Origin of the sequence: Gloeotrichia echinulata CP02 (assembly GCA_038087035.1) — a bacterium.
Lineage (GTDB): Bacteria > Cyanobacteriota > Cyanobacteriia > Cyanobacteriales > Nostocaceae > Gloeotrichia > Gloeotrichia echinulata.
This window is the reverse complement of sequence record CP051187.1, coordinates 173,015-230,685: the sequence shown is the minus strand read 5'-3', so window position 1 is coordinate 230,685 and position 57,671 is coordinate 173,015. Positions and strand designations below refer to the sequence as shown.

Sequence of the window (57,671 nt, the reverse complement as noted above, 5' to 3'; positions counted from 1 at the left end):
GGATATAAAATTGAAAACCATATACTTAATAAAGTAATAATGCCTGTTAAATATAAAATATACTTTCTTGTTTGAGATGTTTGCACTCCAAACAAAGAAAATATAAATGGACTAAAAGGAAAAATATACCGGAAGGTTAAAATTGAATTTAGAATTACTATTAATATAGAGCATACTGTGAAGAAAAATATTACTGATTCGTAGCTAGAAAAATTTCTTTTTGTTAATTTATCTCCAAATAAAAAAACAAGCACTAAAGATAGATTAAACGGAAATAACAATAAGGCAATAATTGTATATCCAATATCAAGTAAAGGTAGTGGTGATTCCAAAATTCTCAATGGTCTTATAATTGGCGCAAATAAAATTATTGCTGATTTTGCAAGAAATGCTGGATATTGTAGGATTACATCCCGACTATAACTATTAAGTTGTAAAGCAATATCATAAATTCTAGAGGTTGAAAATGATATAACGTCATCATCCTGTAAGCCTGAAATTACTGAATTACCAAACGGGGTTGAATTAAATAAAAAAAATGATCCTAGAAATAATAATAGTAGAATTCTAGGCTTATTGATTTTTTTTTGTATTAATTTATATATAACAAGGCTTAGATATAAAGGAAAAGAAACTACTGGACGAATAAATAGAGGTATTAATCCTATAATAACCAAAACTATAGTTCTAATTTGCCCATTTAGTACAAAGAAAAATTTCCAAAAAATTAGACACACGAAAATAAGTATAGTTTCCTTGTTAGGTCCAACTGCACCAATTAATAAGTATGGGTTTCCTACTATAGCTAGTCTTGCATAATTAACTGCTTTAGGTGATATGTATTGAAATACACTTCGGCATAGATTCAACGATATAAATAATAAGGAGGCATTGAAAATAAAAAAACTTTGAGAACTTAAACTATATAAAAATTGATTAAGTATATTATATGTTTGAGCTAAAAAATCTTCACTATCTTTATTTGTTAAAATTCTCAGTTCATAAGTATAACTATCAGGAATATAAAAATTTGATATTTCAAGAACACTATTTTTCGCTAAAGATTGAGTAATTAATGTCAAGATGAGAAGAATTAATAAAAGTACATACCAGATAATGTCTTCTCTGTTGATAGCATTAATTTTAGCCTTTAGTGGGACATTGTTTGATAATTTCACCGTAAAATAATCTCCATATAATATTAATCAGTCTAATTTAATTTTTAATTACCACAAATTGTATATTGTTTTTCCTGGATTTTTTATCATTTTAATAAAATTAGCTTTTGTTAGCTTTTGCTATTGACGAAATTTAGTTTTTTTAAACTCAAATAGACCACAGCCATAGATCATCTGGTTTAGATCTGTGATCAGGTTAGAACTGTAGTCCATATCATGACCAATTAATAGAGGCGATACCCGTGAATCTATATATTTGAGTGTATTTGATACTAAATGAATTGGATAAGGACAGTCTGTCCAATTTTTGAAAAAGCAATGAAAAAACGGATGCCAGACATCTTGATATGCATCACAGGAAACAATTAAAATTGGTATAGTCACTTGATGACCCCTCACCAAATTTCTGAAATTTCATAATTAAGAAGATGAATTACGACTTACAATTGATTTGCAAAAAAATATTGATTATGGCATACGAAACACAACTCCTGTAAGAAATAAAAAAGCGATAACACCCGTCCAGCTTCACAAAGATTAAAATGTAAAGTTTTGTCGCAAAACCAAACTCTTCCGCTATAAAGTTTTCGATATGGCTATAAAGTTAGTTGTTGTAAATATCTCTAATGTTTCGTGATATTTCTTAATAGGATAGAGTCCATTTCTCAACAAGAGAAATATATGGTAATGAAGGCTCAAAAAATCGAAGAAATCTCGAAAATATGTCCGTGAATCTATATTACAGCCACCAAACTCGAATTGAATCCAATCTATTGCACCTGAAGACAGCATCTGTGTTGCTCCTTTTAAGACATTTAATTCATGCCCCTCAACATCTAACTTAAGATAGTCAATATGCTCAATACCGTTTTTGGCACAGAAGTCATCTAGAGCTTTGAGTCTGATTGTCTCTGTTAGCCTCATTCCCGATCCACCAAAATGTTGACGGTCATATAGTGAAGCACAACCTGATAATTCCTCTTCTGCATATAGAGTAACTTCCTCATCAGAATCTCCCAATCCGAAGTTGTGCAATTGAATGTTTGAGTATCCATCTAGATTTTTTTCCAAAGTATTGAATGTGATTCGTGATGGTTCAAAACAATGCATTCTAACTTGTTTGCCAAGAATTTGATATGCAGCACAGGCAAATTGACCTTGATTACTACCAACATCAAATATTACAGGAATCTTATTTGCACCTATAGTTTTTGCAAATTTACTCAATACATATTTTTCTCCGCTATCTTCAACCCCCCCACCTAAACCGATGTTCATACCCCAAACAGAAAGTCTATATAAACATTTAAATAGGGGGTGAAATTGAGTGGTTGCTAAAATAGCAAATAAATAACGCCTGATCAAATTCTTCATAGTAATACTCCATTTAAAATACACAATGTCTACTATCCACAGAAAACTGGTAATCCGAACTTACTCGCATATTTTTTTAACTACCTGCATAAATAATTTTTTCATTTGTCGCCAATACCAAATAGTGTAAAAGTTTGTTAGCTTTTGCTATTGACGAAATTTAGTTTTTTTTAAACTCAAATAGACCACAGCCGTAAATCATATCTGGAACTTTCTCTGTATCATAATTTTCGTAAAAATTATCTCCATCATCAATGTAAGAAAATGAAATTAAGTCATAATTTTCCTTGGTCAGTGAAAGGATAGTTTCAACTGAAAATACACGATGTCCATTAAATTCAACTCTCTCAAAACCAATGGGAACTGATAGTAATAACTTTCCACCTGGTTTTAACAACTTTGTTAAAGAATGTAAACCTTTAATATGACCTTCTGAATCAATTGGATCTCCATATCGTCCCAGTCCAAAATGTTCTAATGCATGTAGACAAGAAAGAGAATCACAGATGTTGGCTGGTACGCTTTCTGATTGCATCAAATCAGCTTGACGAAAGGTCATACCAGAAACATTTGAAGCCATAGGTCTAACATCAAGGATTTCAATATCACGAAAAGTTAGTACATGGGCAACAAAACCATCAATTCTTGAGCCAACATCTATGTGATGTTCGGGATTATTCTGATAAACTTTGCGTGCAGCCCATAAATCTTGATGAAAATAATGTTTAGTGATATGACCTGCCCCTTCATATCTGTCTATCATACATGGAAACGGATTTCCGATACGAAGACTTTGATCGGACTTTTGACTTTCTAAATAAAATTTTATGAATTGATAAACATAAATAGGGATACCTCTCAGAAATGAAATTGTATTGAGAGGATTGAATCCTAATTCAGAAATAACATGATAGACAGTCTTAAGGGTATAACGCATTCCAAATATTATTGATGATTGGGTCATAATTTTATCCATTTTTTTGTTTATTTTTACAATGAATACTAATACAATTATTTTGATTTTATTGGCGGGTTGCTAAAAACCAATTTTATTTAGCATTACCCTAAAATTTTGTTTATAAATACTTAAAAACCAGCCAATTAGAATTATCATTTGGATTGTAGAAATAATGACTATAAATTCAATTTGAGAAATTAATAAGCCAATTAATATACACATTGTAAACCAAATTAATGGAAATATTAAAGATTTTAGCCATAACCATTTAGGTAACTTTAACAGATCAAGACCTGAAAAAATCATTAGCCAAGTTACAAGAAAACCAATATTACCTGTAATGGCACCCAACAATCCAAATTTGCTTGCCCCAATGGCAATTAATATCAATGAAAAACACCCACTCATCAACTGAATGCTCATCACCAACTTGGCAGCAACACTGATAAGGATAAAGAATCCTACAGTATTCAGTGAAAAAAGTCCATAAATGACTGTTGCCACTCTAAAACCAACTATACTGTTGTCAGTAGCTGCATCTGCAAACATTAGATGCATAACTAATGGTGCAAACATAAACAGCCAAGCAGCAGAACCTAAGGCAAAAAGTCCATTCACTTCAAAAGCCTGTTTTACCTTTTTTGCTAACTCTGGATTACTGATATTATGCTTTGCTGAATGATTGCTAAGAACTGGAACAAGGGGCTGAACAGGCAATGCTGAGAATGAGTTAATTGCTGCTGTTGCATCAGTAATTCCAGCGTATACTCCGAGGGTTTCAGAACCTAGCAAATAACCAACAATCAGGCGATCACCTCTACTGAACAAAGCAGTCCCTAAAGATATCAACCATATTATTAGGCTATAGTTTGCAATTGCTAGCCCCTTTTCGGTTTTCCAAATGAGTCGTAGGCGTACACCCTGAACAAGCGATCGCACTACCCAAATATGACTTAACAATGTTACTACACTTGTTAAAGCTTGCCACTGCATGAGTGCGACCGTCCGACCACCAAACCAAGCTACCCCAAACAGTCCCAAACTCAGCAAAACCCATTGCATCGTATTCAAAATATTCAGCAAGCTATAACGCTGATAAGCTTGCTCCACACCGATTAAAACCTGTTGCAATAATTTTGCCCAGACTACCAAGCCACCAAGTTGTAAAGCTTGTATGGCTGCTAACTGTTGTGTTTTTCCTAGTTTAGGGAACAAATCAACAATACCCTCAGCACCAAACCAAAGAGCGATCGCTCCGAGGGTAGCTAGTATCAGCATAGCCCCAAAGGTTACAGTTAAAGTCTGCGATAATCCATCAACATCCTCCTTTCCTAAGTCCTGAGAGACAAACACGGTAGTTGCTGTAGCAAGACCAGCCTCAGCTAAAGCAACAATTAAGATTACGGTAGAAGCCAGTGTCCACAACCCGTATTCTTCAACGCCAATCAGGCGAATCAGTAAGGGAATTGTGAGTAAAGCTAATCCAATTCGGATAATTCCACCAGCAGCATTGTAGAATCCATTCTTTAAAAAACTGTTTTTCAATTTAGTAATTTAGTGTTGCTAAACAATAAATTTATTGAGAATAAGTTATTTCCTGGATGAACTATCTCACATTTTAGTTGCAACTATGTGATAACCAACCGTGAAGTGTTTCTTTTCGTCCAATCTATCTAAAATATGACAGATAACAGGCATAATAAGCACTAACCATAAAGATAGGAGCAACCATCACGAAATCCGAATTTTAGACATTGGCACATCCACCTTCCCATTCTTCTCATTCCCCCTCGCCCCGTAATAACCCTTAGAATAATAACCACCATAACTACTACCAGAAGTCACACCATTCACCACCATACCCAACACCCGCTGACCGGCTTGCTCCAACAACGACTTCGCCGCATTAACCGACGCAATATTAGCCACCCCAGGACGCACAACCAACAATAGACCATCCACCAACTTACCGAACATGAGTGCATCAGCAACCGCCGTCAAAGGTGGAGCATCAATAATCACAAAGTCATATTCCTTACTAGCCTCTCGAATCACCTCCGCCATCCGTTGAGAATCTAACAGTGCTGCTGGATTCGGTGGAATTGTCCCTGATGTTACCAAATCCAGAGTCATCAAAGCTTCTTTCGTAGTAGTTTGTAACTCAGCTTGACTCACTAAAATATTACTCAGCCCCACAAGGTTAGACTGTTCCCAAATTTTATGCTGACGGGGACGCCGCATATCTCCATCCAGCAATAGGACTCGTCGTCCGATTTGGGCTACCGCTACTGCTAAGTTAGCAGCGACAAAGGATTTACCTTCACCGGGAATAGAACTACTGATGACAATTACTCTCAGCGCTTTGTCAGAAATCGAGAACCCTAGATTCGCCTGGAGCATTTCAAAGGCTGCGGACTGAGACGAATAAGGATTGTTCAGTACAGGTAATTCTACTAGTGCATCACCATCAGCACCCTTAACTTTTTCAGTCAAGGGAATCGTACCCAGCAAGGGATAGCCCAATAGCCGTTTGACTTCCTCAATTGTCTTGAGGGAATTATCCAACGCTTCCAAGATCAGCGCCGTTCCCGCACCCAGCAAGATTCCTAAAAATCCACCTAGGGCTAAATTCAGGGGAATCACCGGAGAAACCGGCTTTTCTGGAACTAAACCTTCAGATATTACCCGCGCATTACCGACATTTTGGTTTTCTACCACCTCAACTTCTTGCAATTGCTTGAGCAGTTGTTCATAGGTAATTCGCGCCACTTGTAATTGACGCTGTAGCTGTAGCTGCTGTTGTTCCAGTCGCGGTAAGCTCTCCAAACGTGTTTTGTTGATGATAAAAGCTTTCCGTAATTCCGCTACTTGGTTTGCTAACGCCAAACGTTCTACTTCGGCTTTGACGAGATTTTCACTTAAAGCCTGCTTGAGCGCCCCGATTTGCAAATTCTGTTCTGGTTGAGACTCAGAATTGCCGATGGTTTGGGCTACTCGCCCTTCTAGTTGAGTTTTCAGTGCTGCCTCTTTCAGTACCAGATTCACAATTGCCGGATTATCGTCAGTATACCGCGTCCGCGCCACCGCTAACTCATCTTGTACTTTTTGATATTCTGTCAGTACCTGCTGGACTCCAGGCGATTGACTTAAGGTGCTGAGTTCCACAGCTTGTTGCGTATTCAATTTGATTTCATTTTGCAGAGCCACTGAGCGAGTATTAGCCGCAGCTAATTCTGCTTGGGCGTTGGTAATCGCCTCGACTAGATCTTTCAACCCTTCGACGCCAACTTTTGCTTCTACCTCCAGGGCTATCACCCGATTTTTTTCCTTAAATCGCCGCACAGCCATTTCGGCTTGCGTCACTCTTTTCTCGACTTCAGGTATCTGCTTACTCAAGAATTCCCGCGCCGCTCTAGCCTCGGAACGGTTGGTAAGAACGTTACTATCTAGGTAATATTTCATCACCGTATTTACCACAGCCGCTGCTTCTTCCTGATCAGTACTGCGGTAAGAAAGCTGCATCACATCCGTCCCACGGATAGTTTTCAGCTTCAATATTTTGAGAAAGCCTTCCATCGTCAGGGTTTTCCCCTTTTTATCCTTCAGGTTCAGGCTAGTAATAGTTTTATTGATAATCGGGTAGGAACGGATAACCTCAGCTTCCGTATCTACTGGGTTACTGAGGTTAGTCAGACCGCCTAACTCTCCCACCTTTGCCGTGAGACTTGTCAGTGATGATACCCCACTTTGTTTGTTAAACAACAGCTTACCGTCTGATTCGTAAACTGGTTTTTGTGAGAATGTGACCAAAGCTGTGACTCCAAACACAGAACTAATCACAACTGATGTCACCAGCCAACGCCTTTTCAATATTAGCCAGTATTGTTGGAAATTCAGGGAGGAGTCTTGGGCTTCTGGTTTAGTAGACATAGGGAATCTAATAACAATTATGTGACATACTCCTACACGATACAAGCATACAGTGTAGGCTTCTCAACCAATCCAGCTATTGCTGAGGACGCCTTGAGATTTGTTTTAAGTCCACGGAATGCCCAGCCGCCGACTATACGATTTCTTGCACTGTGTAATGGAGTCGCTTACCAATAATCGCAATGCTACTGGACATAGGCTGATCAGACACGAATAAGGGTGAAGCAAACCATAAATATGATATCAAACAATACAGAAATTGGTGAAAACTAGCCCAGCCATCTCCCTCAACGAGTGACAGTCGTTATTGGTCGGTAAGTGAGGAGAGGAATCAGAATTTTCTTCATATTTCAAACATCAAACCAGATTCCTATAGTTTTGTAAATTCCTGCCGACTTACTTAGAGTATGTTTGAAAAGTTCTCGGCGAATAGAATTCGCTACTACACTAGTACTGTGTCAAGATAAAAATGATGGACTGTAGTGCGGGCATCTTGCCCGCGTGAGCGAGACGCTCACACTACCAAAAATCCCTCAAAACAAAATTGACAGACTACTAGCATTGTCCGCCTGTGCGAACGTAGAGAAGGGTTTTCAACCCATGTCGCTGGGTTTTGTCTGTGTAGCCGCGATTTCTAATCGCCAGGGCACATCAAAACAGACTTTTCAAACAACCTCTTAAATCTATTAAATATCTTGTTTGATCAGTTGCACCACCCAATCTTTTATTTTGTCTTTTTTTGTATATACCCTCCGTCAGATTGTCTATTAGAATCACATAATACAAGACTTAGGTAACAGTCAGCCTCACTCCCAAAGATTAAAAAATTTGGTCTTAGTTTCATCCACCCACAATTACCACCAACAAATTATTAAATCACCGGTCTAGAGGCAGATGATGATTTTGATAGGTTGTATTTTTTGACGCCCGTAACTATTTCTAAATCAACATCTAATGTCATCTAATTGGAAAAAGCAAGTATTCTAAACTACTTTAAAAAAAAAATACTTTAACAATTGGTAGTTTGAGTTTTTTGTTGTCTAGATGACTAGTAATTAGTATATACTTAGATTAATCTTTAAGCACCAGCAGTAGGTGGAAACAAACATAACCATGTATTACCTCGGAATAATACCTCAAACTGTAACTATCTGTAAAGAAAATACATTTGACTAGTAGTCTGTCAATTTTGTTTTGAGGGATTTTTGGTAGTGTGAGCGTCTCGCTCACGCGGGCAAGATGCCCGCACTACAGTCCATCATTTTTATCTTGACAGAGCGTCTCGCTCACGCGGGCAAGATGCCCGCACTACAGTCCATCATTTTTATCTTGACAGAGTAATAGTTGGGAGTATTGATTTTCAATGACTTGTATTATAGAACACTTATGTACCATATACCATTATCGAGTTACAGGGAAGGTATTCAGTTAGTAAAAATACCACGTTTTCTACCCGTCTTGCTTTTAATAGGAGATGTTTTTGGCTTAGTTTCCTGTTTGGGAGCAGCCTTTTGGTGGCGTCTCGGTCAACCACTTGAGGGCTTCGATGGAGTTGTGTGCGGATTTATACTCCTGGTTCTGTCAGGGCTTTATCTAGCAGATACTTACCATCCAGACAAGCAAATTGCTGGTTTGCGTGCGCCGGCACGGATCTTGATTAGCAGTTTAATAGTTGGTGGCATCACTTCCTCCCTAATTTACCTATCGGGAACCTGGGGACAACACCCCCTACTGGGCCGGGGTATATTGCTAATCAGCCTGGGAATATTTACAATCTGGGCAGTGATATTAAGGTTATGGGCAGTTGAGTGGATGCGATCGCACGCTCAACAAAGTCGTTGGCTGATGCTGGGTGCTAACGAGTGTGCCATGAAATTTGCCCAAATGTTCTTGGTACGGAACCCCTTGGGACGATTGGTGGTCTTGAAGGAAGCTGGTGAAAATATCACGGAATTGACTCAAACAGAATCCCATCTCAGCTGTGGAGGATACGTGAGCGACTTACCTACTTTGATTCAGCAGTCCTGGTCAGGTGTAGTAGTAGCAACCCCTGATTTCTCTGATGCACAAGTGCAGAATTTGATGCAGCTGCGACTCCAAGGCATCCCAGTTTACAGACTACCCGATATTTGCGAAACTTTATGGTATAAACTGCCTTCATCCTTACTTGAGGATAAATGGTTGGCTTTTAGCGATGGCTTTAACTTAGTTTCTGATGGTATTAGTCTCAAACTGAAGCGGTTTTTAGACCTGATGTTGACGGGGCTGTTATTTGTAGTTTTGTTTCCACTGATGCTATTGGTGGCAGCACTAATTAAATTAGATAGTCCAGGGCCAATTTTCTATAGTCAAGTACGCACAGGACTATACAGTAAGCCATTTCGGGTTTATAAATTCCGCTCCATGTATCAAGACGCTGAAAAGCGGGGCGCACAATGGGCTAGTCAACGTGATCCCCGCATTACCAGAGTCGGATACTGGCTACGACTCCTGCGAATTGATGAACTACCACAGATTTGGAATGTGTTGCGCGGGGAAATGAGCTTGATCGGTCCACGTCCAGAGCGCCCGGAGTTTGATATTCAACTCAAAGAGGCGATTCCATACTACGAACTGCGTTATTTAGTTAAGCCAGGAATTACTGGTTGGGCACAGGTTTTATATCCCTACGGTGCTTCGGTTGAAGATGCTTACGAAAAGCTATCTTATGACCTCTACTACATCAAAAATTATTCCTTCTGGTTAGACATTGCGATCGCCTTTAAAACTGTCAGAGTTGTTTTGTTGGGTAAAGGTCGATGAATCAAAAAGTTTTGGTGACTGGGGGTGCTGGCTATATTGGTTCCCACGTCGTCCGCCAACTCGGCGAAGCCGGTTATGATGTCGTCATATATGACAACTGCTCTACCGGTGTACCCCAAGCCGTACTGTCTGGTGAGCTAATTATCGGCGATCTAGCAGATATAGACCGTCTTTACCAAGTCTTTGCCAAGCATCAATTTAGTGCAGTTCTGCACTTTGCTGCCAGTTTAATTGTACCAGAATCCGTTGCCAATCCCCTCGATTATTACGCCAACAACACCCGCAATACTCTGAATTTGCTCCGGTGCTGTAGTGTAATGGGTGTTAAGCAATTCATTTTTTCTAGTACAGCCGCAGTTTACGGACAACCTCAAGAAAATCCCGTCACCGAGTCTACTCCCACCCTACCGATTAACCCCTACGGGCGCTCCAAACTCATGAGCGAATGGCTCATTCAAGACTATGGGTTAGCCTCTCGCCTACGGTACATAATTCTACGCTACTTCAACGTCGGGGGAGCCGACCCTAGTGGACGACTAGGACAGAATTCTCGCAATGCAACTCACTTGATTGCAGCCGCTTGTAATACTGCACTCCACCGTCAACCAGAATTGCACATTTTTGGCACTGATTTTCCCACACCTGATGGTACGGGAATTCGCGACTATATCCATGTTGAAGACTTAGCAGCAGCCCATGTCGATGCTTTAAGCTACCTAGAACAGGGCGGTAACAGCCAAATTCTCAACTGTGGTTATGGCCAAGGATATAGTGTAAGGCAAGTTGTCGAACGTGTCAAGGCTCTTTCTGGCGTAGATTTCCCCGTGATAGCAGCCAGTCGTCGCCCTGGAGACCCAGCTTGTGTTACAGCTTGTGCGGATAAAATCCAGCAAGTATTGGGTTGGCAGCCTAAGTATAACAACTTGGATGCCATTATATACACCACCCTAGCTTGGGAAATTGCGCGAGACAATTTGAGGTCAATCGGAGTGATTGAGAAACTTCTATCTATCAATAACAATAAGGAAAAATTAGTCAGATCTCAAATGATGGAAATGGCTCTCAGACTAGCTCAGTCTTAAATATTAAGGAGTCATGAGTAAGGAGTAAGGAGTAATGAGTAAGGAGTAAGGAGTAAGGAGTAAGGAGTAAGGAGTAATGAGTAATGAGTAATGAGTAATGAGTAATGAGTAATGAGTAATGAGTAAGGAGTAAGGAGTAATGAGTAATGAGTAATGAGTAATGAGTAATGAGTAAGGAGTAAGGAGTAATGAGTAAGGAGTAAGGAGTAAGGAGTAAGGAGTAAGGAGTAATGAGTGGATTATTTTTTATTTTTCTTTCAACTTGTTGATTGAAGTTGTTAATATCTTAATAATTCTTTCATTACTTATTACTCATTACTTATTACTCATTATAGCGTTTCTCGCCCTAGTAAGGTACACCCGTAGGGGCACGGCATTGCCGTGCCCTTACACCGCGTGATACAATTTTGTACCTCACTTAACTACTCCCTTCCCGGTCTAAGATTACCTATAATTTTCCTTCTTCTCTGCGTTCGCGTAGCGTGTCGAAGACAGACGCTGCGCGAATGCGCCTTTGCGCCTTTGCGTGAGCTAAAAATTATTTCGGTAATCTTCCAGCGGGAAGGGAGTAAGAATCGCTATACTTATTACTTATTACTCATTACTTATTACTCATTACTCCTTACTCACTTGAGGATTAAACGTAATTCTAGTTAGCTGCTTCATTTGCCGATATTAGATAAATTATGCCAGATATTACGGTAAAAACAACAGATATCCAAAAGGCAATTAAGGACGGAATTTGCCAGACTGCTGATAAAGGTGCAATTAGCAGAGATATTGCCACTATTTGACTGACGGTTTTCAGTTTACCCCAAATATTTGCCCCTGTAATCGTCGTTTGATTCACCCGCCAACCAGCGATCGCCAATTCCCGCGCTAAAATAATAAACACTCCCCAAGCTGGTATCTGTCTCAACTCAATTAAGACCAATAAAGGCGCCAAGACCAGCAATTTATCTACCAAAGGGTCGAGAAATTTGCCCAAATCGCTAATTTGGTCGAGTTTTCGCGCTAAATAGCCATCTAACCAATCAGTTAAAGCCGCAACGAGAAAAATTGCCAAACATATCCACCTCCCTTGCGGTGTGGGGTTGTATAACCCGTAAAGCAGAAATGGGATTCCCAAAAGACGGGAGAAAGTAATCCAATTAGGCAGAGTCATGCTGAAAAATTCATAATTTAATTTATAACTTATAATTTACAATTCCAAATAAGCCAAACGTTATTTGTTCAGTCTGGGGAGTTGAAAATGCTCTGAGGTAAACTATGACCCAAGCCCAAATACAAGCACAAGCACAAACCGAAACAAAATTATATACCTTTGATGAATTTATTGAATGGTATCCAGAAAACTCACAATTGCGTTATGAATTGCATGATGGAATAATTATTGAGATGCCTAAGCCTAGGGGTAAGCATTCAAATTTAACGGGTTCTCTCAGTGGCAGATTGCTGACAACGATTGATAAAATTGGTAAAATAGACATTTGGACAATACCCAGAGAATCGATTGTCAAACCTTACCGCGACAAGTCTGGGTACGAACCGGACATCATTGTTCTAAATCAAGAAACTATTGGCACCGAGACACGCTGGGAACATGAGTCAGTTATTCAAAACGCCACTTCGGTCAAATTGATCGTAGAAGTTGTTAGTACCAATTGGCAAGACGACTACTACGACAAACGTCGTGATTATGTTGGGCGAAGCCCTTCCCGAAGGGTAGCTATGGGCATTCCCGAATACTGGATTGTAGATTATGCAGCTTTGGGAGCGCGTGAATTTATTGGCTATCCCAAACAACCAACTATCTTTGTATACGAACTAATTGACGCAGAATACGTAAAAACCACCTTTAGAGAAAATGATGTAATTGTCTCCCCTAGTTTCCCACAATTTAATCTTACCGCACAACAGATTTTTAATTTCGCTGGATAAAGTTTTTGACACTTGGGCGGTCGCAGTTGCACCTCACTACACCTCACAAGATTGTTCTGTTTGTGGGACGCGAGTTAAAAAATCATACGGTTCCAGAAACACCCGTTGAGTTAATTCGGAACAAAAATAATCTTACAGTACCAGGGTGCTGTTGACGCGCAACTGTCATCGCAGCTTCTTCGTCATGTTCGATAAAATAATCACCACTCTTAGGCTCGACAACCATATACCAGTTGTAATGGGTTTTGATGTACTCTGGCTTTACGCGTTCAAAAATCGCTTGGCAACGTTGATGAAATTCCTTGCGTTCGGCTCGACGTTGGGCTAGTTCTGCTTCAGTCCATTGAATTTGGGGAAAAATTCTGCCTCGATGGGTGGTGCGAATCGGCTGAGTTTCTGTCATTCTGATTTTCATTTTAGCGTGCAGCAATTCGGATAATTGCCAAAATTCTCGTCTGTCGGTATGGCATGATCTGTTTCTTGAGATTCTTTAAATGATTCTATGACTCAACCAACAGATTTCCAATTCCGTACTGAACGCGATTCGATGGGCGATCGCCAAATCTCCAGTAGCGCTTATTACGGTATTCAAACCCTACGCGCTATCGAAAATTTCCCTATAAGTGGAATTAAGCCACTAGCTACTTACGTAGATGCTTGTTTATTAATTAAAAAAGCGACAGCAATTGTCAACGGGGAATTAGGTTGCATACCCCAAGATATCAGTCAGGCGATTGTGCAAGCATCTGAAGAAATACTTACAGGACAGTTGCGGGATCAATTTGTCGTCGATGTCTACCAAGCTGGTGCTGGAACCTCTCACCACATGAATGTCAACGAAGTTCTCGCCAATCGCGCCTTAGAAATTCTTGGCGATGTCAAAGGCAATTACCAGCGTGTGAGTCCTAATGACCACGTTAACTATGGGCAGTCTACCAATGATGTGATTCCCACGGCAATACGCATTGGTGGATTATTGGCACTATCAAAGACATTACAGCCAGCGTTAGATCAGGCGATCGCCGTTTTATCCCACAAAGCCATAGAATTCCAAGATATCGTTAAATCTGGCAGAACTCACCTACAAGATGCTGTCCCTGTGCGTTTGGGTGATAATTTCGGCGCCTGGGCACAAATCTTATCAGATCACCAAAACCGCATTTACACCGCCTCTGGGGATTTGATGGTGTTAGGTTTGGGTGGGAGTGCAGCGGGAACAGGATTAAATACTCATAGACAATATCGCGTCCGTGTGGTAGAAGTTCTATCAGAGTTGCTGAACTCTCCCCTGGAACCCGCACCCCACCTCATGGCAGCAATGCAGAGTATGGCACCATTTGTCAATGTTTCTGGTGCTTTACGCAATTTAGCACAGGATTTAGTCAAAATATCCCATGATTTGCGGCTGCTGGATTCGGGTCCGAAAACTGGTTTTAAAGAAATTCAATTACCCCCAGTACAACCAGGCTCCTCAATTATGCCAGGAAAGTATAATCCAGTCATGGCAGAGATGACATCAATGGTGTGCTTTCAAGTCATGGGTTATGACAGTGCGATCGCTCTAGCCGCCCAAGCCGGACAATTGGAACTAAATGTGATGATGCCACTAATTGCTTATAATTTGATTCACAGCATGGAAATTTTGGGTAATACCATCGCCGCCCTGACTCAAAGCTGCATCAAAGGCATTACAGCTAACAAGGAACGTTGTTTGGCTTACGCTGAAGGCAGTTTAGCATTAGTAACCGCACTCAATCCCCACATCGGTTATCTCAATGCTGCGGCTGTAGCTAAGGAATCCTTAGAAACAGGCAAATCTTTGCGTCAAATTGTCCTAGAACGAGGATTAATGACACAAACCCAATTAGCCACAGTGTTAAATCTCGAACAGATGTGTGGTATCTCACCCCTCAGATCAGAATAGGGCAACATGGATTAAAAAGATAGTAGGAAGATAAAAGAAATTATTTTTCTTCTATCTTTACCCAGTCTGGGCATAGACTGTTGGGTTAGGTAATGTAAGACAGGTTATGCCTGCAATTGCTGTTTGACCCCAAAATCCCACGCATAATATAAGTGGGAGTATGTCAATATTGGTCATTTATTTCCATGCAGACTCAAACACCATCTGTCAGTTTAATCCGGGCTACTTCTTACGAGCGCGAGGCTTTACGGGAATCTTTAGTCACCTTGCTAGAACCTTTTGGCGGGATAGCAGCTTTTGTCAAGAAAGGCGATAGGGTTTTGCTCAAACCGAATCTGCTCACAGGGTCTCGTCCTGGTAAAGAGTGTACCACCCGCCCCGAACTAGTTTACGAAGTAGCCCAGATGGTTCTTGAAGTTGGCGGTCAGCCATTTTTGGGCGATAGTCCAGCTTTTGGTAGTGCTAAGGGAGTCGCGATCGCCAGTGGCTATCAACCTGTTTTAGAAGCACTCAATCTACCAATTATCGATTTTCATGGGAAGCGTTACGAAACTATCAGCGAAAATTTTAACCACCTGCGTCTGTCGAAAGAAGCGATGGAAGCCGATGTGGTAATTAATTTACCTAAAGTAAAATCCCATATGCAGCTGACATTAACCCTGGGAGTAAAAAACCTTTTTGGTTGCGTCCCCGGTAAAATGAAAGCTTGGTGGCACCTAGAAGCGGGGAAAGATGCGAACCGTTTTGGTGAAATGTTGGTAGAAACAGCTAGGGCAATTAACCCCAACTTAACGATTTTAGATGGGATCATTGGTCATGAAGGGAATGGCCCTAGTGGTGGAGAACCTCGTAAATTAGGAATTTTAGCAGCAGCATCCGATGTATTTGCCTTAGATCGGGCAATGGTGGAAATCCTCAATGTCTCACCCGATCAAGTACCCACACTTGCAGCTTCTCAAAGATTAGGAGTTTGTCCTGAATTATCTGCCATCCAATTTCCTATTTTAGCACCTGATTTACTCAAAATAGAAGATTGGCGACTACCAGATAAATTAATCCCCATCGATTTTGCTATGCCCCGTGTGATTAAATCGACATTTAGACATCTTTACATTCGGTTTATCAAAGAACCAATGACGGCTTATGGTAAACGTTAATAAATCAGTGAACGGTTTACCGTTGACAGTTAACTGTTAACAGATACCCATTGCGATAGATCACCAGGTTGAAAATTAAACCATAAAAACTGATCAGGGAAGTCGAAAATATCAAAACAATCATTTGAGGTAGTTAACAGTCAACCCTCAACTGCCAAATTGGCTACAACAATTAAAAAATTAGCCAAGTAAGCTGAAACTACCCTCCGATTGCTTAACTAAACCGCCCTAGTGGCGGTTTTTTTAATTAGTTAAGTTGTTATAAGATTTCGTAGATAGCAGTTTCCAGTTCTGTTAAACGCTGTTTCACCCCTATACAGATTTTGAATGGGATATGGGTAAACCATTAACAATAGCCTATGGATCAGGCATTTTTACTCTACCTATATATAGATTGACAAAATAGAAGTCCTATTAATCAGCCCGCATAATCTCAATTTAGCCAGATTTTTTTTAGTGCTATCACTGAATAAATAGTTCTAATTTAAGTTATGCTTCTGTATTTGTTCGGTGTAGATAGCTTGTAAAAAAAATCAATCTTCCCCATTGTTGTCAAGTATCAAACAGCTTTGGTGTAACTACGGCTAAATAAATAACAACCGTAGCTGTATTTAAGTGTAATCTCGGTTTTTTTCCTGTATAAATAACTATTAAATATCATAAAATGACCTTACCAAAAGCCTTGTCGGATGTTATGATTAGAAAAAATATCCCAAAAAAATTTCAAACTAATGCAGGCAGTTGATAAAAAATGTAACTTATAATGCTGGCATGTCCAATCATGCTTAACGGTAAAATTACACCGTACAATAAGAAATCAGACCATATTGATCACATAGCAAGGCATGAAATATTTTTGTGTTACTTTGTATCAATATCCTTGAGTATAAAAAGGCTGTTATGACACTTGAAAAACTGGATGAGATCCTGAAGTGCTACACAGTTTACACTCAAAAAATAGCTAGAATATAAACAATACTCTCGTCAAGAGAGTAGACCCACAAGTGACGTGACGAACTGCAATTTTTGTATGAATTCAAATAGCCAGTCTGCCAACTCTGCCGATACATATTCCCATCGTTTGGCAGACATCGTGGGAACTGCGATCGCTCTGTTAACTCTGACTTTACCCGTGTTTGTCATTGCCAACTATTCTTCAAGTAATGTAACGAATAACCAACAACCCCTGACCTATAAACTACCAAGAAGTGAAAATTAGTCAAAACCCGCCAGTAATATAACGCTAGCAGCAGATGCCAAAATAAGGGGTGAAAGATGGCTGACAACATCTGCACAAGAAACATCCCCCAAGGTGATGACTGTAACCACAAAATATGCTGTGGTAAATGGAAATTAACGGTTGACAAATAAGCTTAAAGCACAAAATGCCCATCTGTGTGGGCGTTAAATACCTCGACATACCTATTTTCTTGAGGATTTCCAGATTTAAATGTGACGTTCGCTCTTAGCGTTCCCGCAGGGTAGGTAGCAATCGCAAACCTATAGCAATCCGTGTAGGATTTAGAAGCTATTTAGGAACGTTGGAACTTTGTTTGTAGTTGCGCTTTAGCGCTCTTAATTGTCTCGGCGCTAAACCCGCATTTCTCACAAGTCCCACGCTTGCACTCATCATAATCCTTGCCCAGGAAATGTTTCAGGCATTTTTGACAGATGATGTTTTGATTTGTGTGAAAAACCGCAATCTAGATTTTATCAGGCTTTGAGAATTGTGGTGAGAAATCAGGGTAAAGCGCAACTACGAACAATCCATCAAAACTTATTACGTAACTTGGGCTATATCTGACAAAACCCCTATGTAGTAGGCATTACCCAGCCTACAGATACTTATATTTTTTCAAAAATCAAATATGATTCCTATATATTTAACAGCGGTGAAATGAATAGCTTGGGAAGAAGTGCATCTTGGCCCTAAAATTCTACACGGGGAGCCAAATTGACAGCGCCCATCATTCACCATTAACCGAGGAATTGTTTGTGAACTTATCGCTTATACCACCCCAACCTAAACCCGGTCTCATCAGCGTTCTGATTGAAATTCCGGGTGGAAGTAAAAACAAATATGAATATGACAAGGAATTGGAAGCCTTTGCCCTAGACCGAGTACTTTATTCTTCGGTACAATATCCATACGATTACGGCTTTGTACCCAATACCCTAGCTGATGATGGCGATCCCCTAGATGGTATGGTGCTAATAGACGAGCCGACCTTTCCTGGTTGTGTTATCGCCGCCAGACCAATTGGCTTTTTAGAGATGATTGACGGTGGCGATCGCGACGAAAAAATTCTGGCTGTCCCTGACAAAGATCCACGCTACGCCCAAGTAAAATCCCTCAAAGATATACCAGCACACCGCTTGGATGAAATTGCCGAATTTTTCCGTAGTTATAAAAATTTGGAAAAAAAGGTAACTGAAATACTCGGTTGGCAAGATGCTGATAAAGTAAAAGCCCTAGTAGAAAAGTCCATCCTCGCCTACGGTAAAGGTTAATCGGGAGAGTTGTCAGGAGTCAGGAGTGAGGAGTTATGAGTTATAAGTGAGGAGTTATTTTTAACTCCCAAATCCTAACTCTCGACTCCTAACTCCCAACTCCTAACTCTCGACTTCTAACTGCTAACTCCTAACTTCCCCCAACGAAATGCAGCGTACTCTCCTTTTAGCAAAAATTCACAACTGTACCCTCACGGGAGCAAATATCAACTACGTGGGAAGTATTAGCATCGATCAAATCTTATTGGAAGCATCTGGTATCTTACCGTATGAACAGGTGCAAGTAGTGAATAATGCCAATGGACAACGCTTCATTACTTATGCAATCCCCGCCACAGCCAACTCAGGAGTAATTGAGCTAAATGGAGCCGCAGCACGTCTAGGCATTATTGGCGATCGCTTGATTATAATGACTTACGGGCAGTTCACATCGGAAGAGTTAAAAAATTACTCGCCTACGGTCGTGATTGTAGACGAAAAAAACCGACTATTGGAAGTGCGGCACTACGATGACCTGCTCGGTAAGGTCTAATTTCAAGAAAAATGTCAAATTTTGCGCTGTCGGATTCCGAGATTTACTTACGTGAAAAGCAAACTACTCAGCCGAGTAATCCAGCCCAGGAGTTTCTCGTGAAATTCTGGGGTGTTAGGGGTTTGATTCCCACCCCAGGCTGCAATACCAACCGCTATGGTGGTAACACTGGTTGTGTAGAGATGTCTGTAGCGGGTAAACACTTGATTTTTGATGGCGGGACTGGCTTACGTGTCTTGGGGAAAAATTGGCAACAACGGCAAAAACCTATAGAAGCCCATTTATTTTTTACCAATTCCCAATCAAATCGTATCCAAGGGTTTCCTTTTTTTGCGCCTGCATTTATTGCCCAAAATAGTTTTCATATTTACGGTACAGCTGCGTCGAATAGCGCGTCTATTAAACAATGTCTCTGTGACCAAATGCTGCAGCCGCACTTTCCTTATCCTTTACAGGTGATGCAGTCTTATTTGCAATTCTACAATCTGAGTCCCGATAGCGAGGTAAAGTTAGGTGATGTGACGGTGACAACGGCATTAATTGATCAAAATCAGCGGTCTGTTGGTTATCGAGTCACCTGGCAGGGATATAATGTTGCCTATGTGACGGATTTGCACAAGAATAGTGAACAATTAGACCGAGAGAGGATTTTACAAATTATTCAAGGGGTGGATTTGCTGATTGCCAATGCTACCTACAATCCCCCAACGGCTTATAACCATGAATTTACAGATTTACACTGGCAAACTGCTGTAGACTTGGCTAATAATGCTGGTGTGCAACGGTTGGTCATTTCTCATCACCACCCCGATGACAACGATGATTTTCTCGACCAAGTGCAAGTCGCAGTTAAATCTGTCTTTCCTCAAGCATTACTCGCTCATGAAGGTTTAATTATCACTTTGTCACTCCAATAACAAGCTACAGAAACTCAGCAATTCTATTCACAGCGGTTTCTAACACCGAAGGTTCATGGACTAAAGCAAAGCGAACGTAACCTTCGCCAGATTTGCCAAAGCCAGCACCACCAGAAGCAGCCACTCCGGTTTTTTCGACTAGCTGGGTACAAAATTCGATAGAATTATGACTCCAAGGTGAGGGCAATTTTGCCCAGATGTACATTGTCGCTTTGGGAGTGGGAACGTACCAGCCAATGCGGTGTAAAGCGGTGATGAAGGCGTCGCGACGTTGGCGGAAGGTAGTAACAGCAGCTTGTACGCCGGACTCAGGACCAGTTAAAGCGGCGATCGCCCCATTCAAAATTCCCCGATACTGATTAAAATCAACGGCGGTTTTTACCTGACGTAGGGCTTTAATTAACTGGGCATTGCCAATAGCATAGCCAATGCGGAAGCCGCCCATATTATAGGATTTGGAAAGGGTAAAAAATTCAATCGAGACGCTTTTATCTGGGTCAGCTTGCAGAATCGAGGGGACTAGGGATGGGGATGGGGGAATGGGGGAAAAATCTCCCCTTAGACAGTCCCCAGCCTCGGGAAATACCAAATCTACATAGGGGAAATCGTGAACTAGGACGATATTGTGTTGCTGACAAAAAGCCACAGCTTCTTTGAAGAAAGATAAAGGAGCGATCGCAGCGGTGGGATTGTGCGGATAGCTTAAAACCATCATCCGCGATTGTGCCAAAATAGGGGCAGGAATATCAGCCAATACAGGCAAAAAATCATTTTCTGGACGTAATGGCATCGGATAAATTTGACCACTAGCTAAGTAGACTCCCCCAGAATGGGAGGGGTAGCCCGGATCGAGTAACAGGGCAAAATCCCCTGGATTGAGTAATGCTAGGGGCAAATGGGCTGTACCTTCCTGGGAACCAATCAGGGGTAAAACCTCAGTTTCCGGATCGACCTTGATCCCAAATTTTTGTTCGTACCAATTGGCTGCGGCTTGACGAAACCCAAGAGTTGCGTGAAACAGCAAGTAACCGTGGGTACTGCGATCTTGGAGAGACTGTGCGATCGCCTCAATCACATGTACCTCGGTTGGTAAATCAGAAGACCCCAAAGACAGATCAATTATCTGTCTACCAGCAGCCAAAGCAGTGGCTTTGGCATTATCCATTACAGCAAATACATTCGATTGCAGGGGTTCTAAACGTTTTGCAAATTGCATATTGTCGATACTCCCCACGGCTATAAGCCGGGGGATTCTTGAAGAGTCCACAAACGAACTTTTAATGGTGCTATCAAAGACACCCTAGACGCTCATAACAACCACCACGGAAGTGCTGCAATTGCGCTTACTTTTCTTTTTTCGTTTTCTGAGTCCATCACAACGCCAGTTAGGTACGCTCAACATCCTGCCATTATTTGCCCTTTAACTATTCCAAATCAAGTTGGATATGTCCGTTGCCGGGATTGCTCCGTACTAGGATGAATCAACGCGCAGATGGTTGTTCTTACTCACAAGCTCTTCAATTATACCACTGTGGACCAAGCCACACAATCGTTTCACGGAACTTAAAAGTTCCTACCGACTTATCCCCATGTCTAAAGCCAGGGGCTTGCGTCTCGCTTTTTGGTCAAAAGTCAAGAGTCAGGAGTCAGGAGTCAAGAGTCAGTTTTTATCGACTATAGACTATTGACTAATTACTATTTAAGTGCATATCTAGAATGCTGACTAATTTCTCTTTATTGATCACTCCCTCAATTGATAGTAAAAGTTTCTCGCCTTGAATTAGTCTGAACGCGGGGACACCTTCCACCTGGTACTGCTTAACAGTCACTGGGTTAGGGTCAATTTCGATTTTAACGACTTTGAGGCGATCTCTGTATGTGGTGGCAGCTAAGTTAATTACTGGCGACATCAATTGACAAGGCCCACACCAGGAAGCCCAAAAGTAAAGCAATACTGGCAGATCGGCGTTTAAAACTTCGGTTTCAAACTCCGCATCAGTTATGGTGATTACACCCTTACTCATTGCAGTCTCCATCCGTTGGCATCGATCAAAGTTGGCACACAGAATACTCTATCCCAAACTGAGTGTCACTGGGGATTGGGAATTGGGGATTGTACTTCTGGTGCAGACGCTACGCGTAGCTTGCTTCCACGTAGTGGTACGGCTCCGCTCTGTTACCAGGGATTGGGGATTGGGAATTGGGGATTGGCGATTGGGGATTGGGGATTGCACTTCTGGTGCAGACGCTACGCGTAGCTTGCTTCCACGTAGTGGTACGGCTCCGCTCTGTTACCAGGGATTGGGGATTGGGAATTGGGGATTGGCGATTGGGGGAGCAATGACCAATGACAAATGACCAATGACAAATGACCAATGACAAATGACAAATGACAAATGACCAATGACAATAAATAATACAAAATCCCACAACCAAAAGGCGTGGGACTAGCTGAAATAATTTGTAGGCAAATTTTATAATTGATCCAATTGCTTACGCAGAGCTTCCAATTCTGAATCAACTGGTTCAGTAGGTTTGGGAGGTGCGGTTGATTGTTGGGGTGGTAGTTGGAGTTGATTGGGTGGAGTAGCGGGTGCTAGTGAGGCTTTCAAAGCTGCCAATTCATCATCAACATCGCTACTACCTTCCAACTGTGCAAATTGACTTTCTAAATCAGCACTTGCCAACTCTCCTGCTGACTGGGCGCGGGCTTCTTGCATGAGGACTTTTTCTTCCATCCGCTCAAAAGCCGCCATTGCACTACTGGTATTCATCCCACTGACCATGCTTTGGAGTTGCTCTTGAGCTTTGGCGGTAGTAATCCGCGCTTTGAGCATTTCTTTTTTGGTCTTCGCCTCAGAAATCTTGCTTTCAAGCTGGATTAAGTTGCGCTTGAGGGTTTCTACCTGAACGTTTTGTTGATCCAGGCTAGCTTTTAGAGCATTGCCTGTTTCAGTATAAGTCTTTTTCCGCTCTAAAGCTTGTCTGGCTAAGTTTTCATCGCCTTTTTGCAGTGCTAACTGGGCATTGCGTTGCCACTTATTGATTTCATTTTGGGCATCGTTATACTGTTTTTCCGTGCGTTTTTGGGCAGCGATCGCTTGAGCAACGCCCTGACGCAGCTGTACCAAGTCTTCCTGCATTTCCAGGATAGCTTGCTCTAGCATCTTTTCAGGGTCTTCCGCTTTATTTACTAGATCGTTGAGGTTAGCACTGACTACTCGCTTAATGCGATCGAATAATCCCATAACTTTGTTTTTCCTTTTGTAGTTTATGCGCTGTGTTGGACAGTTTGCTTTTTTACCGAAAGTTTGCGTCTAGAGCCGCCGTTCTTCTAGGACGGCTTTTTGGTAAAATAGTGGCAACAGGGAGGGCATTGTCTGTCGTTGCTCAGTGATGTAAGACGGGCTATGCCTGCTATTGCTGTTTGAATCCAGAATCCCTGAACTTTCAGATCAGGGAGTATGTCAATATTTTATAGCTACCTATTTCAATGTAATCTTTCCGGTTGGAACAGTACCTCGCAAGACCCCTTAATTGTTAAGATATAGTTCCAAATCACATAGTCAAACATAGTCAGACTTATGCAATTTAGCTTTAAGCAACTCTACTTTCAGCATGGACACGCTTAAATAGTGGAGTTATCCGCCTTGGATGTACTACCAGACACCCCCTATCCCTTAGAATAGACTGGAGACAGTCAAATCCTTCAGGATTACTTTTTCTGCCGATGTTGTACCCTGCGTTCACGTCAGCATGAATCTTCAAACCATTTTTACTGATATACCACGCACGTTTGACACGTTTTCCTGAGAATACATGCTTGATCTTGTTGTTAGGTTGATAAGTTGGGATGATGTCCCAATCAATCGCTGAAGCCTTACTTGTGTAAGATTCTTCTGCTACCTTAACGGTAATACCGACTCTAACTAATTTGTAAGTCAGTATCTCGATAAATTTAGCATGTGGTATTTGAATAAAGCTTTGGTTTGTACGTTTACCTAAATTAAGACGTGTTTTCCATTGTTCGTTTTTCCCGATTGAGACGTGAGTTACACCAAGAGATAGAAGTTGATCCACAATCATTTTTGTGGATTGATGCAAATATGAATCTATAAATTGATTACGGTTGCGGACGATATTTGCGATTCGCCTTGATTTAGCTTTACCATGAGGCAGAAAACCTCGAAACTTGGCAACCTGCTTGTTATAAAACTGGTTGGCTGATTTCAATGGTTTACCATTTACAATAATTGGTTGTATTGCTAGATCATTGAAAACAATCGTCGCTAGATTATCTAAACCAATATCTATCGCCGCATTCAGTTCAGGATTCAAACTACAAAAAAACTCTGACAACTCGGTAATTTCATAGACTATTTCGATAACGAAGCATCCAGTTTTTGGGATAATTCGTACCTCACACAAGTCCTCAAACTTTAGTCCAGGCTTTACTGGAATCCTGATTGGCGACATTGATGGGATAATGAAACCTTTATTAAATTCTCTTTTACCAATTGCTTGATTATTGAATTTCACTAAGTTTTTATCATCAACATAATTAGGTGGTTTTGGTCTACCAGTGAACTTAGTTGGTTCAACTTTGTAAGCCACTAATGCTTTGTAGTAAGCAATCCACGCATCTGCATTCTGCTTCAAAACGAGTTGCGCTACTTTTGCGCTTATTGCTTTGTAGTTCTCATTTTGTTTGAATAAACTATCTAAGCTAGCTTGTGATTGAGTTCCCCATCCGTAGAAAAAACCTTGACGCTGAGTGAATTGAGCAGTGTTGTAAAGCTGCCGAGAAATAGTGGTAATGTCACTACAATAATCAAACCAGTCATGTCCTTCTTTGATTATGTGCTTTTCTACTTGACGCATATTTATACTGAGCGTAGTCAAAGTATTGATCAACTTTGGCAATGAAATTAGTATATCATTCAAGATACAGTAAGATATGCTTGACTAGAAAACTTAATCAATCTGTTGGAGAATTTAAGGCTTCTACAATTTTTTCGGTTTTGCGCTTTGCCCTGATATCTTTTTCGGGTCGTCATCAACAATTACCGTACCCGTGGGAAGTTGCTCTGTTGGATATGGTATTTTACCTGCTTTGTCATGTCGCCAAGCGGTAAGGTACGAAATCCCCAAGGTTTTAGCATAATCAGATAATTTCATTAGGACTGTCTTTTAGACTATATCTGACTATGCTAGACTATATTTTGTTTAAAGTTTTATCATACTTCAACCTCCGTAATTGACCAATCTTCAATCATCTTAACTTTTGGGTAACTGCTGTTGGCTATGGGTATTTTTCATTGCTGCTAGTTCGGCATCAATATCATGAGTAGATTCTAGGGAAGTAATGCGTTGTTGCAAGTTGTCGCCACTAAGTTGAGCCATAGCTTCTGATTTAGCTTCGATTTGCAAGACTTTTGCTTCCATGCGCTCAAAGGCATTTAAGCTGCTGGTGGGAGAAACTTCACTCAGCAGTTCCTGGAGTCTAAAAGACGCCTCGGCTGAACGCGCACGGGCTATATACATATCCTTTTTGGTTTTCGCCTCGGCTATTTTTAACTCTAGGGTTCGCATATCCTTTTTTAGTTTAGTCACCAATTCCTGTTGCTCGTCGATCTGGTGAAAGAGGGCGGTGGCAGTTTCTTGGTAAACTCGGCGTTTAGTCAGAGCTTCCCGTGCTAGAGTTTCATTCCCTTGTTGCAATGCCAGTTGGGCGCGACGATACCATTCTTCTGCGGTAGACTGTCCAAGGGTCGCCTGCCGTTGGGTGCGTTTTTGGATAGCGATCGCTTGTGCTACTCCTCGCCGCAATTGCAACAGATTTTCTTGCATTTCCAAGACGGTCTTTTCCAGAATCTTTTCTGGATCTTCCGTACTGGCGATTAAACTATTGACATTAGCGCGAATCACCCGCACAATACGCTTCATAACTTCCATGTCGGCTCTGCTACTCCATTCACCGGTAACTAGGCAGGGTTTGTTATATATCTTTCCCCATTATCGCCTAGATTTTTGAGTACTGCTGATTTACAGGCAATGGGGCATGGGGCATGGGCAATAGTAGTTCAAACTGACAACTGACAACTTACTGCTGCTGAATTCGTGCTTTAATTCCCTTTGCCTGTAACTGTTGTATCTGCTGCAATGCTTCCTGTTTAGTTTTAAAAGCACCAAGATAAATCAATTTGTTATCTAGTGATAAATAAGCATCGGGAATGATTTGGCGTGCCGAGGAGAAAGCGCGATCGCCTTGATTATCCACCACTATATGATACAACCCATCGCCCGCTGGTTTAATTTGTGCATTTGGCTGGGATTGGGCTGGCTCTGGCGCTTTTTGAGCATCACTTGTCGTTGGTGTTGCGGGCACATTTAGCGAAGCGACCGGTGGTATCTGCGGAGCGACCGGTGGTATCTTTGGTACTGGTTTGAGAGTATTTAGATTTAGCGGTGGTTCGATAGCAGCTGGGTTGGGTAATGCAGTGGGGGATGGTTGAACTTTCGGTTTTAAGCCCACCACATCATTTGGATTTCTGACCTCTGGAAACTCTTTGGCGGCTAGGTTGGGATATTTGGGTATTGGTGTGAGTTCTTGCTGTGGTTGAGGTGATAAATTATTCTGAGGCTTGTCAGTATTATTGGCAGGTGTAGACGAGTTACTGTTGAACAATTTGGCGATATTCAACTGTGACAAAATTTTGGGATTGAACATAAAGTAACCCAAGCTGAGACTCGCCACTAATAGCAGCAACATCGAACCCACACCCAAGGGTGATAGCAGGCTGTCATGAGAATTGCTTGGCTGACTCGTTGACGGTGGTTCGTCTGTCAAACTTCGCAGCAGTGCTTCACTAGATTCCAAATAGTCCTCTGGTTGTTTCGGGCTGTCATCTGACGGCGAGGAATTGTCAGTTTTGGTAACTTTAATCTCCGCAGGCACTATGCTGCTGGTAGGGTCGGGCGAAGATGCTGGAGTTTCTGTGTTGGTTGACGGGGAAGATAATTCGAGATTATCCCATGCTTCAGCCTTTACCGTCGCTGGCGCTGGTTCCCCTTGAGGAGTATGGGGTGGAGATACAGGCGGTGCATTGGTTGTGATTTCTGGTGCTAATGGCTGAGTTTTCTCCGATGTAGTAGTGATAGCAGTTAAAGGCGGCGATGGACTGCTGATCTGATTCCCCAGGCGGGATTGGTTCAGTGTTCTGGCACTATTACGTGTGCGTCGGTATCGGGCTAACTCTTGATCTAGCTGTACTTCTAAACTCGCCAGTGCAGCGGCTAGTGGTGGCTTCAATCCAGATGTTTTAGACGATTGAGCGCCGGATTCTATCAGGGGGTTTTGACTCATTGCCTCTGGGCCTCAAACCTAGGTTGCTGGATTAACTTGGGATATATTTGTGCCAATATTAGCGAAAATTATCTAAAGCAACACCAAAAAATCAAAACAACCACTTCAAGTGGATCATAGTTGAGGGTTGACGGTTGACCCTTGACATTTGACCCTAAAAGATCAATCCCGGAACTTAGCTCAATTTTGACATTTGTTTGGCAAGATGTCTTTGAAATCTGTTAATGATATTTTAATTATTCTGGAACAGCAGGCTAAATGGCAGGAGCAACCCTTTCAACGCTTACTCCTGTGTTGGCAAGAGGTTGTTGGCCCAGTGGTGGCTACTCATGCTCGACCATTATCGATTCAGCGTGATGTTTTGCGGGTAGCAACTTCTAGTGCTGCTTGGGCACAAAATTTGACTTTTGGACGCCAGAGCCTGCTGGTAAAGTTGAATGCCAAGCTACCTACGCCTTTGGTGGATATTCGCTTTTCTGGTGCCGGTTGGCAAACTCCACTAGAGAAGGAACAGCAGGAACTCCCGCTTTTGCCGAGTCACCATCCTAGTTATCTGGGTGATGTGAGTAATTCCCCACCTGAAAATTCACCGAATACTGAGAACGCCAACGCTGCTTTTGAGAATTGGGCTAAAGCAATACAAGTGCGATCGCATGGTTTACCCCTTTGTCCCCAGTGTCAATGTCCCACACCACCAGGGGAACTCCAGCGGTGGCGTGTTTGTTCTCCCTGTGCCGCCAAGCAGTTGCGTTGACGGTTGACCCAGGGCAAATTATTCCTGTGTTCTCATAGACAAAATAGCGAAATCAACCTATAAAGGTATATCTTAAGGGACAAATTAAAAATACCGCCAAATCTAAAGCTTGAGATTTAATCTTGATCCCTAATGCTTTTTATCGCAAAGCGATATGTATCCACTCTAGTCAACGTTTAAAAATATAACAACAATATAAAAACATCATAAAGTTTATTTATGCCTGGGGATCGCTACAAGCCATATAAAATAATGGGTTTCTGGCTGTAATCAGTATTTGTATCTAGATGCAAAATATAAATACATAAATTCGCCCTCAATACAAATCAAAGATGAACCCAGATGAAACCCATTAAATTTTTGACATCAGCCTGTCGCTATTGTCGTCATTACCAGCCAGAGGGTCGCCGTGGTGGAATGTGCCAGCAGTTGGGAGCGCCAGTTCAAGCTAGTTGGAAGGCTTGCTCTTTGGCACTACCACCTTTTGCACCTTCTTGGGAAAATTGGCAAGAAGCTTGGAATTTACTGGATACAAGACCAGTTATAGTTTCTTCTGTGTCCCTAGTTTCTGATTTAGACAATACTGCTTTTGTTCCTGTGGAAGAAACAGTTACCCAGACTTCCGAGCAGACACAACCAGAGACAGTGTGTATTTAGAAAACTTTAAACAAAATATATTCACATATAGCTGTTTTTTGGCTATAATCCCTACTGAGAGCAGTAAAAAGCCACCATCAACTGATTAAGAAGACTTTAAAATTTTCGATGCTGTAAAGTTTTGTATCTTGAAAAATCGCGCCTGTTCACAAGGTGCGATTTTTGCAATTTTAAGGTAGCCAAGGGAAATCGCGAAAATTTGGTGGACGCTTTTCGAGAAAGGCTTGTTTACCCTCCGCTCCCTCTTCTGTCATGTAATAAAGTAAAGTAGCGTTGCCGGCAAGTTCTTGTAAACCAGCTTGTCCGTCACAATCGGCGTTGAATGCTGCTTTGAGACAGCGAATCGCGATCGGACTTTTTTCTAAAATTTCCTGTGCCCATTGAATACCTTCGGCTTCCAGTTTTTCTACTGGCACAACACAATTAACTAAGCCCATTTCTTGTGCTTGTTGGGCATCATATTGACGACAAAGAAACCAAATTTCTCGCGCTTTTTTTTGTCCGACGATGCGGGCGAGATAACTGGCGCCAAAACCACCGTCAAAACTGCCAACTTTCGGACCTGTTTGTCCAAAAATGGCATTATCGGCGGCGATGGTGAGGTCACAAATTAAATGTAAAACATGACCACCACCAATGGCATACCCAGCTACCAAAGCAATTACCACCTTTGGCATGGAGCGAATCAGGCGTTGCAAGTCTAGCACGTTTAAGCGGGGGGTACCGTCGTCATCAACATAACCCGCGTGTCCCCGCACGCTTTGATCCCCACCAGAACAAAAGGCATATTTTCCATCAGTATGTGGTCCTGCTCCCGTAAACAGTACGACGCCTATAGTCGTATCTTCACGGACATCACAAAAAGCATTGTAAAGTTCAAATACAGTTTTGGGGCGGAAAGCATTACGTTTGTGGGGGCGATTGATGGTAATTTTAGCGATTCCATCAGTTTTTTGATACAGAATATCTTCGTAAGTTTTGACAGTTTGCCAGTCGATTTGCATGGGAATGAAATACGCTGTTATGCTTGAGAATTTTATCGCGGACTTAGGGACAAAGGATTGTTAAGATTGGTGTCGTGAAATATTACAATCACTTAACAGTTGATTTTGTGTGGAGCAATAACAATGCGGCGCATTGACGACGGCACAATTCAAGCCAGTTTTCAAAAGTGGCTATTTGTTGATTGGTTGGTCGTAGACGGTACTGGTAGACTAGGCGCATTTTTATCTAATCTTTTTCTGGTTCAAATAAATCAGCCAAATTTTCAACCGTGGATCTTGTGATTTTGCAAAGTTTGATGGTTTGCCTTAAGGTCAGTCGCGGAGCATGAACTCCGCGCTCCCAGTTGGAAACAGTTTGATCAGTAACGCCTACTGCCTCTGCTATTTGTCTTTGAGTGAGTCCTAGTGACTCTCTTAAGGCAGTCCACGGATGTAATCCTTTCTTATGGATTCGATTAGGTACGCCTCGTAATTGATTTAGCGGTGGGTCAAAATATTCAATTAATGCTCTTTCGACTTGCAGCAGCAAACTAGTGTCAACCGATAAATAAGCAATCTTTACATCCTCCATACCCAACAAAAGTGAGTAGCGATGATGGTTAATCCATCGCAAAGCCGGATTACTTGACTGCCCAATGTATTGAATTATCCCTTTTGAATCGATAGCAAAGTAAATACAGGGTGTTGTGGGTAAATGCGATCGCTCTTTTAGTGAAACTGAAGGCAGGGCAAAGGGATTAACGCTAGAGGGATTAATCGTCGTTTCCATCTTTCTCAACCCATTCAATAATTTCATTTACAGAGACTTTGTAGGTAGAGATGATGCGGTCAAATACTTCTCCTGACGGGAACTGAGAAGGATTGTTTTTAAGTGAGTAAACGGTATTTTTGGTGATACCTGTGTCTTCAGCGAAACGATAAGCACTAACACCTAATCGTTTTATAAGAGAATCAATTTTATTTTTCATAGGCATAACCAGAATGGTACACTACAGTATATAACAAATTGATTTGTAATAGCAATATTGACTTGTTACAAACTAACTTGTTATATTACTGTATAGAGAAAGCGGTCACGCATGGAAAACGAACCGCTTCTCTATCCAAAAAATTGGTAATAGCATTATGTCGAAAATTAAGTTCAAAACGCAAGCGAGTATTGCTCTTGCAATATCAATCACGTTTTCAAGTTCAAATTTTTCACGCCCAGTCCATGCAAATCCTGCAATACTTGCACCTGCTGCATTTTGTGCTGGTACAGCAGGTATTGGTTGCATACTGGTTGGAGTTGCTGTTGTGGGTGGTGTTACTTACTATGTTTGGCGTGCTAGCAACGGCAGACATTATGCGTCTGATGCATCTGGTAATGTCAACAATTCTGAAAGATTAGTTGGAACCAAGAAACCGTCACCACTACAAAGTCGAGCCATTTCTGGAATCGAAGCAGCAAAAAGAGGGAATGCACATTGGGTTGCAAGTGATAATCCACAACTTTGTTACAAGATGGCAAAAAAATATGGATGGAGGGTCAAAGAACATCCTCCAGCAGAAGGTGGAGGTAGGTGGTGCATATTTAATGGAGAGCAAACAAGCTTTGGCGGAGGAGATGATTAATGCAATTGAGCGAATTTAAAGAATGCATGGAAAATGGCTCTTTGATAATCTTTATGTCGCTAGATGGAATAATTGTTTCCTCTGACGATCCTTTAATTGGACAAGAAAATTGTTCTATTGTCCTAAAAAGTGAAACAGATTTTCAAACATCTAGAAAGTACCCAAAACCTGGGGATAGGTTAGACAATTATCATGTCAACAGAGAAACGGGTGCTTGGTACACAACACCTTCCCACTGGGTTGTTTGGCGAGTCGAAGTTTTTAATTCTGCTGATGAAAACCAAGTAATGCGCGAAGTAGTAATTGCTTGGTGTAAGAAAGAAACTGTCACACAAAGCTAGACTTTTTCAGTAATTAATTTGCCTGCGAAACGCAGGCTTTTTTATGACTTATGTTACTGCTCAAACCGAAGTAGTCGAAGCTGGGCGATTCTTGCTGGAAAAAGCAATAATATCCGCTGCAAATTCCCCTAAATTATCCTTTCGCCATTTCGCATCGACTTTCCTATTTGTCCTTACCTCTAAAACCCGAATTCCCTGATTTGGCAGCGGGTTTAATCTTTGCTGTAACTGCTCCCAAGATATAATTAATTCATGCTCTACACCATAGGTAGCGCATAATTGAGCAAAATCAATATCTTGAGGTGTACCAAAAAATTCTTCAAATGGCGGGTCAAATTTGGCAATGGGTAACATTTCAAAAATCCCGCCGCCGTTGTTATTAATTAACAAAATTGTTAGGTGTCCAACAAACTTATTTCTGATTAAAAATCCATTGGTATCATGCAACAGGGCTAAATCTCCTGTCAACATTACACTACTTTGATGACGGTGGGCAATTCCTAAAGCTGTGGATAATGTACCATCAATCCCATTTGCACCACGGTTAAAATGCGATCGCACACCTAAATTATTCGGTTTCCAGAAAAATTCTACATCCCGCACGGGCATACTGTTGGAGATAAATAACGGCGTTCCCGGTGGTAGTGTCACAGAAAGCAACCAAGCAGCTTTACTTTCAAATAACTCTTCCATTGTCCCCATTTTTTGGTCAATAGCAGCCCTAACTTGAGCTTCAGCGCTACACCACATTTGCAAATATTCACAAGTTGAGGAAGAAAATTCTCTACTTGCGCCCCATCCCCCCATTTTTTCTACCGCAATTCGTAGATGAATTGTCCTCCCATGTAAAGGGTCGAGATTTTGGTAACTAGGGTCAATTATCCAGCGTTGCGGTTGGGTGGTATCTATCCAGGTACGCAGTTCTTTACTTGTAGGCAGATCACCTACTTGAATTACCATTTTAGCTGCTAGCTGTTTTGCTAGCTGGGGATTTCGCAAAATTAGGTCATAGGTGGAAATTATATAGGGGTTGAGGTGGGCATAATTTCTTACGGGGGAAAGTCCCTCTGCGAGTACGGGCCATTTGAGGGTTTGGGAAAGTTGGGCGATCGCTCTACAATATTCCTGTGGTTGTTGCGGTTGGGCTACACCGGCGATGATGATTCCTTGGTCAGATTGTAACCATTCTTGGGGATTGGGGATTGGGGAAGGTGGGGACTCCTCTGGGGATAAGGGGTAATGGGGATTGGGGAATGAGGTTGTGTTTCCGATTCCAGCAAAGAATTCTTCTGGGTCAAATTGGGACTGCAATATTTGTAAAGATGTTTGATCAAATGTCTCTGGGTGGGGAATGGGGGCGAGGGGGTCACGAAAGGGTATATTCAGATGTACTGGCCCTTGGATGGGATTTAAGCAACGCTCCCAGCTATGAATTACTGTTTGCCGCAAATAAGCTAGCATTCCCATGTTTGGGGAGGGTAAGGCTATTTCTGTTTGCCAGTTTGGGTAACTACTATACAATTTCAACTGATCTATTGTTTGTCCAGAGTGACAATCTCGCAGTTCTGGTGGTCTATCGGCGGTTAATACTAATAGGGGTACGCGACTTTCTTTGGCTTCAATGACTGCTGGGTAAAAATTCGCTCCTGCTGTCCCAGAGGTGCAAAGGAGTACGACTGGGCGTCCTGTGGCTTTAGCTTGTCCCAAGGCGAAAAAGGCGGCGGAGCGTTCATCTAGAATGGAAATGGCTTCAATATCGGGTTTTTGCTGGGAAAACGCGACTGCTAGGGGTGTGGAACGTGAACCTGGACAAATTACAGCACAGGTCAATCCTAGGCGCTTGAGTGTTTCGGTGAAGATATCAGCCCAAAGTTGATTAATATTTGTAAAGGCGATCGGCATCAAAGCAAACTACATTACTAGACAATTTTAAATTTTAGATTTTGTATATGGCAATTCACTTTAATATCTGAAATGCAAAATTCGTGCTGATAGGTTTATGGACTCGATTAATTTAACGGGAATTCGCTGCTATGGCTATGTTGGGTATCTGCCAGAGGAACAAGTGCTAGGACAATGGTTTGAGGTGGATGTGAAGTTATGGCTGGATATCTCTATGGCGGCTTACACTGACGCCATTGAAGACACTATAGATTACCGCCACATTATTAGCCTAGTGCAACACCTAGTCAAGACATCCAAGTTTGCTTTGGTGGAACGGTTAGCCGGGGCGATCGCTGAATCTATTCTACAACAGAGCGATCGCGTCACACAAGTTCAAGTCACAGTCAGCAAACCCGCTGCACCCATTCCTGATTTTGACGGCAAAATTAGCATTGAATTGACTAGAACTAAGTAGGGGCGCAAGGCCTTGCGCCCCTACTACAAGGCCTTGCGCCCCTACTCTAAAATACTTTATACAAGTAATAATATTTTGAATTAACTATTATACACAAGCGATTCATCGCTTTTGAACTCAAAAACCATTTGATAGCAAGTTTATCTTTATACTAAATTTCTGTAAGTTTATCAGTTTTAAAATTAATAAAATACATTCACATTTTTGAACTAATGCAACAAAAACTGTATCAAAGATACAAAGAGATTAACAATTAAATTCCCTGGATGATTGCCACAGGGTAGATTGATGGTATCGCTGTTCTACGGTATGAGTTAATTGGTAATTTTATTAACATAAATAATCGCCGAGAATTTTAAGTGAATTCCGCAGTCACTTGTGCTTTTTATGAATATCAAATTAGTAAAATCTGGAAAATAAATTTTTCATCTCAGGGATTTGTATGGCAATTTACATTTTTTATTTGAAAATTGTCTTTTTAACCGGATTGTAACTGGATCAGTAGATAAAATATATGATAATTAATAACTAATCACGTTTTTAGTCAGGTAGCTACACCGATATTTTAGAGATTGATTATCATAAGATTATTGATTTTCAGATTGAGTTGAGACTGGAAATAACATTGGAACGTTAGTAGACAGGTCATTCTAACATGTTCGCCCACAAAATCATGGTTATTGAGGATGAAAAACTCCTAGCCTTAGACATAAGAAAAAGTTTACAAAAGTTAGGCTGTTCTGTTACAGAAATTACTGATTTTGGTGAAGATACTATAAAAAAAGTAGCAGAAATCCACCCAGATTTAGTATTAATTGATATCTGCGTAACTGGAGAAATTAATGGTATGCACTTGGTAGACATTATCCAGAAAGATTTCCACGTACCCGTTTTATATTTAACGGAGTATTCAGAATATTTAAATTTAGATAAAAAGCAACTCAGTGAGCCGTTTAGTTACATCCTCAAGCCATGTGCGGAAAAAGACTTGCGTGTTGCTATTGAGATGGCACTTTACAAGCACCAAATCGCCCAGACATATCAAGCAGAAAAACAGAGACTGACAACTATTCTTAATAGTATGGGCTGTGGAGTGGTAGTCACATCTACCAATGGCCATATCCAAATGATGAATCCCATCGCCGAAGCGCTGACCGGTTGGCAACAACATGAAGCATTGGGTAAAGACTTAGCAGAAGTTGTCAGGCTGATTGACAAAGATATGGATGAAGAAGTTAAAAATTTAACCACAAGGGCAATGGAAACGGGTAAAGTTTTGAATCTACCGCAAAACTGTACACTGATTGCCAAAGATGGTAACAAAATACCAATTGGGGATAGTGTTGCACCTATCCGCGATAATCATGGTAATATGACTGGAGCGGTATTAGTTTTTCAAGACATTACTCAGCGCAAGGAGATAGAAGCCAAATTGCTGCGTAATGCATGTTATGATGGACTGACTAAATTACCCAATCGAGTTTTATTTCTAGATCGGCTCAGACAAGCAATTGAACGTAGCAAACGACGCATCGATTATCGTTTTGCCGTTTTGTTTTTGGATTTAGATGGCTTTAAGGGAATTAATGATCGCTTTGGTCATGGAGTTGGCGATGATTTTTTAGTAGAAATTGCCCAACGCTTAGAGTCTAGCTTACGCAGTGGCGATACTGTCGCCCGATTTGGCGGTGACGAATTTGCAGTCCTTTTAGAGGATATCAAAGACGTTACAGATGCTACCAATGTTGCCAAACGCATTCAAGAAAATCTCGGGTTACCACTTATCCTCAATGAACATCAAATATTTCCCACAGCTAGCATTGGTATTGCTTTGAGTGGCCGTGATTCTGAGGAACCACAAAATCTGCTGCGCGATGCTGATATCGCCATGTACCGTGCGAAACGTCAAGGAAAGGCTCGTTATGGTATATTTTATTAAGCTAGATAGCTCAAAGTAATTACCAGTAACTTTTTTATAATTCCAAATCTCAAATCTCAAATCCCAAATGCTATTAGTTCCCTCTTGTCTGTTAAAGATACTTTTAAAACAACCTACCAAGCGTATGAGGCTATGAATAGTCTGAGAAGTTGAACAACCCTACCTTGCCTTCTCTACGAGACGCTGCGCGAACGGCTGAAGGTGGGGATTCTGTGTTTATGAGCTTGTTCAATTAGCTGCTGTACTTTTAGTTGTAAATCATGGTAAGGGCACAGCATTGCTGTTACCCTACCCATAGTCAAAATTGCTGTAAGTTAAAACTTGTAACCCCTAGAGAGCCAATATTGCCAGTCTGCGAGTGCTTCTTTGGTATCCTCATCGGCATCAATTTGTTCTATTTCCGATAGTTTGGCAGTAAATATATCTTCATCTTTACCACCTGGATAACCCACTTCTACAAACATATCTTTTAAGCACTCATCATCTGGAGCCATTCCCAGAACTTCAACTTCTTTCTCTTCGACGGTCGATGATTTGCGTGACTTCTTTTTCCACTTAGCCAGAAAGGGAAAGTTCAGAGAATCGTCGAGGTAGTAGTACCAACCCATCGCCCGTTCCTCTTTGTCCTCGGCATCAACAAGGATCTCTGTTTTAATGCGATGCTCTCTGATGTCGTCAGCTTCAACACTAGGCATAAGATAAAAGCTTGATTAAGATGCATTTTGAAATATGGTATAATTCTAAATCACTCCCGTCAAGTATAGTCAGACATTTGCAATTTAGGTTTAAGCTACCTAATTTTGCAACTTTATACCATAAATAGGTGAATTTTTGTCACAGTTCTAGTTTTCACTCTGGTTCATCATCTTCGAGTAATATGGTGTTGAGGAGATTTAACTCACTAGATGCCATAAAATAGCGATAGCTAAACACGGTTTCTAATTGATTACAATCAATATCTTGTTCTTGTTTTGGGGTGACAAAGACGGTACTACAATCAGGATGATTGAGGTTTTCAATTCCATCAATCACCACAGCACTATCAATAGGGCGAGGTTTCCAGCATTTTTGTTTGACTTGTTCTTCATACCAATTGGATGCTGAATTAATTAAATCAGCATTGGTGGTCATGGTCAAAATACCACTGGGTTTTCCGTTGTTTCTGGCAAGTTTTTTGGTGACATCTCGATTAATTACTACTCGCGGACTGACATACAAAAACATGAAACCTTGGGATTGTTGCTGGAGAAATTTTATTACAGCGGTGGTTTTACCAATTCCCGGATTTCCTTCTAGGGCAATAACATTAATTTTACCAACTTGGGCTGAATTTAGTCCAGCTATAACTGCGGTTGTGTGGATTGTTCGCAGGGGAATTTTTGGTTGATCTGGAATTTGTTGATTGAGAGTTTCTGTAAACTGAGATTGAGGATTACCACCAAAAAATTCCCTGAGTGCGTCTGTTTCTTCAATAGCCGCAATTGCTTCATCCCGTGAAATTTCTTGCATGGAGTTGTAGAATCCCTCTACTTCCTCTTGAAACTGGAAGTGCAATTGTTAACCTAATTCTGGTTGTTGGGCTATTAATTTGGCTTGCTGCTTAAAATCATGAGGTAGCGATCGCACTAATTTATTAAATACTAAACGAATTTCTTGCTCTAGTTCGTCGGGTATATCATCACTGAGTTTACGCGCATGGCGATAGGCTTCACCCAAGGATTTCATAAATTTTGTTCTAGGTTCTGGTTCTGGTTGTTCTCCACAAAAAGGGGCGGAAATACTTTCAAAGCCATTAGATGTGATGGCGATAGCTCTAGCGTTGCAAGCTCCTTCTAATCTGCCACATGAGCGTAACAAATGAATCAGTCTTTCGGTATATGATGAAGCCTGACAGAGTTTGAATAATGGTTTATCTATACCACTAAATGCTAAGAGATGATTTTTGATATTTGATGATAGTAAAAATTCCTCACCTTCAACTTTAGCGCAAACTCTAGAAAATACCCCACGGGCATCAATATATCTAGCATAACGGTTAATTTCTTCACGGTGCGGTGTTTCGGTTCTAAAATCTGCCAATTTCCTTGGTGCATTATAAGAGAACTCTAAACATAGCAAAGAAGGCTGAATTTTTTTACGTTTATTTTCCTTTACTTGCAACCATAAAAGAAAATCGGCTCTAGCTGGTTGTCCTCTATTGACTAATGCTAAATCTAGGTTTCCTGGAAGGTTAAACGCCTGTTTAAATTCCCGCGCCGTTGTTTCTGTTTCTTCGTCACGTTGTATATACTGTCCAGGAAGCACCAACGGACACCAAATCGCTTCCAACTCTAGTTGATTGCTGGGACTTTGTTTGAGGTATTCCCGTATTGCTGTCCAACCTAAACCATAGCCGAGTACGAACACATGACGCACCATTGTTCCTACCCATTCTTTAGCGTTTGAATCTGTCAAATTGAAGGTTTTCACCAGTTGGTTGTAAATATCTCCATTCCTAACAGTTTGCCAAGGTTTGAGAACGGGATGTTGACTACTCAACAATTCTTGATGAATTAGCTTTTGCAGTACACCGGTTCTTGCGTACTTAACGTGCTAAATTTTTAATTACAGTCGATAACTTTGTTTTAAAATCAAGGCTTACAGGCGCTTATAGCCAAAATTTTAATCATCAGACCTAAAAGGCAGTAAATAATGGCTGTCATCTTATCCCAGCAAGGATTTCAAGCTTATTTTTCAACATATTTAGCACGCTAAGTACGCAAGAACCATGATCATCCCCAATCCCCAATCCCCAATCATGTCCATTATAGTCTTCGGCAGCATTAATATAGACTTAGTAGCCACCGCACCCCGCCTACCACTCCCAGGAGAAACCTTGTTAGGAGAAGACTTTATTAAAGTACCAGGAGGCAAAGGTGCAAATCAAGCCGTAGCATTAACCCGCTTGGGAATTCCTACCCAGATGGTGGGACGTGTAGGCGCAAATGGTTTCGCTACAGAACTGATTGAAAATTTGCAAAATTCTGCTGTACAAACCAATAATATTTTTGTGGATGAAACGGTTAGTTCTGGCGTCGCCATGATCACTGTAAATCATGCAGGTGAAAATCAAATTGTGGTAATTCCCGGTGCAAATGGGCGAGTCAATCAGGAAGATGTACAAAGATTATCTCATTTATTACCAGGAAGTTCAGCGCTGCTTTTACAATTAGAAATTCCCATCTCTACTGTAGTTTCTGCTGCTAAAGTTGCAGCATTAGCAGGAGTAAAAGTAATTCTCGACCCCGCACCAGCACAATCTGATTTACCAGATGAACTTTACCCGTTAGTGGATATTATGACACCAAATGAAATTGAAGCCGGACAGTTGGTGGGTTTTCCTGTAAATGACCCACAGTCAGCAGCAAAAGCAGCTGCAGTGTTATTGCAACGGGGTGTGAAATGTGCGATTATCAAACTCGGTGCTAAAGGTGTTTTCTGTGCAAATGCTGAAGCAAGTTTTTTTGTCCCTGCATTCGTAGTAAATACAGTTGATACAGTCGCCGCTGGCGATGCTTTTAATGGTGGTTTAACAGCCGCACTTTACGAAGGACTTTCTTTACATCAGGCGGTGATTTGGGGTGCATCTGCGGGTGCTTTAGCTACTACAAAACTCGGCGCACAAACTTCTTTACCTGATAGGTTGACTTTTGATGCGTTTCTCAAGGAGAGGGGAGTTTAATTTACCACAGAGGCGCAGAGAACGCAGAGACAGGAGATAGGAATTAACAAAAAAAATGACAACTAACTATTTCCCAATATCCTCATTCCACAGTTCAGAATTAGTTTCAATAAATTCACTCATCATCTGTTCGCATTCATCAAGATTGAGATCAATTACTTCCACACCATGAGATACCATAAATTCTTTGGCACCAGGAAAAGTTCTCGATTCTCCGGCGATGACTTTTTTAATGCCAAATTGTACCACGGCGCCAGCGCACAAATAGCACGGCATTAAGGTTGAATATAATGTTGTACCTTTGTAATTGCCTACTCTACCTGCATTGCGGAGACAATCGATTTCGGCGTGGGTGACAGGATCACCGTCTTGTACGCGCTTGTTGTGTCCTCTGCCGACGATTTTACCATCCTTGACGAGAACGGAACCGATGGGAATTCCGCCTTCTTGTCTACCTTGCTTTGCTTCTTGAATTGCAGCCTGTATAAATTCATCCATTACTGAATTCTCCTTCTATGTCAAAACAATTGGTATTAATGGACCACGATGGTGGTGTAGATGATTATCTGGCAACAATGCTGTTGTTGACGATGGATCATATTGAACTTCTTGGTGTCGTCGTCACTCCAGCTGATTGTTATGTGCAACCCGCTGTCAGTGCGACACGTAAAATTCTAGATTTGATGGAATTTTCTCATATTCCGGTTGCAGAAAGTACAGTGCGGGGTATAAATCCTTTTCCTACTCTCTATCGTCGCGATTCGTTTATTGTTGACCATCTTCCCATTCTCAATCAACGTGAAATCATTAACACACCCCTGGTTGCTGAAACAGGTCAAGATTTTATGATCAGAGTATTGCGTGAAGCATCTCAACCAGTTACGCTGATGGTTACTGGACCATTGACGACAGTAGCAGTAGCACTAGAAACAGCACCAGATATTGAAGCGAAAATTCAAAAAATTGTCTGGATGGGTGGTGCGTTGAATGTCTCTGGGAATGTGGAAAAAAGTTTAGAAGCAGGACAAGATGGTTCTGCTGAATGGAATGTGTATTGGGACCCAATTTCAGCCGCACGAGTTTGGGAAACCCAAATTGAAATTATTATGTGTCCTTTGGATTTAACTAACAATGTGCCCGTGACATCAGAATTAGTGCAAAAAATGGGGCGACAACGCCACTATCCTTTATCTGATTTTGCCGGACAATGTTATGCATTGGTTATTCCTCAAGATTATTATTTTTGGGATGTACTCGCAACGGCTTATCTGGGACAACCGGAATTTTATAAATTGCGCGAATGGGAAACAGAAATTATCACGGCTGGTGTCAGTCAAGGGCGGACTAAAGTAGTCTCTGGTGGTCGTCAGATCTATGCTATGGATCAGGTAGATAAAGAGGCTTTTTACGCTTACATCTTGCAGCAATTAGCAAGGTAAATTTGAGAATTTAGGGACTCACAAATTAAACAATATCCCATTTTTAGGGTGCGTCAGTAGCGAGAATCCCTGGAAATACCCATAAATTATTGGTACTGATGCACCCTACTAAGTAAGTCGGCGCGAAAAAACAAAACTATACGTAAATATCCCTGAAATGCTTCCCAATGACAAATGAAAAATGACCAATGACAAAGAGTAATGAGTAATGAGTAATGAGTAATGAGTAATGAGTAATGAGTAATGAGTAATGAGTAATGAGTAATGAGTAATGAGTAATGAGTAATGAGTAATGAGTAATGAGTAATGAGTAATGAGTAATGAGTAATGAGTAATGAGTAATGAGTAATGAGTAATGAGTAATGAGTAATGAGTAATGAGTAATGAGTAATGAGTAATGAGTAATGAGTAATGAGTAATGAGTAATGAGTAATAGACATCTCCGAAAAATGCTAATACCCTTCTATGACTGGCTTTTAACAGGCGATGCCTGCGGCGGGCGTAGCCATCGCCAATGGTAAATATCAGCAACTCTCAACGCCAAAATAAGGGTTTGAGACAGTTTGTGTTGATAATCAGGTATAACTGAGTATTTATAAACGCCTATTTTCATGAAAGAAAAATCGTCCCATTTTATATTTATAAAACCAAGGCTCCTATTCGCAATCTTACAAGCCCACATATTGTCATAATTATTTGTTCGTATTTACTTGTATTTAATCTGAATCTTTCAGATGCCACTCTAAATATCTTAATTACACGAATCAAATGTTCAACAAATATTCGTTCAGATGCAATTACTTTATTTTTCTCTTTTTCTGACCGAGTTAATTCTCCTTTTTTTGGCTTTTTTGTCGGAGTTTTAATCGATGCTTCTCCTTCATAACCTTTATCTCCTTTAAACTTTTGATGAGGATTAAATGCATTCTGCCCTGAGCGAAACAAATTTATATCACTTTTTGGTCCTGGTTCTCCCGCGATTACATCAACAATATCTTTGCCATCTGGTAAAACAGTAATTTGGTTTTTAAAGGTATGGTGCTTTTTCTTGCCTGAGTAATACTTGGACTGCTCTTTATAGTCGCCTGGTCGCTCTCTAGCCTGTTCCGAAGTATCTACTATTAGTTCATAGTCGGTTAGGATTTCTTGCACTACCTCGTAATCACTGATGTTTTTTTTTACCTGTTGAAGTAAACTTGATGGCAGGATTTGTTGTAGGATTGGGAACCAGTAGTTAAATGTATCGTTTGCGGTTGATTCACTCACTCCAAACTGGATACCTAACAATTGAAATGTTGTTAAATGTCGTAAATATATCAAAGTTAAAAGAATTTGCTCTTCTGTTGATAGCTTTACCTTACGACCGCCCCCTTTATTTATGATTCTAACTTTCTTCGCTTCGATGTCCTGTTGCTTTTGGGTATGTAAGGCTATCGCCTGGTTTATTAGTTGTTCTAGTTGCTCATACTTTAGACCAACTAATCGCTGGGTTTCCTGGGAGTTATTTTTAATGTAACCTAATACGTCACTCATGTTCTTGTGGTAAAAAACTTAATTGTATACCCTTCTACCACAGAATGTTTCTATTTTGGAGATATCTAATGAGTAATGAGTAATGAGTAATGAGTAATGAGTAATGAGTAATGAGTAATGAGTAATGACAAATGACAAATGACAAATGACAAATGACAAATGACAAATGACAAATGACAAATGACAAATGACAAATGACAAATGACAAATGACAAATGACAAATGACAAATGACGAAGAAAGCAAGTATCGTTCAATAGCAGCCCTACTTATGCAAGAGTGTCAATATTACCAGCCTTGAGAAAATTTAAACCTAAAAAAATAGCTGCAATGCTACCAGCAACAGAAATTTCACCTTGAGAAATTTTATCTACAACTGATTCTACAGGAATGAATACAACTTCGATTTCTTCTGTATTGTCTAGATTTTGCTCTCCAGCTTTGATGACATTTTTTGCTAAAAACAAATGTATTTGGTTAGTGTCTTTACTAGGTTTATCATAGATGGTTGCGATTTTGCTAATTTGTTGGGCAATATAACCAGTCTCTTCTTGCAGTTCTCTGGTGGCTGCTACTTCCGCACTCTCTTGTGCTGGATCAAAAAGACCAGCTGGTAATTCTAAAAAGAATTCACCTACTGCATGTCTGTATTGTCTGACAAATATAATCTCCTGGCTACTGGTTACAGGTAAGACCATTGCAATATCTGGTTTAATGCTGACAAAATAATCATCTATAATTTTACCATTAGGTAATTCTATTTCATCTTGCCTTACCTGACACCAGCGATGATCCAAGACCATTTTCGATTGCAAAATTTTCCATTTTTTCATGTTTTTCATCAACTAGTACAAGGGGACAAAAATTTGGATAAAAATTTGGACATCCCAGTCTTGAATGTAAAAAAGTATAACAGATGTCTCAAATAATCAAAACTTCGTACTTACACTGTTTTTTGGCTAGACTCTAGATTCAGTAAACTTATGCAAATAAATGGTAAAATATTTACCGTCAATAAGCGGTTCCCTTTGACTATTAGTCGCGGTACAACGGCACAAACGACAAATCTCTGGGTAAGTATTTCCCAGGATGGGATCGAAGGTTGGGGCGAAGCGTCGCCGTTTGGTGTCGGGAATCATCGACAATCAACTGATACCATCAAAGATGCCCTGCAACAAGTCATCCCCATGTTGCAAACATTCCACCCGCTACAGCGGCAGCAAATTGAGCAAGTGTTAAAATTAGCACAGATTCCTTCGTCAGTCAGCGCAGCAATCGATATTGCCTTACATGACTGGCTAGGAAAGCATGTAGGATTACCACTGTGGCAACTCTGGGGACTTGATCGCCAACTAATAGTCCCAACTTCGGTGACAATTGGCATTAATTCTCCTGAAGGTGCTAGGAAGAGGGCGCGGGATTGGCTACAATTTACCGATGTCCGCCTGTTCAAGGTGAAGTTGGGTAGTCCCGATGGTATAGACGCAGATCAAAAAATGCTATTAGCAGTGCAAGAAGAAGCACCTGGTACAGAGTTCTTTGTTGATGCAAACGGGGGTTGGAGTTTAGCAGATGCAAAACAAATGTGTAAAAGGCTTGCTGATTTAGGGATAAAGTATATAGAACAGCCACTGCCACGGGGACAAGAACAAAGTTTAGCCGAACTTAAGGCCCATTCACCCCTGCCTATTTTTGTTGATGAAAGTTGCTTCACCAGTTACGATATTCCCCATCTAGCAAATTACGTGGATGGCATTAATATCAAACTGATGAAATCGGGAGGCTTAACCGAGTCCATGCGGATGGTACATACAGCACGAGCCTATGGATTACAAGTAATGTTCGGCTGCTATTCCGACAGCTCATTAGCCAATACAGCCGCAGCGCAGTTGGCGCCACTAGCTGATTATCTCGATTTAGACAGTCACCTTAATTTAATCGATGACCCCTTCACCGGTGCATCGGTACAAGATGGCAGAGTTTTGCCCAACGATTTACCTGGCTTGGGGGTACAATATAGTGCGTTTGCCGCTTAATCAACGAATAGCTATTCTGCTACATGAAGGAATTACTGGGACTCAAGGCAAAACAGGGCTGTCACTTTTACGCTATAGTGAAGCCCCAATAGTCGCAGTCATCGATCGCGAAGCTGCTGGTAAATCCTTGGAGGAATTAACAGGTATCAAGCGTCATGTGCCGATTGTTCCATCGGTAGGCGCAGCCCTAGAGTATAAGCCGGAAGTCTTAGTTATCGGTATTGCCCCCAAAGGCGGTGTTGTCCCAGATGATTACTGGCCGGAGATTAAAGATGCTCTAGAAGCTGGAATGTCGCTGGTCAATGGTTTGCATATACCATTGGCAAACATACCACAGTTAAATGCACTACTGAAACCGGGACAAATAATTTGGGATGTCCGCAAAGAACCACCTAATTTAGGTGTTGCTAGTGGTTTGGCTCGCACCCTCCCCTGTCGCCGGGTCTTGACAGTGGGCACCGATATGGCTATTGGCAAAATGTCTACTAGTTTAGAACTACATTGGGCTGCGAAACTGCGGGGCTGGCGTTCTAAATTCCTCGCCACAGGTCAAACAGGTGTGATGTTAGAAGGGGATGGTGTCGCCTTAGATGCTGTGCGGGTAGACTTTGCTGCTGGTGCTGTGGAACAGATGGTCATGCGCTATGGGAAAAATTACGACATCCTCCAAATTGAAGGACAAGGTTCACTGCTGCACCCTGGTTCAACAGCCACCCTACCCCTCATCCGTGGTTCCCAACCGACCCAACTCGTACTAGTGCATCGCGCCGGACAAACTCATAACCGCAATAATCCCCATGTACCAATTCCTACCTTACCAGAAGTCATCCATCTTTATGAAACTGTTGCTAGTGCTGGTGGTGCCTTTGCACCAGTACCCGTAGTTGGTATAGCATTGAACACGTATAAATTGAGTGAGGCTGCGGCGTTGGAGGCGATCGCCCAAACCACAGCCGAGACTGGTCTACCCTGTACCGATGTCGTGCGCTTTGGTGCAGGTGTGCTATTGGATGCGGTGATGCGGAGCTAGGTTATAGCTTTTTCTGATCACATGAGGTACATCAGAGCAAGCTCTTCCCTTGCTCTGATTATTTTGGGTGTGGGGAAAAAACCAGCATCTTCATGAATCAAAAGCCAAAATTTTGCGTCACTTCAATTATCAGTACGCCCTATCATATTTTTGGTTGAGGATTATATATGTCATCACAAGCGCTGAAGTTTGTGCTTTTGAGCAGTTTGGGTTTATCCTGCTTTTTCAGCAATTATGTAGCATTAGCCCAGGTTGATTCTTCTGGTGCGGTGGTGGTGCCAACAACAGGCGACCCATCCATCCCCACAAGGCCATCCACACCGACAGGATCATCTACAAACACAACCACTTACCCTACTGCTGACAGTGCGGCGCGGTTTAGCTGTCAGTATACCAATGGTCAGTATACCGTAATGTATCAGCCACAAAGTCAACCAGGTCAATACTTTCCTTGGGCTGCGCCGGCAACTTTGGGTGGTGGTTGGAATCCCCAAAAGCGCTGTGAAACAATCGCCAGTCGCTTGGAATCCTATCGCAGCGATGGACTACAAGAACTTCAGACCTCTGTAGCAAATAACGAAAACATTATCTGTGTCACCACTGAAGCTAACCCAAGCTGTAGAATTGTCTTGACTGTACCTCCGGGGAAAGACCCCTATGTGGTTCGCAATAGCGTATTCCAAAACTTAACTACTGCTGACAGTGGACAGCAAACCATAGCTGTTAACACTTATCGTAGTAGCGATCGCTCAGGAGTAGGCGAAATATACAACTTAGGTCGCTCAATTCTCGGTAGTGGTAGAAATCGGGTCAGTTCATCTAATACTGGCATCAATCTTAAACCTTTCCTCGATCGCAAAGATGGTGGCGATGGTACTGGACTCAAGAACGGCGTCGCCATTCGTTCCGGTGCCAATAGCCAATCCACTGTTCGTCAAAGATCCAATATCAATAGCCCCAATCCTAGACTCGATCCCAATAGATTCCGCCGTTAAAGATCTTAAAGGTTGCCTCTACCGCTATCATTAAATCAGAAACCCATAAACAAATTCCTCAAAGCTGACGTTAGTGAAGGTCAAAAATGGTAATGGTGGTTGTCGTCATTAACACCCTGATGTCAGGGATATTGCTGTACGTGGCTTGGCGAATATGGAAACTGAAACAGCGCATAGGGCGGATAGCAGATAGATTAACCGCCTATGAACGTTGTAGCCATGCCCTGCTGGATCAAGCACCCGAAAATATTTATATTAACCAGCAGAGTCTTTATTACCTGGGGCAAAGAAACCAAGCCCTACAGGTGCAAATCCAACAAGTGCGGCAAATTGTTAGCCTGCTGCTTTTAGGACAGCAAATCTGGCGGCGGTTTGGTAGGACAGGGTTTGTTAAAAAATGAGAAATTGACGCTGGTGATTTTTCTTGTTGAATGTCAGCAAAACAGAGCTAGTCCTAAGTTGACAATTTTATAGACAAAGTTATACATATATTGACAAATATTGAGAAAAATCAAGAGATTTTAGTTGAAAAAATCAAATACTTGATATATAATATTTAAGATATTAAGTATTGAATAAGACTATTGCCGACGCGAAAACCAAGCAATGATAGTGATAGTCTTTTTGAAAATCTTAACCCTTCGGCTTCCCTACGGGACGCTGCGCGAACGCTCAGGGTTAAAGCCAAGCACAGGCGAGGCTTAAGCATTAGAAAGATGGCGTTGGGCTACAGCGTTTAAGTCTACTGTAGCTTGCTTCCCGAAGGGTGGGATAACCGCTCCCATGCTCCCGCTGAAGTAGAAAGTAAAGTCTAGCTTTGTCTAGGTTTTATGTAGCAGCTAGAATACTAAATGTCAATAAATGCAGTAGGATAGGCTCAATCCAAACTAAACACTTGTGGACTTTTTGCAATAGACTTGCCTAGTTGTTCACCCTTGGCACTCCCGAAAGCGAGTGTGGCTGGAATACTCTTTCTCAAGCAGTCGCTAGCGCAGCGTCACGTCCGCTGAAAGCTTCAAGAAGAGAAAGGAAACACAAGGGTAGCAAAAATTGTCAAAGGATCTCCAAAGATGTCTAGTAAATCAAGAGCAAATAAACAATGTCTAACAACCGTTCTGGAGTATTTATTGGCGGTTTAATGCTAGGAGCAACCATCGGTGCTTTGACCAGTTTACTCGTCGCTCCACGCACAGGGCGCGAAACCCGGAAAATTCTGAAAAAATCTGCTGATGCTCTACCAGAATTGGCAGAAGATTTGTCAACAACTGTGCAAATTCAGGCGGACCGTCTCTCTGCAAAAGCACTGAGAAACTGGGATGAGACCTTAGAGCGACTACAAGAAGCGATCGCCGCTGGTATAGATGCTAGTCAGCGATCAAACCAAGTCTTGAAGCGCCAAAATTCTGTAGACAATAGGACTGCTGATTCTCAAAGACCAGAAAACTCTGATTCTCTTCCCCAACATCTAGAACGCTCATAAATGTCATAACCGTGATGGACCCACTGTTTTGGCTGGGACTATCCTTACTCTTAGTCGCCACCAGTCTGACCGCTGTTTTGGTAGCGGCTATACCCGCTCTGCAGGAGTTAGCACGGGCTGCTCGCAGTGCCGAAAAGCTATTTGATACCCTCTCACGCGAGTTACCGCCTACTTTAAATGCTATCCGCACAACTAGCATAGAAATGACTGATTTAACCAATGATGTCAGTGAAGGGGTCAAAAGTGCCGGCAAAGTTGTTCAACAAGTGGATCAAAGCCTAGATAGTGCCAAAAAACAAGCTGAAAATATCCAAGTAGGCACACGCAGTATTTTAGTAGGTGTGAAAGCTGCCTGGAAAACTTTCACCCGCCAAAAATCTCCCAGGCGCACCGTTGAACGTCTCCCAATAACTGAAAAACCACCCCTGACACTCCAAGAACCAGAAGCACTCACACAGGAAAATCGCCGCACAAAAACCCAAGCCATCCCCAGTAATGATGGTTACAGTGATTCTGCTAAGTGGGAAGACAGTTTTGATGATGAGGGTTGACGGTTGACGGTTGTCATTTGTCATTTGTCATTGGTCATTTGTCATTTGTCAATAGTTATGCAGATTGCTTTTGCAGCGCTTCGTAGCTGGGCTGCGATCGAGGGCGAATTCCGCCCAGCGGTACTACATTAAATCGGTTAGATTAGAATAAAGTAAAGAAGTGTAAAGAAGTATCACTTTTCGCGTATTCTTTTAAAAACACTTGTTCACGTTTACCATTGAGATCTTATAAAAACGTCCATGCAGTCTTGTTTTTGGCGACGAATTCTGGTATCTATTGCAGTATTTTTCTTGGCTGGGTCAATGTGGGTCATGCATTCTCCCCCAGCGCTGGCTTATGACAATCCTGAGTTATTACCGGACACATTTACCCCAGTTGTAGACTTAGCTAAATCACTCCCAGAACTACAAGAAGAAAAGCTTGTCAAGGATTTAGCGCAATTTGAAACCGATACTGGTTGGAAACTGCGAGTATTGACCCAATATGACCGCACCCCTGGCCGCGCAGTGATCAATTATTGGGGTTTGGACGATAAAAGCATTCTGCTAGTTGCTGACTCCCGTGGGGGTAACATCCTCAGTTTTAGTGTCGGTGACGCAGTTTATGAACTTTTACCCCGGACTTTCTGGATAGAACTGCAAACTCGCTTCGGGAATTTATACTTTGTCCGAGAACAAGGCGAAGACCAAGCAATTCTCCAAGCCTTAGAATCGGTGAAAGGCTGTTTGCTGAAGGGTGGTTGTAATGTCGTTCCCGGATTACCACGGGAGCAATGGATTCTCACCCTGATTACCTCAGTCATTGGTGGAGTGGTTTGCGGATTTGCAGCTCAACCCCGCACCGATAAACAAGTTTTTGCTTGGCAATGGGCTTTAATTTTCTCACCTTTATGGGGAATTTTGTTTATTGCTTTTGGTATTGGTCCAGTAGTAACGCGCACGAGTGAATGGCTACCTCTAGTTCGCAATATCGCTGGCTTTTTTATGGGTGCTTTAGTTGCTTACCTTTCCCCAGTTTTTGGTCGGCCACCTTCTACTGCTGAGTGAGCAGGTGGAAGTGAGGACAATACTGCGTAGGTTAAGCCCGAAAACCCGCCCAGAACTAAAGTAGGGGCGCAAGGCCTTGCGCCCCTACAGTTATAAAAATAACCCGATAGGCGCAAAACCCTACGTCTTTTAGACTCCGGATGTAGCGCCAACAGCGTGTCGTTAGACAAAGCGAAACTTACTCAGTCGGGGTAGTGTCAAGAGTGAAGATCTGATAAGCTTTGACATACTCCCTGATCTGAAAGTTCAGGGATTCTGGATTCAAACAGCAATAGCAGGCATAGCCCGTCTTACATCACCTAGCCCGACAGACAATGCCCTGCCTGTTGCCACTATTTTACCAAAAAGCCGTCCTAGAAGGACGGGGCTTTAGACCCAGTTTTTTTGGTAAGCTGATATTTGACACTCTCCTGCCTTTAGGCGAGGAGATTCTTTAAAAGGAGATACCAGGAATGGCATTGCTCGTACCACAACTCCCAGAACCGTTTACCCGTATCCCGGTGTCGTGCGATGCGCGGTGTCAATTGCGCCTACTCCCTCCAAGCAGTGCGTAAACTGCCCATTGGGTCTATTTATCGTATGCTTGTTACTCACTCACTTAATTGTCCTTGCTTGTGGGGGCTGGGACTGGAGTACAGAGTACCGAATTACCCATGTAGAGTAACAGCCTTTTAACCAGAACGTCCCGCCACTGGGAGTTTCACCCACCAATTAAGGTCCTAGTGGCTGTGCTGATTATACCATGTAAAGCCGTCCTAGAAGGACGGGGTTTGGGACCCATTTTTCTGATGAGAAGTGCAATGACAATGGAATGGCACCTAACTGATGCTCAAAGTTTGGCAATCATTGATAGTGAAATTGGCGATCATGTCTTTTCACCCGCAGAGTATGAAATTGTGCGCCGGGTGATATACGCGACGGCTGACTTTGAGTATAAGTCTTTAATTCACTTTTCCGAGCGTGCTTTACAGGCGGGGGCTGCAGCATTAGCAGCGCGTACCACTATTATTGTAGATGTGCCGATGGTACAGGTAGGTATTAGCTACGAGATTCAAAGTACTTTTGCTAATCCAATATATTGCAGTATGGAAGCCCTGACGCGCCCCCAAACAGAACAAACTCGTGCCGCATGGGGAATTGAAACTCTAGCCAAGCGTTACCCAGAGGGGATTTTTGTGGTGGGTCAGGCGCAAACAGCATTGACAACACTAGTAGATTTAATTGCGGCTGAAGAAATTCAACCAGCTTTGATCATTGCTACCCCAGTGGGATTTGTGAATGTGGATGCTGCTAAAGAAAGTTTGCAAGATTCTCTGGTTCCACACATTACTATTGACAGTCGCAAAGGTAATGCGGTTGTGGCAGCTGCGATCGTTGATGGTCTGGTAGACTTGGCTTGGCAAGCCTATGGCAAAGATGGGAATAGGGCGAAATGAAAAGAAGTTAGTACTTTGTTAAATGTATGCCGCATCTATCGCTGGCACAAGTATTTGATGCATTAAGCTATTACTGTGATCATCAGAGCGAGATCAACGATTATAGCAACCGCCAAAGTGCTTAGGACATTATAGCGTTTCTCGCCCTAGTGAGGTACATCGGTAAGGGCACGGCAGTGCCGTGCCCCTACATCGCGTGATACAATTTTGTACCTCATCTGAATAGGAAGTGCTATAACTGATGATAAAACCTAGACACAATCAGACTTGTAACCCAGTCCCCAGCGATGCACTGAGCGGTCGTTGTGTCCCCAGTCCCCAGTCCCCTGCTATATATCGAACGTAACCGAATTCCCGATCAGTTGATTGACCCTTTAGTGAGAGATTTATGAACAACTTGTTCATCAATAATCCTCTTCCCGACGCCGACGCCTACGGGGTCTATCGTCTTGGTCATCACGCAAGCGACGACTTACTTCATTGAAGAAATCTTGCCTTACATAGGGATAATCGCTAACCCATAAATCACGAGTGGGAATGTAAAGATCACTGAATTGTTCAATTCTACTCAAATCTGGACTATTTGACATCACCACCATTTCGGCAATTTGACCCCGTGCAATGACTTTGTAGGCTGAACGCAGTGGGGCTTCAAACTCAATAGTAAAACCCGTGTCATCTCCTACTTCTAAGTTAATCCGTTTTTCGCGGTTTTCGACAATTACCAAATCCCCTTTATTGTTAACCGTTTCCTGTTTACCTATCAACTGGTCTGTGATCCACCAATCGAGTATTCGACCTCTAAAAAAGCCGCTGTACTTGTAACGGCGGCATTTTGCATTCCGCAGACTTGCTTGAAATACTGGATACCACAGCCAGTAAAAAGCGCCCATCATCGCCAGCACAAATACTATCAGGTCTAACTCAATTTTGAAGAAGGTTTTTACAAGCAGAATCACAACTATGGCGACTACAGAAATCAATATCCGCTGGATAAAATAGGAAAACTTACCCCAATAGTACTTGTACTGGGGACCAGTGGCAATTAGGGGGATGATTTGCTCGAATTTTTGGCGAGTCAGTGGGACTAACATGAGTGCTGCGTGCTGAGTTTTCAGTTTAGAGTATCTTTTCTAATCCATATACTAACGACTTTAGCTGTAAGACTTTGCGAATTGCTAGTAACACTCCTGGCATATAGCAGGCGCGATCGCTCGTATCATGGCGTAAAGTATAGATTTGACCCGCTGCGCCAAAAATCACTTCTTGATGGGCTATCAGTCCCGGTAGGCGCACGCTGTGAATCCGAATTCCTTCGTCGGCGAGGCTACCTCTTGCACCTGGGATTTTTTCGGTTTCTTCTACCAACTGTGGGTTAAATGTTTTACCCAATTCAGCCAGTAGTTCAGCGGTTTGAATCGCTGTACCGCTTGGTGCATCAGCTTTTTGGTTGTGATGCAGTTCAATAATTTCCACGTGATCAAAATATTGGGATGCTGTGACGGCTGCTTGCTGCAGTAGCACTATCCCAATCGAGAAGTTAGGAATAATTAGACAGCCTGTGCTAGCTTTATCAGCAAAGTCTGCCAAATTTTGAATTTGTTCGGGACTTAATCCTGTGGTGCCAACAACCGGACGAATCCCGTAGGCGATCGCACTGCGAATATTATCATAAATTGAATCTGGGTGGGTAAAATCTACCATCACTCCCGCAGGTGCGTTTCTATCCCCAGCCACATAGCCGAGCATCGGTTCTAATTGATTAGTAATTGGGATTTCCAGAGGTTCGCTTAAACCAGCCAATTCTCCGGCGTCTTTACCTTGATGTTCTTCATTGCGGTCTATTGCACCCACTAGGTTTAAATCTGGTGCTTGTGCTACTGCTTTGACCACCTCGCGGCCCATTTTACCAGCAGCACCGTTAACAATCACTGGGATTGGAGCTTGATTCATAATAATAGTTCTAGCCGAATTTTATTAAATCACAAACGAATTGTATAACGCAATTCGCCCGATTCTGTCGGCTACTGGCTCCTTAGACCCCTCAATTTATCAGCCTGGGTCAATCAAACACTGGCGACCAAATATCAGCGATCGCCACTTCCCAACCAGGAATTAAATCTGGAAGTTTCAACACATCACCATCCCGTAATATCTCTGTTTCACCAGTACGGTAAACTTCGATAGTTCTAGTTTTGGGGTCAATTAAAATTCCGATTTGAGTACCAAGGCTGATAAACTCCTGAATTTTTTGACGCAGTTTATCTAAGGAATCGGTTTTAGACCTAACCTCCACAACTAAATCGGGAACCAATTCTGCATAATCTTCTGTGGAACGTTTGAGCTTCTCTGCTCGCACAAATGATACATCAGGAGCGCGTAAATCTGTGTTAGGCAATCTGAAGCCTGCACTGGAACCAACTACACGTCCCAGCTTACGTGGTCTTACCCAATTCCGCAACAAGGATGCAAACTCCGTTCCTACTTCTTGGGACTCATAACCTGATGGACTCATGACAACTATATTCCCCTCAACCAATTCCATGCGATAGTCAGGATAAGCTGCCTGCATTTGCTCCAGGTCTTGAACAGTTAAAGACATAAGGACTCCTGAAACATCTGAATCTATCTTGCCATTTCTGGCAAAAATGTTGTGTTCATGGAATAAATTCAGATCTGAGTATTTTTTCCTAATCCGAGTTTAACATAAAAGAGCCAGAGAACTTACTCTCTGGCTCTGGACAACAGACAAAAGAACAATTACAGGAAAGACAATTTGATTGAGCAAAAACCTAGATTCTACCGATGTGATGCAGTCCTAAAACAACGCCAACACCTAAGATGTGACCAAAGGCTGTAGTTGCTAATAAGGCTGGTAAACCAAAACCACCAAATAAATTGGCTGAGGGTAGAGCAGGTCCGACGCTGGGATATTTGATACTAGACTTGCCAAAGGCAATAGCCACGATGTTGCAGAGAATGATAATTATCCCAGTTGTGGGACTCCACTCTAGGGGTGCGGTTGCAGCAGCGAGTAAGGTTGAAGTCAGCACCTGATTTGCTCCTGAAATTTATTGATTATGGAAAACAACATGTAAGTTTCTTATCAATAAATGGCGTGAAAAAGCATCATTTTGCATTAATATTTAACATCCTTGTTCATAATTCTTAATATATTTAAGTAAAGGATAGAAAGGCGCAGCGTTCCGGGAGGGTAGCAAGAATTTCACCCATTGAAGGGGTGAAAGTGTCATACTCAAAGTGATACCGATTATTTCCTGCTGCTGTTATGTCTTCTTCTCTCAATTCCTTACCACCAGCCCTGGCAAAAATCGTTCAACGCTTCCAACGGGCTTCTGACCCTAAACGACGGTATGAACAGCTAATTTGGTATGCTCAGAAACTCAAAGATTTCCCAGAATCTGATAAATTACCGGAAAATAAAGTTCCAGGTTGTGTTTCTCAAGTTTATGTCACAGCAGCACTAGATGATGGCAAAGTTTCCTATGAGGGCGATTCTGATTCGCAGTTAACTAAAGGATTAGTAGGGCTATTGATCGAAGGATTAAATGGACTAACACCCACTGAGATTATACAACTAACTCCAGATTTTATTCAAGAAACTGGATTAAATGTTAGCCTCACACCTTCCCGTGCTAATGGATTTTACAACATTTTTAAAACCATGCAAAGAAAGGCGCTGGAATGTAAGTTATAGCGGTTCAGGTACAATCGACCACCCCCAACCCCCTAAGCGCAAGGGAGTAGGGGGCTATAATCTACACCGATAAATCCGAGGGGTTCCAACTTACTGCGTAAGTTCATTCAAATAGATACAGCTAGATACAGCAGATTGCAGGTAAATGAGGTACAGATATTACAACCCACATTCCGCACCCTAGGGTGTAACATAGTATATTTACTTAAAATATTCCATTTTTACAGCTATAAATTATGCATCATAAACATGCTTTATCCGTTAAAATAAGGGAAAATTAGTATATTATGCTACTTGACTTCTCGATAAAAAACAGTAAAATACGATTGTGACCGTTGAGGGTGCGGAATGTGGGTTACAATGATTTTCAGGTAAATAGACCACGCTTTTGGGGCGCAAGGCCTAGATCCCCTACAAGGATCTGTGGTTCAAAGAAATGAAAATTGCTGTAAGTAAGATATTCTGCCAGTGGTTTGATAGTAGTACAAGCCCTCGAATGCAATAATTTAAGTAAATACACTATGATTTATAACTTAAATAAGTTCTAAGCTATACATAAACCTTGAATGGTGCTAAAAATGTCATATTTGCCCCCACAGTGTCAAAATTTAAAAGAACAAGTTGAGTTGATATTACAACTTTTACAGCAAGAAACCAGCTTGCGTTCCCATGACGTTATACCTGTGCAAACTTCTCTGAGTAAAGCAATTTCGCCAAGATTTGAAATTGTGTTTGCGGGCGCATTTAGTGCAGGTAAGTCTATGTTAATTAATGCGTTGTTAGAAAGGGAATTGCTATACAGCGCCGAAGGACACGCTACGGGTACAGAATGCAAGATTGAGTATGCAAAAGCAGATAAAGAATGTGTCGTTTTGACGTTTTTAAGTGAAGTAGAAATTCGAGAACAAGCTGTATCTTTGTGCCAACAACTAGGATTTAACACAGTAGCAAATATCAATCAACCGGATGTGATTAATTTGCTGATACAAGGTTGTACAGCTATTATTGAGCAGGAGGGTGGGGAGAATAAATCGGAAAGGGCGAAACAAGCAAAGGCATTAATATTATTGATTGAAGGATATGTGGCAAACCGTCAACATATTCATACGGTAAATAATGCCATATATTCGATGGAGCAATTTAATTTTTCTAATCTTAAAGAAGCGGCTGGATATGCGCGTCGTGGTAGCAATAGTGCTGTTTTAAAACGAATTGAATATTACTGTAATCATCCTCTATTGCAAGATGGTAATGTTATTATCGACACGCCAGGAATTGATGCGCCAGTAGAGAAGGATGCACAACTAACTTACGCCAAAATTCAAGATGCTGATACTTCGGCGGTGGTGTGTGTGCTAAAACCTGCTGCTGCGGGTGAGATGACTAAGGAAGAAACGCAACTTTTAGAAACAATGCGGGGAAATGCGGGAATACGCAATCGCGTTTTTTATATCTTTAACCGCATCGATGAAACTTGGTATAATACTCAGCTAAGGCAACGTTTGGATAATTTGATTAGTGGACAGTTTCGCGATAGTAACAGGGTTTATAAAACCAGTGGTTTACTAGGATTTTACGGTAGCCAAATTAAACAGACAAGTGGGCGCGATCGCTTTGGTTTGGATTCTCTATTTACTGAAAGTGTCAAGGCTTTGGATGCTAGGGAAGAAACGCCGCAATTTGTGAATGAGTTTAATCGCTACTGCGCCAATTCTGGTAAGTTGTCGCCAAGTAAGTTTCGCATTTCTGTGAATAGCTTTGAAACTCCCAATGAGAACTATGTCCGAATTTTAGCGGAACAAGGAACGCCGTTAATTGAGCAGCTAATTCAAGATAGTGGAATTGACGAATTTAGAACAGCTATTACTCGTTACCTGACTGAAGAGAAGCGTCCGCAACTTTTCAAGAATCTCGCCGATGATTTGGGAGATATTTGTATTAAACTGAAAAAACATTATCAGACATTACAGCGAGATTTAGAAAGTCAACCGCAAGAAATTGCGACGATGAAGGCGCAAGAGTTACAACGCCTCAACCAGCAACTACAACAAGTTGGTAAAGACTTTAGTCAGCATATGACAGAAGAAGTTAACCGCATCATTAATAATGAGTGTGATGCATTTGAAGCAGATTTTCGGCAATTACAATCAAGAATGATTCGTCGTTTAGATGAGTTATTAGATACCTTTTCTGTAGGTGAAGCTTATCGACGTGCAACTCTCAGCCATCCTCGCAACGCGACTGCGCCTTTAATTGCCATTTTAGTTGAGGCGTTTTATTATTTATCAAATCAGTTGGAAGATATTTTAGTAGCGTCTTCTGTGGAAATAATTGCTAATCTATTTC

Annotated in this window: 61 protein-coding genes (2 of these 61 running past the window's edge); 29 read left to right on the top strand and 32 right to left on the bottom strand. The window is 41.6% G+C overall.

Going from position 1 to position 57,671, the window contains the following annotated elements; all coding sequences use genetic code 11:
- The 6 genes from HEQ19_00990 to HEQ19_00965 form a co-directional block, all read right to left on the bottom strand.
- Positions 1 to 1,178, bottom strand: the 5' portion of a protein-coding gene (locus tag HEQ19_00990; GenBank protein WYL98310.1) for a hypothetical protein. The gene continues 55 nt to the left of window position 1, outside the view; the window shows 1,178 of its 1,233 coding nt (coding positions 1-1,178); it begins with the start codon at positions 1,176 to 1,178; its stop codon lies off the left edge, out of view.
- Positions 1,179 to 1,298: 120 nt separating this feature from the next.
- Entirely contained in the window at positions 1,299 to 1,562 is a 264-nt protein-coding gene (locus HEQ19_00985) for a hypothetical protein (GenBank protein ID WYL98309.1), read from the bottom strand.
- A gap of 192 nt (positions 1,563 to 1,754) precedes the next feature.
- A complete protein-coding gene (locus HEQ19_00980) occupies positions 1,755 to 2,552 on the bottom strand; it encodes an FkbM family methyltransferase (protein WYL98308.1) in 798 nt (265 codons plus the stop codon).
- Positions 2,553 to 2,712: 160 nt separating this feature from the next.
- Entirely contained in the window at positions 2,713 to 3,516 is an 804-nt protein-coding gene (locus HEQ19_00975) for a DUF268 domain-containing protein (GenBank protein ID WYM03184.2), read from the bottom strand.
- Between the two features lie 72 nt (positions 3,517 to 3,588).
- A complete protein-coding gene (locus HEQ19_00970; protein WYL98307.1) occupies positions 3,589 to 5,055 on the bottom strand; it encodes an oligosaccharide flippase family protein in 1,467 nt (488 codons plus the stop codon).
- Positions 5,056 to 5,241: 186 nt separating this feature from the next.
- Positions 5,242 to 7,440 carry a polysaccharide biosynthesis tyrosine autokinase gene (locus HEQ19_00965; protein ID WYL98306.1) on the bottom strand — a complete coding sequence of 733 codons (2,199 nt, stop codon included), beginning with the start codon at positions 7,438 to 7,440 and terminating at the stop codon, positions 5,242 to 5,244.
- 1,386 nt (positions 7,441 to 8,826) lie between these two features.
- On the opposite strand from HEQ19_00965, the gene HEQ19_00960 reads away from it, so the two are divergent.
- Both HEQ19_00960 and galE read left to right on the top strand, forming a co-directional pair.
- Positions 8,827 to 10,242, top strand: coding sequence for a sugar transferase (locus HEQ19_00960; protein ID WYL98305.1), 1,416 nt, complete (start codon positions 8,827 to 8,829; stop codon positions 10,240 to 10,242).
- Positions 10,239 to 11,324 carry a UDP-glucose 4-epimerase GalE gene (gene galE, locus HEQ19_00955; protein ID WYL98304.1) on the top strand — a complete coding sequence of 362 codons (1,086 nt, stop codon included), beginning with the start codon at positions 10,239 to 10,241 and terminating at the stop codon, positions 11,322 to 11,324. The genes HEQ19_00960 and galE overlap by 4 nt, the downstream gene beginning before the upstream one ends.
- Before the next feature lie 649 nt (positions 11,325 to 11,973).
- Here the strand turns inward: galE and pgsA are convergent.
- The gene (gene pgsA, locus HEQ19_00950) at positions 11,974 to 12,489 is read right to left on the bottom strand and encodes a CDP-diacylglycerol--glycerol-3-phosphate 3-phosphatidyltransferase (protein WYL98303.1); all 516 of its coding nucleotides are present in this window, start codon (positions 12,487 to 12,489) and stop codon (positions 11,974 to 11,976) included.
- Between the two features lie 104 nt (positions 12,490 to 12,593).
- On the opposite strand from pgsA, the gene HEQ19_00945 reads away from it, so the two are divergent.
- Positions 12,594 to 13,265: a Uma2 family endonuclease gene (locus tag HEQ19_00945; protein ID WYL98302.1), complete on the top strand. Its 672-nt coding sequence runs from the start codon at positions 12,594 to 12,596 to the stop codon at positions 13,263 to 13,265.
- A gap of 82 nt (positions 13,266 to 13,347) precedes the next feature.
- On the opposite strand, the gene HEQ19_00935 is transcribed toward HEQ19_00945, so the two are convergent.
- Positions 13,348 to 13,668, bottom strand: coding sequence for a hypothetical protein (locus HEQ19_00935; GenBank protein ID WYL98301.1), 321 nt, complete (start codon positions 13,666 to 13,668; stop codon positions 13,348 to 13,350).
- Between the two features lie 99 nt (positions 13,669 to 13,767).
- Here HEQ19_00935 and HEQ19_00930 point away from each other — a divergent pair, with 99 nt between their 5' ends.
- The 6 genes from HEQ19_00930 (at position 13,768) to HEQ19_00905 (ending at position 20,306) form a co-directional block, all read left to right on the top strand.
- The gene (locus HEQ19_00930) at positions 13,768 to 15,189 is read left to right on the top strand and encodes an aspartate ammonia-lyase (protein ID WYL98300.1); all 1,422 of its coding nucleotides are present in this window, start codon (positions 13,768 to 13,770) and stop codon (positions 15,187 to 15,189) included.
- A gap of 185 nt (positions 15,190 to 15,374) precedes the next feature.
- Complete coding sequence (locus HEQ19_00925; protein ID WYL98299.1) at positions 15,375 to 16,346, top strand: DUF362 domain-containing protein; 972 nt, start codon at positions 15,375 to 15,377, stop codon at positions 16,344 to 16,346.
- Positions 16,347 to 17,376: 1,030 nt separating this feature from the next.
- Positions 17,377 to 17,565, top strand: a complete 189-nt coding sequence (locus tag HEQ19_00920) for a hypothetical protein (protein ID WYL98298.1) — start codon at positions 17,377 to 17,379, stop codon at positions 17,563 to 17,565.
- A 776-nt stretch (positions 17,566 to 18,341) separates the two neighbouring features.
- On the top strand, positions 18,342 to 18,857 hold the full coding sequence (locus HEQ19_00915) for an inorganic diphosphatase (protein WYL98297.1): 516 nt from the start codon (positions 18,342 to 18,344) through the stop codon (positions 18,855 to 18,857).
- Between the two features lie 148 nt (positions 18,858 to 19,005).
- Entirely contained in the window at positions 19,006 to 19,389 is a 384-nt protein-coding gene (gene panD, locus HEQ19_00910) for an aspartate 1-decarboxylase (protein WYL98296.1), read from the top strand.
- 11 nt (positions 19,390 to 19,400) lie between these two features.
- Positions 19,401 to 20,306 (top strand): MBL fold metallo-hydrolase, encoded by a 906-nt coding sequence (locus tag HEQ19_00905; protein ID WYL98295.1) that lies wholly within the window; start codon positions 19,401 to 19,403, stop codon positions 20,304 to 20,306.
- A gap of 4 nt (positions 20,307 to 20,310) precedes the next feature.
- Here the strand turns inward: HEQ19_00905 and HEQ19_00900 are convergent, their stop codons facing one another.
- On the bottom strand, positions 20,311 to 21,522 hold the full coding sequence (locus HEQ19_00900; GenBank protein WYL98294.1) for an LL-diaminopimelate aminotransferase: 1,212 nt from the start codon (positions 21,520 to 21,522) through the stop codon (positions 20,311 to 20,313).
- Positions 21,523 to 21,994: 472 nt separating this feature from the next.
- Positions 21,995 to 22,330, bottom strand: a complete 336-nt coding sequence (locus HEQ19_00895) for a thioredoxin family protein (GenBank protein WYL98293.1) — start codon at positions 22,328 to 22,330, stop codon at positions 21,995 to 21,997.
- A 31-nt stretch (positions 22,331 to 22,361) separates the two neighbouring features.
- Between HEQ19_00895 and HEQ19_00890 the strand changes: the two genes are divergently transcribed.
- Positions 22,362 to 22,664 (top strand): hypothetical protein, encoded by a 303-nt coding sequence (locus HEQ19_00890; protein WYL98292.1) that lies wholly within the window; start codon positions 22,362 to 22,364, stop codon positions 22,662 to 22,664.
- 116 nt (positions 22,665 to 22,780) lie between these two features.
- On the opposite strand, the gene HEQ19_00885 is transcribed toward HEQ19_00890, so the two are convergent.
- The 5 genes from HEQ19_00885 to HEQ19_00865 all read right to left on the bottom strand — a co-directional run bounded on the left by HEQ19_00885 (position 22,781) and on the right by HEQ19_00865 (position 27,672).
- Positions 22,781 to 23,554: a PspA/IM30 family protein gene (locus tag HEQ19_00885; protein ID WYL98291.1), complete on the bottom strand. Its 774-nt coding sequence runs from the start codon at positions 23,552 to 23,554 to the stop codon at positions 22,781 to 22,783.
- Between the two features lie 349 nt (positions 23,555 to 23,903).
- Positions 23,904 to 25,187 (bottom strand): transposase, encoded by a 1,284-nt coding sequence (locus HEQ19_00880; GenBank protein ID WYL98290.1) that lies wholly within the window; start codon positions 25,185 to 25,187, stop codon positions 23,904 to 23,906.
- Between the two features lie 123 nt (positions 25,188 to 25,310).
- Positions 25,311 to 25,484, bottom strand: a complete 174-nt coding sequence (locus tag HEQ19_00875; protein WYL98289.1) for a hypothetical protein — start codon at positions 25,482 to 25,484, stop codon at positions 25,311 to 25,313.
- 99 nt (positions 25,485 to 25,583) lie between these two features.
- Positions 25,584 to 26,261, bottom strand: a complete 678-nt coding sequence (locus HEQ19_00870) for a PspA/IM30 family protein (GenBank protein ID WYL98288.1) — start codon at positions 26,259 to 26,261, stop codon at positions 25,584 to 25,586.
- Positions 26,262 to 26,409: 148 nt separating this feature from the next.
- Positions 26,410 to 27,672, bottom strand: a complete 1,263-nt coding sequence (locus HEQ19_00865) for a hypothetical protein (protein ID WYL98287.1) — start codon at positions 27,670 to 27,672, stop codon at positions 26,410 to 26,412.
- 205 nt (positions 27,673 to 27,877) lie between these two features.
- On the opposite strand from HEQ19_00865, the gene HEQ19_00860 reads away from it, so the two are divergent.
- Positions 27,878 to 28,426, top strand: a complete 549-nt coding sequence (locus HEQ19_00860; GenBank protein WYL98286.1) for a DciA family protein — start codon at positions 27,878 to 27,880, stop codon at positions 28,424 to 28,426.
- A gap of 342 nt (positions 28,427 to 28,768) precedes the next feature.
- Positions 28,769 to 29,083, top strand: coding sequence for a hypothetical protein (locus HEQ19_00855; protein ID WYL98285.1), 315 nt, complete (start codon positions 28,769 to 28,771; stop codon positions 29,081 to 29,083).
- A 170-nt stretch (positions 29,084 to 29,253) separates the two neighbouring features.
- Here HEQ19_00855 and menB read toward each other — a convergent pair whose 3' ends face one another.
- The 3 genes from menB to HEQ19_00835 form a co-directional block, all read right to left on the bottom strand.
- Positions 29,254 to 30,087: a 1,4-dihydroxy-2-naphthoyl-CoA synthase gene (gene menB, locus HEQ19_00850; protein ID WYL98284.1), complete on the bottom strand. Its 834-nt coding sequence runs from the start codon at positions 30,085 to 30,087 to the stop codon at positions 29,254 to 29,256.
- Positions 30,088 to 30,313: 226 nt separating this feature from the next.
- Positions 30,314 to 30,856: a helix-turn-helix domain-containing protein gene (locus HEQ19_30585; protein ID WZI67083.1), complete on the bottom strand. Its 543-nt coding sequence runs from the start codon at positions 30,854 to 30,856 to the stop codon at positions 30,314 to 30,316.
- On the bottom strand, positions 30,840 to 31,055 hold the full coding sequence (locus HEQ19_00835) for a helix-turn-helix transcriptional regulator (protein WYL98283.1): 216 nt from the start codon (positions 31,053 to 31,055) through the stop codon (positions 30,840 to 30,842). The genes HEQ19_30585 and HEQ19_00835 overlap by 17 nt, the downstream gene beginning before the upstream one ends.
- 157 nt (positions 31,056 to 31,212) lie before the next feature.
- On the opposite strand from HEQ19_00835, the gene HEQ19_00830 reads away from it, so the two are divergent.
- Both HEQ19_00830 and HEQ19_00825 read left to right on the top strand, forming a co-directional pair.
- The gene (locus HEQ19_00830) at positions 31,213 to 31,701 is read left to right on the top strand and encodes a hypothetical protein (protein WYL98282.1); all 489 of its coding nucleotides are present in this window, start codon (positions 31,213 to 31,215) and stop codon (positions 31,699 to 31,701) included.
- Positions 31,701 to 32,042 carry a hypothetical protein gene (locus HEQ19_00825; protein ID WYL98281.1) on the top strand — a complete coding sequence of 114 codons (342 nt, stop codon included), beginning with the start codon at positions 31,701 to 31,703 and terminating at the stop codon, positions 32,040 to 32,042. Before HEQ19_00830 ends, HEQ19_00825 begins: the two co-directional genes overlap by 1 nt.
- Before the next feature lie 60 nt (positions 32,043 to 32,102).
- On the opposite strand, the gene menD is transcribed toward HEQ19_00825, so the two are convergent.
- Positions 32,103 to 33,944, bottom strand: coding sequence for a 2-succinyl-5-enolpyruvyl-6-hydroxy-3-cyclohexene-1-carboxylic-acid synthase (gene menD, locus HEQ19_00820; protein WYL98280.1), 1,842 nt, complete (start codon positions 33,942 to 33,944; stop codon positions 32,103 to 32,105).
- Between the two features lie 97 nt (positions 33,945 to 34,041).
- On the opposite strand from menD, the gene folB reads away from it, so the two are divergent.
- The gene (gene folB, locus HEQ19_00815; protein WYL98279.1) at positions 34,042 to 34,401 is read left to right on the top strand and encodes a dihydroneopterin aldolase; all 360 of its coding nucleotides are present in this window, start codon (positions 34,042 to 34,044) and stop codon (positions 34,399 to 34,401) included.
- A gap of 655 nt (positions 34,402 to 35,056) precedes the next feature.
- Positions 35,057 to 36,340 carry a diguanylate cyclase gene (locus HEQ19_00810; GenBank protein ID WYL98278.1) on the top strand — a complete coding sequence of 428 codons (1,284 nt, stop codon included), beginning with the start codon at positions 35,057 to 35,059 and terminating at the stop codon, positions 36,338 to 36,340.
- A gap of 314 nt (positions 36,341 to 36,654) precedes the next feature.
- On the opposite strand, the gene HEQ19_00805 is transcribed toward HEQ19_00810, so the two are convergent.
- From HEQ19_00805 to HEQ19_00795, 3 genes are all read right to left on the bottom strand, one after another.
- Positions 36,655 to 37,035: a calcium-binding protein gene (locus tag HEQ19_00805; protein WYL98277.1), complete on the bottom strand. Its 381-nt coding sequence runs from the start codon at positions 37,033 to 37,035 to the stop codon at positions 36,655 to 36,657.
- 154 nt (positions 37,036 to 37,189) lie between these two features.
- The gene (locus tag HEQ19_00800) at positions 37,190 to 37,849 is read right to left on the bottom strand and encodes a hypothetical protein (GenBank protein ID WYL98276.1); all 660 of its coding nucleotides are present in this window, start codon (positions 37,847 to 37,849) and stop codon (positions 37,190 to 37,192) included.
- 48 nt (positions 37,850 to 37,897) lie between these two features.
- Entirely contained in the window at positions 37,898 to 38,878 is a 981-nt protein-coding gene (locus HEQ19_00795) for a hypothetical protein (GenBank protein WYL98275.1), read from the bottom strand.
- A 259-nt stretch (positions 38,879 to 39,137) separates the two neighbouring features.
- On the opposite strand from HEQ19_00795, the gene rbsK reads away from it, so the two are divergent.
- Positions 39,138 to 40,061 (top strand): ribokinase, encoded by a 924-nt coding sequence (rbsK, locus tag HEQ19_00790; protein ID WYL98274.1) that lies wholly within the window; start codon positions 39,138 to 39,140, stop codon positions 40,059 to 40,061.
- A 66-nt stretch (positions 40,062 to 40,127) separates the two neighbouring features.
- Here the strand turns inward: rbsK and HEQ19_00785 are convergent, their stop codons facing one another.
- The gene (locus HEQ19_00785; GenBank protein WYL98273.1) at positions 40,128 to 40,559 is read right to left on the bottom strand and encodes a nucleoside deaminase; all 432 of its coding nucleotides are present in this window, start codon (positions 40,557 to 40,559) and stop codon (positions 40,128 to 40,130) included.
- Between the two features lie 17 nt (positions 40,560 to 40,576).
- Between HEQ19_00785 and HEQ19_00780 the strand changes: the two genes are divergently transcribed.
- On the top strand, positions 40,577 to 41,500 hold the full coding sequence (locus tag HEQ19_00780) for a nucleoside hydrolase (protein ID WYL98272.1): 924 nt from the start codon (positions 40,577 to 40,579) through the stop codon (positions 41,498 to 41,500).
- An 86-nt stretch (positions 41,501 to 41,586) separates the two neighbouring features.
- Here HEQ19_00780 and HEQ19_00775 read toward each other — a convergent pair whose 3' ends face one another.
- The 4 genes from HEQ19_00775 to HEQ19_00760 form a co-directional block, all read right to left on the bottom strand.
- Positions 41,587 to 41,940 carry a hypothetical protein gene (locus HEQ19_00775; GenBank protein ID WYL98082.1) on the bottom strand — a complete coding sequence of 118 codons (354 nt, stop codon included), beginning with the start codon at positions 41,938 to 41,940 and terminating at the stop codon, positions 41,587 to 41,589.
- A gap of 199 nt (positions 41,941 to 42,139) precedes the next feature.
- Entirely contained in the window at positions 42,140 to 43,033 is an 894-nt protein-coding gene (locus HEQ19_00770; protein ID WYL98271.1) for a transposase family protein, read from the bottom strand.
- 34 nt (positions 43,034 to 43,067) lie between these two features.
- The gene (locus tag HEQ19_00765; GenBank protein ID WYL98270.1) at positions 43,068 to 43,289 is read right to left on the bottom strand and encodes a hypothetical protein; all 222 of its coding nucleotides are present in this window, start codon (positions 43,287 to 43,289) and stop codon (positions 43,068 to 43,070) included.
- Between the two features lie 12 nt (positions 43,290 to 43,301).
- On the bottom strand, positions 43,302 to 43,874 hold the full coding sequence (locus tag HEQ19_00760; protein WYL98269.1) for an NUDIX hydrolase: 573 nt from the start codon (positions 43,872 to 43,874) through the stop codon (positions 43,302 to 43,304).
- A gap of 141 nt (positions 43,875 to 44,015) precedes the next feature.
- Here HEQ19_00760 and HEQ19_00755 point away from each other — a divergent pair, with 141 nt between their 5' ends.
- The 9 genes from HEQ19_00755 (at position 44,016) to HEQ19_00720 (ending at position 51,607) form a co-directional block, all read left to right on the top strand.
- On the top strand, positions 44,016 to 45,068 hold the full coding sequence (locus HEQ19_00755; GenBank protein ID WYL98268.1) for a dipeptide epimerase: 1,053 nt from the start codon (positions 44,016 to 44,018) through the stop codon (positions 45,066 to 45,068).
- Entirely contained in the window at positions 45,052 to 46,098 is a 1,047-nt protein-coding gene (locus HEQ19_00750; GenBank protein ID WYL98267.1) for a DUF1611 domain-containing protein, read from the top strand. The genes HEQ19_00755 and HEQ19_00750 overlap by 17 nt, the downstream gene beginning before the upstream one ends.
- 167 nt (positions 46,099 to 46,265) lie before the next feature.
- On the top strand, positions 46,266 to 47,093 hold the full coding sequence (locus tag HEQ19_00745) for a COP23 domain-containing protein (GenBank protein WYL98266.1): 828 nt from the start codon (positions 46,266 to 46,268) through the stop codon (positions 47,091 to 47,093).
- Between the two features lie 86 nt (positions 47,094 to 47,179).
- Positions 47,180 to 47,494 (top strand): hypothetical protein, encoded by a 315-nt coding sequence (locus HEQ19_00740; protein WYL98265.1) that lies wholly within the window; start codon positions 47,180 to 47,182, stop codon positions 47,492 to 47,494.
- A 698-nt stretch (positions 47,495 to 48,192) separates the two neighbouring features.
- Positions 48,193 to 48,573, top strand: a complete 381-nt coding sequence (locus HEQ19_00735; protein ID WYL98264.1) for a YtxH domain-containing protein — start codon at positions 48,193 to 48,195, stop codon at positions 48,571 to 48,573.
- A gap of 11 nt (positions 48,574 to 48,584) precedes the next feature.
- Positions 48,585 to 49,124, top strand: coding sequence for a DUF948 domain-containing protein (locus HEQ19_00730; GenBank protein WYL98263.1), 540 nt, complete (start codon positions 48,585 to 48,587; stop codon positions 49,122 to 49,124).
- 3 nt (positions 49,125 to 49,127) lie between these two features.
- Complete coding sequence (locus HEQ19_30580) at positions 49,128 to 49,256, top strand: hypothetical protein (GenBank protein WZI67082.1); 129 nt, start codon at positions 49,128 to 49,130, stop codon at positions 49,254 to 49,256.
- A 108-nt stretch (positions 49,257 to 49,364) separates the two neighbouring features.
- Positions 49,365 to 50,171, top strand: a complete 807-nt coding sequence (locus tag HEQ19_00725) for a TPM domain-containing protein (GenBank protein WYL98262.1) — start codon at positions 49,365 to 49,367, stop codon at positions 50,169 to 50,171.
- Between the two features lie 806 nt (positions 50,172 to 50,977).
- Positions 50,978 to 51,607, top strand: a complete 630-nt coding sequence (locus tag HEQ19_00720; protein ID WYM03182.1) for a precorrin-8X methylmutase — start codon at positions 50,978 to 50,980, stop codon at positions 51,605 to 51,607.
- Positions 51,608 to 51,868: 261 nt separating this feature from the next.
- Here HEQ19_00720 and HEQ19_00710 read toward each other — a convergent pair whose 3' ends face one another.
- The 5 genes from HEQ19_00710 to psaK all read right to left on the bottom strand — a co-directional run bounded on the left by HEQ19_00710 (position 51,869) and on the right by psaK (position 54,660).
- Positions 51,869 to 52,012: a hypothetical protein gene (locus tag HEQ19_00710; protein WYL98261.1), complete on the bottom strand. Its 144-nt coding sequence runs from the start codon at positions 52,010 to 52,012 to the stop codon at positions 51,869 to 51,871.
- Positions 52,012 to 52,701, bottom strand: a complete 690-nt coding sequence (locus HEQ19_00705; protein ID WYL98260.1) for a phosphate ABC transporter permease — start codon at positions 52,699 to 52,701, stop codon at positions 52,012 to 52,014. The genes HEQ19_00710 and HEQ19_00705 overlap by 1 nt, the downstream gene beginning before the upstream one ends.
- Positions 52,702 to 52,726: 25 nt before the next feature.
- The gene (dapB, locus tag HEQ19_00700) at positions 52,727 to 53,563 is read right to left on the bottom strand and encodes a 4-hydroxy-tetrahydrodipicolinate reductase (protein WYM03181.1); all 837 of its coding nucleotides are present in this window, start codon (positions 53,561 to 53,563) and stop codon (positions 52,727 to 52,729) included.
- A 106-nt stretch (positions 53,564 to 53,669) separates the two neighbouring features.
- A complete protein-coding gene (locus HEQ19_00695; protein ID WYL98259.1) occupies positions 53,670 to 54,209 on the bottom strand; it encodes a Uma2 family endonuclease in 540 nt (179 codons plus the stop codon).
- A gap of 190 nt (positions 54,210 to 54,399) precedes the next feature.
- Positions 54,400 to 54,660 carry a photosystem I reaction center subunit PsaK gene (gene psaK, locus HEQ19_00690; GenBank protein ID WYL98258.1) on the bottom strand — a complete coding sequence of 87 codons (261 nt, stop codon included), beginning with the start codon at positions 54,658 to 54,660 and terminating at the stop codon, positions 54,400 to 54,402.
- 236 nt (positions 54,661 to 54,896) lie between these two features.
- Here psaK and HEQ19_00685 point away from each other — a divergent pair, with 236 nt between their 5' ends.
- Together HEQ19_00685 and HEQ19_00680 are read left to right on the top strand one after the other, a co-directional pair.
- A complete protein-coding gene (locus HEQ19_00685) occupies positions 54,897 to 55,325 on the top strand; it encodes a SufE family protein (GenBank protein ID WYL98257.1) in 429 nt (142 codons plus the stop codon).
- Positions 55,326 to 55,903: 578 nt separating this feature from the next.
- Positions 55,904 to 57,671, top strand: the 5' portion of a protein-coding gene (locus HEQ19_00680) for a dynamin-like GTPase family protein (protein ID WYL98256.1). It continues 686 nt past the right edge of the window; the window shows 1,768 of its 2,454 coding nt (coding positions 1-1,768); it begins with the start codon at positions 55,904 to 55,906; the stop codon falls past the right edge of the window.

Excerpts from the sequence above, each read along its gene's own strand:
- HEQ19_00905 (WYL98295.1), top strand. The coding sequence starts at position 19,401 with ATGTCAAATTTTGCGCTGTCGGATTCCGAGATTTACTTACGTGAAAAG.
- HEQ19_00920 (WYL98298.1), top strand. The coding sequence starts at position 17,377 with ATGAATTCAAATAGCCAGTCTGCCAACTCTGCCGATACATATTCCCAT.
- panD (WYL98296.1), top strand. The coding sequence starts at position 19,006 with ATGCAGCGTACTCTCCTTTTAGCAAAAATTCACAACTGTACCCTCACG.
- HEQ19_00830 (WYL98282.1), top strand. The coding sequence starts at position 31,213 with ATGTCGAAAATTAAGTTCAAAACGCAAGCGAGTATTGCTCTTGCAATA.
- HEQ19_00925 (WYL98299.1), top strand. The coding sequence starts at position 15,375 with ATGCAGACTCAAACACCATCTGTCAGTTTAATCCGGGCTACTTCTTAC.
- HEQ19_00760 (WYL98269.1), bottom strand. The coding sequence starts at position 43,874 with ATGAAAAACATGAAAAAATGGAAAATTTTGCAATCGAAAATGGTCTTG.
- HEQ19_00695 (WYL98259.1), bottom strand. The coding sequence starts at position 54,209 with ATGTCTTTAACTGTTCAAGACCTGGAGCAAATGCAGGCAGCTTATCCT.
- menB (WYL98284.1), bottom strand. The coding sequence starts at position 30,087 with ATGCAAATCGACTGGCAAACTGTCAAAACTTACGAAGATATTCTGTAT.
- HEQ19_00860 (WYL98286.1), top strand. The coding sequence starts at position 27,878 with ATGTCTTTGAAATCTGTTAATGATATTTTAATTATTCTGGAACAGCAG.
- HEQ19_00865 (WYL98287.1), bottom strand. The coding sequence starts at position 27,672 with ATGAGTCAAAACCCCCTGATAGAATCCGGCGCTCAATCGTCTAAAACA.
- HEQ19_00735 (WYL98264.1), top strand. The coding sequence starts at position 48,193 with ATGTCTAACAACCGTTCTGGAGTATTTATTGGCGGTTTAATGCTAGGA.
- HEQ19_00895 (WYL98293.1), bottom strand. The coding sequence starts at position 22,330 with ATGAGTAAGGGTGTAATCACCATAACTGATGCGGAGTTTGAAACCGAA.
- HEQ19_00825 (WYL98281.1), top strand. The coding sequence starts at position 31,701 with ATGCAATTGAGCGAATTTAAAGAATGCATGGAAAATGGCTCTTTGATA.
- HEQ19_00720 (WYM03182.1), top strand. The coding sequence starts at position 50,978 with ATGGAATGGCACCTAACTGATGCTCAAAGTTTGGCAATCATTGATAGT.
- HEQ19_00770 (WYL98271.1), bottom strand. The coding sequence starts at position 43,033 with ATGAGTGACGTATTAGGTTACATTAAAAATAACTCCCAGGAAACCCAG.
- HEQ19_00685 (WYL98257.1), top strand. The coding sequence starts at position 54,897 with ATGTCTTCTTCTCTCAATTCCTTACCACCAGCCCTGGCAAAAATCGTT.
- HEQ19_00965 (WYL98306.1), bottom strand. The coding sequence starts at position 7,440 with ATGTCTACTAAACCAGAAGCCCAAGACTCCTCCCTGAATTTCCAACAA.
- HEQ19_00775 (WYL98082.1), bottom strand. The coding sequence starts at position 41,940 with ATGTCTATTACTCATTACTCATTACTCATTACTCATTACTCATTACTC.
- HEQ19_00745 (WYL98266.1), top strand. The coding sequence starts at position 46,266 with ATGTCATCACAAGCGCTGAAGTTTGTGCTTTTGAGCAGTTTGGGTTTA.
- HEQ19_00900 (WYL98294.1), bottom strand. The coding sequence starts at position 21,522 with ATGCAATTTGCAAAACGTTTAGAACCCCTGCAATCGAATGTATTTGCT.
- HEQ19_00930 (WYL98300.1), top strand. The coding sequence starts at position 13,768 with ATGACTCAACCAACAGATTTCCAATTCCGTACTGAACGCGATTCGATG.
- galE (WYL98304.1), top strand. The coding sequence starts at position 10,239 with ATGAATCAAAAAGTTTTGGTGACTGGGGGTGCTGGCTATATTGGTTCC.
- HEQ19_00800 (WYL98276.1), bottom strand. The coding sequence starts at position 37,849 with ATGCAAGAAATTTCACGGGATGAAGCAATTGCGGCTATTGAAGAAACA.
- HEQ19_00740 (WYL98265.1), top strand. The coding sequence starts at position 47,180 with ATGGTAATGGTGGTTGTCGTCATTAACACCCTGATGTCAGGGATATTG.
- HEQ19_00785 (WYL98273.1), bottom strand. The coding sequence starts at position 40,559 with ATGGATGAATTTATACAGGCTGCAATTCAAGAAGCAAAGCAAGGTAGA.
- HEQ19_00975 (WYM03184.2), bottom strand. The coding sequence starts at position 3,516 with ATGACCCAATCATCAATAATATTTGGAATGCGTTATACCCTTAAGACT.
- HEQ19_00885 (WYL98291.1), bottom strand. The coding sequence starts at position 23,554 with ATGGGATTATTCGATCGCATTAAGCGAGTAGTCAGTGCTAACCTCAAC.
- HEQ19_00755 (WYL98268.1), top strand. The coding sequence starts at position 44,016 with ATGCAAATAAATGGTAAAATATTTACCGTCAATAAGCGGTTCCCTTTG.
- HEQ19_00805 (WYL98277.1), bottom strand. The coding sequence starts at position 37,035 with ATGCCTAGTGTTGAAGCTGACGACATCAGAGAGCATCGCATTAAAACA.
- HEQ19_00855 (WYL98285.1), top strand. The coding sequence starts at position 28,769 with ATGAAACCCATTAAATTTTTGACATCAGCCTGTCGCTATTGTCGTCAT.
- menD (WYL98280.1), bottom strand. The coding sequence starts at position 33,944 with ATGCCGATCGCCTTTACAAATATTAATCAACTTTGGGCTGATATCTTC.
- HEQ19_30585 (WZI67083.1), bottom strand. The coding sequence starts at position 30,856 with ATGGAAACGACGATTAATCCCTCTAGCGTTAATCCCTTTGCCCTGCCT.
- HEQ19_00725 (WYL98262.1), top strand. The coding sequence starts at position 49,365 with ATGCAGTCTTGTTTTTGGCGACGAATTCTGGTATCTATTGCAGTATTT.
- HEQ19_00880 (WYL98290.1), bottom strand. The coding sequence starts at position 25,187 with ATGCGTCAAGTAGAAAAGCACATAATCAAAGAAGGACATGACTGGTTT.
- HEQ19_00710 (WYL98261.1), bottom strand. The coding sequence starts at position 52,012 with ATGAACAAGTTGTTCATAAATCTCTCACTAAAGGGTCAATCAACTGAT.
- HEQ19_00705 (WYL98260.1), bottom strand. The coding sequence starts at position 52,701 with ATGTTAGTCCCACTGACTCGCCAAAAATTCGAGCAAATCATCCCCCTA.
- HEQ19_00945 (WYL98302.1), top strand. The coding sequence starts at position 12,594 with ATGACCCAAGCCCAAATACAAGCACAAGCACAAACCGAAACAAAATTA.
- HEQ19_00810 (WYL98278.1), top strand. The coding sequence starts at position 35,057 with ATGTTCGCCCACAAAATCATGGTTATTGAGGATGAAAAACTCCTAGCC.
- pgsA (WYL98303.1), bottom strand. The coding sequence starts at position 12,489 with ATGACTCTGCCTAATTGGATTACTTTCTCCCGTCTTTTGGGAATCCCA.
- folB (WYL98279.1), top strand. The coding sequence starts at position 34,042 with ATGGACTCGATTAATTTAACGGGAATTCGCTGCTATGGCTATGTTGGG.
- HEQ19_00935 (WYL98301.1), bottom strand. The coding sequence starts at position 13,668 with ATGACAGAAACTCAGCCGATTCGCACCACCCATCGAGGCAGAATTTTT.
- HEQ19_00870 (WYL98288.1), bottom strand. The coding sequence starts at position 26,261 with ATGGAAGTTATGAAGCGTATTGTGCGGGTGATTCGCGCTAATGTCAAT.
- HEQ19_00780 (WYL98272.1), top strand. The coding sequence starts at position 40,577 with ATGTCAAAACAATTGGTATTAATGGACCACGATGGTGGTGTAGATGAT.
- HEQ19_00960 (WYL98305.1), top strand. The coding sequence starts at position 8,827 with ATGTACCATATACCATTATCGAGTTACAGGGAAGGTATTCAGTTAGTA.
- HEQ19_00980 (WYL98308.1), bottom strand. The coding sequence starts at position 2,552 with ATGAAGAATTTGATCAGGCGTTATTTATTTGCTATTTTAGCAACCACT.
- HEQ19_00875 (WYL98289.1), bottom strand. The coding sequence starts at position 25,484 with ATGAAATTATCTGATTATGCTAAAACCTTGGGGATTTCGTACCTTACC.
- rbsK (WYL98274.1), top strand. The coding sequence starts at position 39,138 with ATGTCCATTATAGTCTTCGGCAGCATTAATATAGACTTAGTAGCCACC.
- HEQ19_00835 (WYL98283.1), bottom strand. The coding sequence starts at position 31,055 with ATGAAAAATAAAATTGATTCTCTTATAAAACGATTAGGTGTTAGTGCT.